At 51.2% G+C, this 57,671-nt stretch carries 48 protein-coding genes (2 of these 48 cut by a window edge); 13 read left to right on the plus strand and 35 right to left on the minus strand.

Features of this window, described 5'->3' with window-relative positions; all coding sequences use genetic code 11:
• Window positions 1–1,081 carry the 5' end (the start) of an endonuclease MutS2 gene (locus G5B42_RS02455; RefSeq protein WP_181338861.1) on the minus strand. The gene continues 1,274 nt to the left of window position 1, outside the view, so 1,081 of the gene's 2,355 nt are visible here — the first part of the coding sequence; the start codon lies at window positions 1,079–1,081; the stop codon falls past the left edge of the window.
• A 132-nt stretch (window positions 1,082–1,213) separates the two neighbouring features.
• Window positions 1,214–3,586, minus strand: a complete 2,373-nt coding sequence (gene lon / locus G5B42_RS02460; RefSeq protein ID WP_181338862.1) for an endopeptidase La — start codon at window positions 3,584–3,586, stop codon at window positions 1,214–1,216.
• A gap of 281 nt (window positions 3,587–3,867) precedes the next feature.
• Here lon and G5B42_RS02465 point away from each other — a divergent pair, with 281 nt between their 5' ends.
• A complete protein-coding gene (locus G5B42_RS02465) occupies window positions 3,868–6,585 on the plus strand; it encodes a UPF0182 family membrane protein (RefSeq protein WP_181338863.1) in 2,718 nt (905 codons plus the stop codon).
• A gap of 48 nt (window positions 6,586–6,633) precedes the next feature.
• On the opposite strand, the gene G5B42_RS02470 is transcribed toward G5B42_RS02465, so the two are convergent.
• Both G5B42_RS02470 and G5B42_RS02475 read right to left on the minus strand, forming a co-directional pair.
• Window positions 6,634–7,143 (minus strand): TIGR00725 family protein, encoded by a 510-nt coding sequence (locus G5B42_RS02470; protein ID WP_181338864.1) that lies wholly within the window; start codon window positions 7,141–7,143, stop codon window positions 6,634–6,636.
• Between the two features lie 82 nt (window positions 7,144–7,225).
• Window positions 7,226–8,212, minus strand: coding sequence for an FG-GAP repeat domain-containing protein (locus G5B42_RS02475; protein WP_181338865.1), 987 nt, complete (start codon window positions 8,210–8,212; stop codon window positions 7,226–7,228).
• A 165-nt stretch (window positions 8,213–8,377) separates the two neighbouring features.
• Here G5B42_RS02475 and G5B42_RS02480 point away from each other — a divergent pair, with 165 nt between their 5' ends.
• Genes G5B42_RS02480 through G5B42_RS02495 form a run of 4 tightly spaced genes read left to right on the plus strand, consistent with a single transcriptional unit; the run spans window position 8,378 to window position 13,437 of the window.
• Entirely contained in the window at window positions 8,378–9,391 is a 1,014-nt protein-coding gene (locus G5B42_RS02480; protein WP_181338866.1) for a DUF4912 domain-containing protein, read from the plus strand.
• A gap of 47 nt (window positions 9,392–9,438) precedes the next feature.
• The gene (locus G5B42_RS02485) at window positions 9,439–11,064 is read left to right on the plus strand and encodes a glycoside hydrolase family 57 protein (protein ID WP_181338867.1); all 1,626 of its coding nucleotides are present in this window, start codon (window positions 9,439–9,441) and stop codon (window positions 11,062–11,064) included.
• A 12-nt stretch (window positions 11,065–11,076) separates the two neighbouring features.
• A complete protein-coding gene (locus G5B42_RS02490) occupies window positions 11,077–11,217 on the plus strand; it encodes a hypothetical protein (protein ID WP_181338868.1) in 141 nt (46 codons plus the stop codon).
• A 48-nt stretch (window positions 11,218–11,265) separates the two neighbouring features.
• Window positions 11,266–13,437 carry a transglycosylase domain-containing protein gene (locus G5B42_RS02495; RefSeq protein WP_181338869.1) on the plus strand — a complete coding sequence of 724 codons (2,172 nt, stop codon included), beginning with the start codon at window positions 11,266–11,268 and terminating at the stop codon, window positions 13,435–13,437.
• A 37-nt stretch (window positions 13,438–13,474) separates the two neighbouring features.
• On the opposite strand, the gene pulA is transcribed toward G5B42_RS02495, so the two are convergent.
• Complete coding sequence (gene pulA, locus G5B42_RS02500; protein WP_181338870.1) at window positions 13,475–15,439, minus strand: type I pullulanase; 1,965 nt, start codon at window positions 15,437–15,439, stop codon at window positions 13,475–13,477.
• Between the two features lie 225 nt (window positions 15,440–15,664).
• Between pulA and G5B42_RS02505 the strand changes: the two genes are divergently transcribed.
• On the plus strand, window positions 15,665–16,384 hold the full coding sequence (locus G5B42_RS02505; protein ID WP_231133171.1) for a muramidase family protein: 720 nt from the start codon (window positions 15,665–15,667) through the stop codon (window positions 16,382–16,384).
• Between the two features lie 63 nt (window positions 16,385–16,447).
• On the opposite strand, the gene G5B42_RS02510 is transcribed toward G5B42_RS02505, so the two are convergent.
• Complete coding sequence (locus tag G5B42_RS02510; RefSeq protein WP_181338871.1) at window positions 16,448–17,071, minus strand: HAD family hydrolase; 624 nt, start codon at window positions 17,069–17,071, stop codon at window positions 16,448–16,450.
• A gap of 236 nt (window positions 17,072–17,307) precedes the next feature.
• On the opposite strand from G5B42_RS02510, the gene G5B42_RS11770 reads away from it, so the two are divergent.
• On the plus strand, window positions 17,308–18,297 hold the full coding sequence (locus G5B42_RS11770) for a LysM peptidoglycan-binding domain-containing protein (RefSeq protein ID WP_231133172.1): 990 nt from the start codon (window positions 17,308–17,310) through the stop codon (window positions 18,295–18,297).
• A 54-nt stretch (window positions 18,298–18,351) separates the two neighbouring features.
• Here G5B42_RS11770 and G5B42_RS02525 read toward each other — a convergent pair whose 3' ends face one another.
• The 3 genes from G5B42_RS02525 to G5B42_RS02535 form a co-directional block, all read right to left on the minus strand.
• Window positions 18,352–19,362: a LacI family DNA-binding transcriptional regulator gene (locus G5B42_RS02525; protein WP_181338872.1), complete on the minus strand. Its 1,011-nt coding sequence runs from the start codon at window positions 19,360–19,362 to the stop codon at window positions 18,352–18,354.
• A gap of 29 nt (window positions 19,363–19,391) precedes the next feature.
• A complete protein-coding gene (locus G5B42_RS02530) occupies window positions 19,392–20,474 on the minus strand; it encodes a glycoside hydrolase family 15 protein (protein ID WP_181338873.1) in 1,083 nt (360 codons plus the stop codon).
• A gap of 108 nt (window positions 20,475–20,582) precedes the next feature.
• Complete coding sequence (locus G5B42_RS02535) at window positions 20,583–22,094, minus strand: extracellular solute-binding protein (protein ID WP_331274021.1); 1,512 nt, start codon at window positions 22,092–22,094, stop codon at window positions 20,583–20,585.
• Window positions 22,095–22,269: 175 nt separating this feature from the next.
• On the opposite strand from G5B42_RS02535, the gene G5B42_RS02540 reads away from it, so the two are divergent.
• Window positions 22,270–22,986 carry an SDR family NAD(P)-dependent oxidoreductase gene (locus tag G5B42_RS02540; RefSeq protein ID WP_331274025.1) on the plus strand — a complete coding sequence of 239 codons (717 nt, stop codon included), beginning with the start codon at window positions 22,270–22,272 and terminating at the stop codon, window positions 22,984–22,986.
• A 154-nt stretch (window positions 22,987–23,140) separates the two neighbouring features.
• Complete coding sequence (locus tag G5B42_RS12070; protein ID WP_269206137.1) at window positions 23,141–23,821, plus strand: TetR/AcrR family transcriptional regulator; 681 nt, start codon at window positions 23,141–23,143, stop codon at window positions 23,819–23,821.
• Window positions 23,822–23,856: 35 nt separating this feature from the next.
• On the opposite strand, the gene G5B42_RS02550 is transcribed toward G5B42_RS12070, so the two are convergent.
• Both G5B42_RS02550 and G5B42_RS02555 read right to left on the minus strand, forming a co-directional pair.
• Complete coding sequence (locus tag G5B42_RS02550) at window positions 23,857–26,220, minus strand: GH36-type glycosyl hydrolase domain-containing protein (RefSeq protein ID WP_181338877.1); 2,364 nt, start codon at window positions 26,218–26,220, stop codon at window positions 23,857–23,859.
• A gap of 250 nt (window positions 26,221–26,470) precedes the next feature.
• Window positions 26,471–26,815, minus strand: coding sequence for a YmaF family protein (locus tag G5B42_RS02555; protein ID WP_181338878.1), 345 nt, complete (start codon window positions 26,813–26,815; stop codon window positions 26,471–26,473).
• A gap of 207 nt (window positions 26,816–27,022) precedes the next feature.
• On the opposite strand from G5B42_RS02555, the gene G5B42_RS02560 reads away from it, so the two are divergent.
• The gene (locus G5B42_RS02560; protein WP_181338879.1) at window positions 27,023–27,325 is read left to right on the plus strand and encodes a hypothetical protein; all 303 of its coding nucleotides are present in this window, start codon (window positions 27,023–27,025) and stop codon (window positions 27,323–27,325) included.
• A gap of 84 nt (window positions 27,326–27,409) precedes the next feature.
• Here the strand turns inward: G5B42_RS02560 and G5B42_RS02565 are convergent, their stop codons facing one another.
• The 3 genes from G5B42_RS02565 to G5B42_RS02575 form a co-directional block, all read right to left on the minus strand.
• Window positions 27,410–29,578, minus strand: a complete 2,169-nt coding sequence (locus G5B42_RS02565; RefSeq protein WP_181338880.1) for an oxidoreductase — start codon at window positions 29,576–29,578, stop codon at window positions 27,410–27,412.
• A 69-nt stretch (window positions 29,579–29,647) separates the two neighbouring features.
• Window positions 29,648–30,094: an aconitase X swivel domain-containing protein gene (locus G5B42_RS02570; RefSeq protein ID WP_181338881.1), complete on the minus strand. Its 447-nt coding sequence runs from the start codon at window positions 30,092–30,094 to the stop codon at window positions 29,648–29,650.
• Between the two features lie 69 nt (window positions 30,095–30,163).
• Window positions 30,164–31,447 carry an aconitase X gene (locus tag G5B42_RS02575; RefSeq protein ID WP_181338882.1) on the minus strand — a complete coding sequence of 428 codons (1,284 nt, stop codon included), beginning with the start codon at window positions 31,445–31,447 and terminating at the stop codon, window positions 30,164–30,166.
• A 388-nt stretch (window positions 31,448–31,835) separates the two neighbouring features.
• On the opposite strand from G5B42_RS02575, the gene G5B42_RS02580 reads away from it, so the two are divergent.
• From G5B42_RS02580 to G5B42_RS02590, 3 genes are all read left to right on the plus strand, one after another.
• Window positions 31,836–32,630 carry a hypothetical protein gene (locus G5B42_RS02580; RefSeq protein ID WP_181338883.1) on the plus strand — a complete coding sequence of 265 codons (795 nt, stop codon included), beginning with the start codon at window positions 31,836–31,838 and terminating at the stop codon, window positions 32,628–32,630.
• The gene (locus tag G5B42_RS02585; RefSeq protein WP_231133173.1) at window positions 32,623–33,336 is read left to right on the plus strand and encodes a methyl-accepting chemotaxis protein; all 714 of its coding nucleotides are present in this window, start codon (window positions 32,623–32,625) and stop codon (window positions 33,334–33,336) included. The genes G5B42_RS02580 and G5B42_RS02585 overlap by 8 nt, the downstream gene beginning before the upstream one ends.
• A 276-nt stretch (window positions 33,337–33,612) precedes the next feature.
• A complete protein-coding gene (locus G5B42_RS02590) occupies window positions 33,613–34,188 on the plus strand; it encodes a DUF2937 family protein (RefSeq protein ID WP_181338885.1) in 576 nt (191 codons plus the stop codon).
• Between the two features lie 23 nt (window positions 34,189–34,211).
• Here G5B42_RS02590 and G5B42_RS02595 read toward each other — a convergent pair whose 3' ends face one another.
• From G5B42_RS02595 to G5B42_RS02695, 21 genes are all read right to left on the minus strand, one after another.
• Entirely contained in the window at window positions 34,212–35,111 is a 900-nt protein-coding gene (locus G5B42_RS02595) for a PorV/PorQ family protein (RefSeq protein ID WP_181338886.1), read from the minus strand.
• A gap of 197 nt (window positions 35,112–35,308) precedes the next feature.
• A complete protein-coding gene (locus tag G5B42_RS02600) occupies window positions 35,309–35,887 on the minus strand; it encodes an outer membrane beta-barrel protein (RefSeq protein ID WP_181338887.1) in 579 nt (192 codons plus the stop codon).
• A 443-nt stretch (window positions 35,888–36,330) separates the two neighbouring features.
• Window positions 36,331–37,353 carry a LacI family DNA-binding transcriptional regulator gene (locus G5B42_RS02605; protein WP_181338888.1) on the minus strand — a complete coding sequence of 341 codons (1,023 nt, stop codon included), beginning with the start codon at window positions 37,351–37,353 and terminating at the stop codon, window positions 36,331–36,333.
• An 89-nt stretch (window positions 37,354–37,442) separates the two neighbouring features.
• Window positions 37,443–39,866 (minus strand): GH36-type glycosyl hydrolase domain-containing protein, encoded by a 2,424-nt coding sequence (locus G5B42_RS02610; protein WP_181338889.1) that lies wholly within the window; start codon window positions 39,864–39,866, stop codon window positions 37,443–37,445.
• Between the two features lie 134 nt (window positions 39,867–40,000).
• The gene (locus G5B42_RS02615) at window positions 40,001–41,269 is read right to left on the minus strand and encodes an extracellular solute-binding protein (RefSeq protein WP_331274022.1); all 1,269 of its coding nucleotides are present in this window, start codon (window positions 41,267–41,269) and stop codon (window positions 40,001–40,003) included.
• A gap of 102 nt (window positions 41,270–41,371) precedes the next feature.
• On the minus strand, window positions 41,372–42,301 hold the full coding sequence (locus tag G5B42_RS02620) for a carbohydrate ABC transporter permease (RefSeq protein ID WP_231133174.1): 930 nt from the start codon (window positions 42,299–42,301) through the stop codon (window positions 41,372–41,374).
• Window positions 42,291–43,193: a carbohydrate ABC transporter permease gene (locus G5B42_RS02625; RefSeq protein ID WP_231133175.1), complete on the minus strand. Its 903-nt coding sequence runs from the start codon at window positions 43,191–43,193 to the stop codon at window positions 42,291–42,293. The genes G5B42_RS02620 and G5B42_RS02625 overlap by 11 nt, the downstream gene beginning before the upstream one ends.
• Window positions 43,194–43,436: 243 nt before the next feature.
• Window positions 43,437–44,840, minus strand: a complete 1,404-nt coding sequence (locus G5B42_RS02630) for a 2-isopropylmalate synthase (RefSeq protein ID WP_181338890.1) — start codon at window positions 44,838–44,840, stop codon at window positions 43,437–43,439.
• Between the two features lie 187 nt (window positions 44,841–45,027).
• The gene (locus G5B42_RS02635; protein WP_181338891.1) at window positions 45,028–45,537 is read right to left on the minus strand and encodes a hypothetical protein; all 510 of its coding nucleotides are present in this window, start codon (window positions 45,535–45,537) and stop codon (window positions 45,028–45,030) included.
• Window positions 45,538–45,548: 11 nt separating this feature from the next.
• The gene (gene floA, locus G5B42_RS02640; RefSeq protein ID WP_181338892.1) at window positions 45,549–46,538 is read right to left on the minus strand and encodes a flotillin-like protein FloA; all 990 of its coding nucleotides are present in this window, start codon (window positions 46,536–46,538) and stop codon (window positions 45,549–45,551) included.
• Between the two features lie 66 nt (window positions 46,539–46,604).
• Window positions 46,605–47,960 carry an NfeD family protein gene (locus tag G5B42_RS02645; RefSeq protein ID WP_181338893.1) on the minus strand — a complete coding sequence of 452 codons (1,356 nt, stop codon included), beginning with the start codon at window positions 47,958–47,960 and terminating at the stop codon, window positions 46,605–46,607.
• Window positions 47,961–48,186: 226 nt separating this feature from the next.
• Window positions 48,187–48,369 carry a 30S ribosomal protein S21 gene (gene rpsU, locus G5B42_RS02650; protein ID WP_181338894.1) on the minus strand — a complete coding sequence of 61 codons (183 nt, stop codon included), beginning with the start codon at window positions 48,367–48,369 and terminating at the stop codon, window positions 48,187–48,189.
• A 105-nt stretch (window positions 48,370–48,474) separates the two neighbouring features.
• Window positions 48,475–48,813: a histidine triad nucleotide-binding protein gene (locus G5B42_RS02655; RefSeq protein WP_181338895.1), complete on the minus strand. Its 339-nt coding sequence runs from the start codon at window positions 48,811–48,813 to the stop codon at window positions 48,475–48,477.
• An 86-nt stretch (window positions 48,814–48,899) separates the two neighbouring features.
• On the minus strand, window positions 48,900–50,255 hold the full coding sequence (gene mtaB, locus G5B42_RS02660) for a tRNA (N(6)-L-threonylcarbamoyladenosine(37)-C(2))-methylthiotransferase MtaB (RefSeq protein WP_181338896.1): 1,356 nt from the start codon (window positions 50,253–50,255) through the stop codon (window positions 48,900–48,902).
• A 33-nt stretch (window positions 50,256–50,288) separates the two neighbouring features.
• Window positions 50,289–51,290, minus strand: a complete 1,002-nt coding sequence (locus G5B42_RS02665; RefSeq protein WP_181338897.1) for a 3'-5' exoribonuclease YhaM family protein — start codon at window positions 51,288–51,290, stop codon at window positions 50,289–50,291.
• Window positions 51,291–51,328: 38 nt separating this feature from the next.
• Window positions 51,329–52,051 (minus strand): LptA/OstA family protein, encoded by a 723-nt coding sequence (locus tag G5B42_RS02670; protein ID WP_181338898.1) that lies wholly within the window; start codon window positions 52,049–52,051, stop codon window positions 51,329–51,331.
• A complete protein-coding gene (gene lptC / locus G5B42_RS02675) occupies window positions 52,048–52,683 on the minus strand; it encodes an LPS export ABC transporter periplasmic protein LptC (RefSeq protein WP_181338899.1) in 636 nt (211 codons plus the stop codon). Before lptC ends, G5B42_RS02670 begins: the two co-directional genes overlap by 4 nt.
• A complete protein-coding gene (locus G5B42_RS02680) occupies window positions 52,670–54,877 on the minus strand; it encodes an LPS-assembly protein LptD (RefSeq protein ID WP_181338900.1) in 2,208 nt (735 codons plus the stop codon). Before G5B42_RS02680 ends, lptC begins: the two co-directional genes overlap by 14 nt.
• A 25-nt stretch (window positions 54,878–54,902) precedes the next feature.
• Window positions 54,903–55,973 (minus strand): LptF/LptG family permease, encoded by a 1,071-nt coding sequence (locus tag G5B42_RS02685; protein ID WP_231133194.1) that lies wholly within the window; start codon window positions 55,971–55,973, stop codon window positions 54,903–54,905.
• Window positions 55,974–56,065: 92 nt separating this feature from the next.
• Window positions 56,066–57,094, minus strand: coding sequence for a UDP-3-O-(3-hydroxymyristoyl)glucosamine N-acyltransferase (gene lpxD, locus G5B42_RS02690; RefSeq protein ID WP_181338902.1), 1,029 nt, complete (start codon window positions 57,092–57,094; stop codon window positions 56,066–56,068).
• A gap of 15 nt (window positions 57,095–57,109) precedes the next feature.
• On the minus strand, window positions 57,110–57,671 hold the 3' portion of the coding sequence (locus G5B42_RS02695; RefSeq protein WP_181338903.1) for a hypothetical protein. Its footprint extends 260 nt past the window's final position; the window shows 562 of its 822 coding nt (coding positions 261–822); its start codon lies beyond the right edge, outside the window; its stop codon occupies window positions 57,110–57,112.

Raw genomic sequence — 57,671 nt, forward strand, 5'->3', positions numbered from 1 at the left:
CGGGCAGATGCAGCCCGGACTGGGCCATCAGGGTTAATAGTCCGGCCGTCTTCAGGGTGACCGTCTTCCCGCCGGTGTTCGGTCCGGTGATGACCAACGTGTGAAAACTGCGGCCCAGTTCCAGATCGATGGGGACCACATTCCCTTCCAACAGGGGATGGCGGGCCCCCAGGAGCCGGATATACCCTTCATTGTTAATCACCGGTTCAGTTCCAGCCAAAGCTTGGCTGTACCGTGCTTTCGCAAAAGCCAAGTCCAGACGGGCCAAAATCTCCAGATTAGCCTGGGCCGGAGCCGCCACGTCCCCCACCAGCGCACTAAGGGCCGCCAGGATCCGGGTGACTTCCTGCTCTTCCTCCGCCTCCACCTGGCGTAATTGGTTGTTAATCTCCACCACCGCCATGGGCTCAATAAACAAAGTGGCCCCACTGGCCGACTGGTCATGCACAATCCCCGGGATCGCCTGGCGGTACTCCTGCTTAACCGGGATGACGTAACGACCGTTCCGTACGGTGATCAAGGCCTCTTGCAGGTACTTTCGGGTTTCGGTCCCTTGGACCAGTGTCTCCAGTTTATCGCGGATGCGGTTCTGATAAGTTCGGATCTGCGCCCGGAGCCGGGAAAGTAACGGGCTGGCCTGATCCTTCACCCGCCCCTCTTCCGGTTCGATCGCCTGTTCAATCTCCCGTTCCAAATCGGGAAAAGCCGTCAAACCCGCGGCCAAAGCCGCCAGAGTAGGAGCCAGCTCCGCGTTCTCCCCGCGGAAAAAAGCCTTGAACAAACGGGCGGCCCGGCAAGTATCGCCCACCGCCGCCAGCTCTTCCGGCGACAAAACACCCCCCAGACCGGCTTTCTTAAAAGCAGCCCGCAGGTCATGAATCCCCCCGAGGGGAACCTTTTCTCCGCTTTGGAACAAACGGCAAGCTTCCGTCGTCTCCGCTTGCCATCTTTTAATCTCATCCGGCTGACACGACGGCCGAAGCTTCAGGGCCAATTCTTTCCCCAAAGAACTGCTGGCATAGGTCGACAACCGGGCCAGAATTTTTTCAAACTCCAAAACCCGGTAAGTCCGCTCGTTCAACGGATCGCCTCCTTGATCCCTGTTGTCTTCCAAACAACTATACACAACTATATAGACCGCTAATTAAAAGCGAAAATCACATCTGGATGCTGGTGGATTCATGAAATTGCCGCCGCGATGGATAAGGAAACCTTACCCCACATCTTCTGCCACCGCCGAAGTGGCGAGCGCTTCCTTCAACACCGCATCCATCTCTTCCACCAGGACGAAACGGAGTTTCCGGGCCACCGGTGCCGGAATCTCCTCCATATCTTTCTGGTTTTCCTTCGGAATTATGACCGTGTTGATCCCCGCCCGGTGGGCTGCCAGAACCTTTTCCTTCAACCCGCCAATCGGCAAGACCCGGCCCCGCAAGGTGATCTCCCCGGTCATCGCCACGTCACTGCGGACCGGAACACCGGAAAGGGCCGAAACCACTGCCGTTGCCATCGTAATCCCGGCGGAAGGTCCGTCTTTTGGAATCGCCCCTTCGGGCACGTGGATATGCAGATCAATGTTTTCGTGGAAATTCTCGTCAATGCCGAAAGCTCTGGCCCGGGACCGGATATAACTGACGGCGGCCTGGGCCGATTCGCGCATCACTTCCCCCAGTTTCCCGGTTAGAAGGAGATTCCCTTTCCCCTTGATGGCCGAGACTTCGATCGTCAGAATATCCCCGCCCACTTCGGTCCAGGCCAACCCGGTCGCCACACCAACCCGGTCCCCTTCCTCCTTCAGACCATACCGGAACTTGGGAATACCCAGGAATTTATGGAGGTTTTGCTTGCCGACCCGTACTGTGGTCGCTTGGTTGCTCACCAGCTGGCGGGCAGTCTTCCGGCAGATCGTCGCCAATTCCCGCTCCAGGTTTCGAACTCCCGACTCGCGGGTGTAGGAACGGATTACTTCGGTTAAGGCTGCATCGGTCAAGAGCAACTGTTCTTTAGTAAGGCCATGCACCTTTAACTGTTTGGGTAACAGGTGTTTTTTGGCAATCTCCATCTTCTCGTCTTCCGTGTATCCCGCGATCTGAATGATCTCCATCCGGTCCAAGAGGGGCCGGGGAATGTTATACGTTGTATTCGCGGTGGTGATGAAAAAGACTTGAGAGAGATCGAAAGTAACCTCCAGATAATGATCGCCGAAGGCATTATTCTGTTCCGGGTCCAAGACCTCCAACAGAGCTGCCGACGGGTCCCCCCGGAAATCCATGGACATCTTATCGATCTCATCCAAAAGCAAGACGGGGTTTTTCGAACCGACTTGCCGCATGGACTGAATAATCTTGCCCGGCATCGCCCCAACGTAGGTACGGCGGTGGCCGCGGATCTCGGCTTCATCCCGGACGCCGCCCAGGGAGAAACGGACGAACTTGCGGCCCATCGCCCGCGCCACCGAACGGGCCAGCGAGGTCTTCCCGACGCCCGGCGGACCAACCAGACAAAGGATGGGGCCTTTTAAATTTTGGGTCAGTTTCCGGACGGCCAGAAACTCCAAGATCCGCTCTTTCACTTTATCCAGACCATAATGGTCCTCATTAAGGATCTGCTCCGCCCGCTCCAGATCGAGGTGGTCCTCGGTATAGATATTCCACGGGAGGGACAACAACCAATCAAGATAATTCCGGACGACCGCCGCTTCGGCCACCATCGGCGGCATCTTCTCCAAACGGTCGATCTCCTTCAAGGCCCGCTCCCGCACTTCCTCCGGGAGATCCTGCTCTTCAACCCGGGCCCGCAACTCGTCCGCCTCGGCCATCCGTTCGTCTTTCTCGCCCAATTCTTTTTGGATCGCTTTCATCTGTTCCCGGAGATAGTATTCTTTCTGCGTCTTTTCCATCTGCTTCCGGACCCGCAGGTGGATCCGGCGCTCCATCTCAATGATCTCCAGTTCATTAAGCAAAATCGCATAGAGTTTCTCCAGGCGTTCGCGGGGGGAGATCGCTTCCAACAAGGCCTGTTTATCCTCAACTTTCAGGTTGAGATGGGAAGCAATCACATCAGCCAACCGGCCCGGCTCCTCGATGCTGGAGACCGAGGCCAAAACCTCCGGTTGAACCCGTTTACTGTTCTTAATATACTGTTCGAACTGGAAGAAAGTCGTCCGCATCAATGCTTCCAACTCTGGACTTTTCACCACGTCCTCTTCCACTTTTTCGACCAAAACCCGGTAATGGGGGTCCCGTTGCACAAATTCTTTCACCTGGACACGACTGAGCCCTTCCACCAGTACGCGGAGGGTTCCGTCGGGCAATTTCAATAACTGCTTGACCTCTGCCAAGGTTCCCAATTTATATATATCATGAGGTTCCGGCTCGTTGGTCTTGGCCTGAAGCTGCGCCGCCAGCACTATCAAGCGGTTGTTGACCATTGCCTCTTCTAAAGCGCTGACCGACTTTTCCCGCCCGACATCCAAATGGATGATCAAATAAGGAAAGACAATCACGCCCCGGAGGGGAAGGAGTGGAAGTTCAAGCTGTTTCTCTTCGCAGTTCAATTTTCTCCAGTTCACGCCGGCCGCGGCCATGGCAATCCACCTCCAAAGATAATACATATAAACCAATTTCATGCAAACAAAGCTAAAACGGTATAAATTGCGTTATTCGTTAATAAGCCTGATATCCCTTCCGTTGCTTTTTGGTGAACCCTGCTAAGATTGGCGGCTTTAGAAGATTCCTCCACCGCATGTCTTAGACAATACCACGATAAATACCTTCTAAAATTCCGGTAAAATCCTTGCGGGGGCAGGATTAGGTTAAAGCCGGAGAGAAATGTTGGCTTGTGAATAGTTCAACTGGGGGTGAACGCATGAAGAAAAAAGTGGTCTTCCTTCTTGTCCTGCTCCTCCTGGCCGGAATGGCGCTCTTTTTTTTCTTCTCCCACCAACTGGTTACCTGGTTGTGGTACCGGAGCCTCAATGCTTTGCCACAGTTTTGGGTTCCGCTCCTGACTAAACTGGGTATCCGCTTGGGACTGGGACTTTTCTGTTTTGTCTTTCTCTTCCTGAATCTCCGGCAAACGAAGAGAGCCTTTTTAGAACTGCAGACCGAGGTAAAATTTACCCCGCAGCAACATTTCATGTTCAGTGCCGTCACCGCGTTTGTCTTAACCCTCTTTTTGCTGCCCGGGGCGGCTCCCGACTGGACCGTGGTCCAACAATACTTACACCGCACCGCCTTTGGGGTAACCGACCCCATCTTCCAACTTGATCTCGGTTTCTATCTCTTTGTCTATCCTTTTTATCAGCGTCTGATCGTCACCCTCCTGGGCCTCATTATCCTTACATTGCTCGGCGTCACCCTGTTTTACGTCGTTGCCCAAGCCTACTGGTATCAGGATCGTAAGTTCCAGTTTTGGCCCCGTGCCCGTATTCACCTGACAATCCTGGGCGTCCTCTTCTTCCTGCTCAAAGCGGCCGATTATTTCCTCAGCCGGTGCGGCCTGCTCTTCGAGGAAAAGCCCTTATTGACCGGTGTGGACTACACCACCCACCATATCCGGATTTTCGGGTACAACATCATGGTACTGATTGCGGTCCTGACCGCGCTGCTCTTGTTGTTAACGCTTTTCAAACAACGGCGGCACCGGTTGCTCATCGGCAGCCTCGGCTTGTGGTTGTGCTCCTTACTCCTTTTCCTGCTGGTCCTTCCGCCGCTCGTCGAAACGGTGCTGGTCAAACCAAACCAGTTTATTATGGAAGAACCCTATCTGGAGCACCATCTCCGGTTTACCCGGTTCGGGTTTGGCTTGGACCGCATCGAAGTAAAACCCTATACGCTGGTTCCAGAAGCCGACCCGTCAGTTCTGGATCCCAACCACCCTTCCCTGGCCAATTTACGGATCTGGGACTGGCGGCCGCTCCTGCCCGCCTATAACCAACTGCAATCATTCCGTTCCTACTATACCTTCCACGATATTGATCTGGACCGTTACCCGACACCCCGGGGACAGAAACAGGTCATGATCGCCGCCCGGGAGCTTGACCCCACAAAAATAGACCAGAACTGGCTGAACCGGCACCTGGTTTACACCCACGGTTATGGTCTGGCGATGAATGCGGTTAACCAGGCCAATAACGTAGGTCAACCGCTCTTTTTGGTTAAGGATATCCCCCCGGTCGTGGACGGATCCCTCCCCGCCCTGGAACTGGCCCATCCCCAGATCTACTTCGGCGAGGGCCAAGACTCCTACGCGATCGTCCGGACGCGCGAAAAGGAGTTTGACTATCCGGCCACCGGCGGCGAGAATGTCACCACCACTTACCAAGGACGGGACGGGATCTCCCTCCGGCGCTGGTTATCCCGGCTCCTCATGGCGGTGGAGCTTGGCGACCGCAACCTCATCCTCTCTGGATATATCCGGGAGGAGAGCAAAATCCTTTTGTACCGCAACATTAAGGAGCGGGTGGCAAAGCTGGCCCCCTTCCTGATTTTCGATGACGACCCTTATCTCGTCATCGCCGACAACCGGTTGTTCTGGATGATCGACGCCTACACGGTCTCCCGCCACCTCCCCTACGCCGCCAAGCATGCCAACGGGTATAACTATATCCGCAACGCGGTAAAGGTGGTGGTCGATGCCTACCACGGCACTGTCGATTTTTATGTGGTAGACCCGGCCGACCCCATCATCCAAACCTGGCAGAAGGTTTTTCCCCGGATGTTCAAAGCGTTCACCGCAATGCCCGCTGCTTTACAGGAACACATCCGGTATCCGGAAGCCCTGTTCACCGTGCAGCAGGAGATGCTGCTCAGCTTCCACCTGACCGACGCGAAGGCCTTCTATGAAAAAGAAGATTTTTGGAGCCTGCCGACCCAGATCTACGCACACCGGGAAGAGATCCTTGAACCCTACTATGTCACGCTGGTCTTACCCGGGGAAACGCAGGAAGAATTTCTCTTGATGCGTCCCTTTACACCCCGGGGCAAGCAAAACATGATCGCCTGGTTGGTCGCCCGCTGCGATCCCCCCAACTATGGCCAGCTCATCCTGTACCAACTGCCAAAGGGGACCAACACCTTCGGGCCGATGCAGATTGAAGCCCGGATCGGCCAACACCCGGAAATAACCGAACTGATCACGCTGTGGAGTCAAAGCCAGTCCCAATTGATCCGTGGGAACCTGCTGGTGATTCCGATCGGCGGTACCATTCTGTACGCCGAACCATTTTACATCCAATCCAACCAGGCCCAGATGCCCGAGTTTAAAAAGGTCGTCCTCGTCTGGCAGGACCAGGTGGTCATCGCCGACAACATCGAGGCAGCCCTGCGCCGGCTCAAGGAAGAAAAAGGAAACGCCCTTCTCACACCGGTCCCGACTCCTGCGGGGGAAACACCCGCCCCCGAAACGGCAACACCTTCCCCGGAAGCAAAAGCGCCCGCCCTCCCCGCCGATGAATTGTTTTGGGCGAATCTAGAGCGGAAACTCCGGGAAGCGGAGGATAAATTCCAGGAAGCGAAGGAGAAACTCCAAGAAATACAGGAACTGATCGAAGAAGCGAAAAAAAGAACGCCCGGCCTTAATTAAGGCGGGCGTTCGCTTTTGTCAGTAAAGCCAAGGATAAAATTGAGCCTTTTATTCGTCTTTTTCGTCGTTCTCCAGCTGATACAACTCTTTAATCTTGGCAATCACTTCTTCGGGTTTATGCACAAGGACCATGATCCCTGCTTTCTGGTATTCGACAAAGATATCAGTCAGCGGGAAATTGAGGAGGATCACTTTTTTCCCGTTTTTCAAGGCCAAGGCGATCTCGGAAATCGTTCCGGAACGCCCCGGTAAAGCCACCACGATATCACTGGAGAGGACATTGATGATATTACGTCCGTCCCCCATTCCGGTTACAATCGGAATATCGATATAAGGTGAGGCCAGATCCTTATGGCGGTCCGGCAGAATCCCCACCGTCAAGCCGTTGTGCTCTTTCGCCCCCCGGGCCGACGCCTCCATCACCCCTACGCCCCAGCCGCCATTTAAAAGGATCCAACCCTGCTGGGCGATGAGACCGCCAAGTTTGTAGGCCATCTCACAGACTTCCGGAGAAGCGCCTTCTCCTCCTCCCATCACGCCAACGATCAGTTTTCTCATTTTTAAACCTCCACGTAATGGACACCATTTGATGTTATTATTAACCAAGCTACTCCGGAAACCTCTTCTTTTAATATTAAATCTAGTTTAAACTAACAACATATAGATTGTTGGGATGACCAACCACTATGATCTCCTTTTGTTCATCCCCGTCCAGGTCGCCGACGGCAACCCCAATCAACCCATTGGGAAAGGAATAATGTTCGCTGATGGGAATCAACTGGCCGTCCACCAGACGAAAACGGTTCAGTCGTCCCCACCCGTCCGCCGTATAAAGCAGCGGCCCGTTGTCCCCGGCGGCAATGGTCAGACCAAACGCCATGGTCGCCAGGAGATTCTCCACCCGCAAGCCGGTAACCAACTCCTGCCTCTCCGCATCCCACTCCAAAACGGTGAATACCCCGGCCCGACTACTTAATCCCGTATCGGTCACCACTTCGGCCAAGCCATCCCCGTCTAAATCCCCGGCCGTCAGAGCCCGGATCTGGCCCAGCAAACCACTGCTGCCGATCTTGACCATCCCCGCTTCGGTCAGGCGGTAAACTTCGACCACATGCTCATCGTAACTTGGTCGCCGCTCGCCCAGACGGACCACCAGCAATTCATCCTGACCGTCCCCGTCAAGATCAGCCACTGATAATTCCACGGGAGAAAGGGCATGCTTAAATTGGGAAGAGAGGATAATCTTCTCATCCTGGCAGGTATAGAGATAGACGTAAGCCTGGGTCAGGACGATCAGCGCCGGCGCGCCGCCGGGCAAAGGCCGTCCGACACTCATCATAACCGGCCCTTCCGCCAAGAGATTGGGGCTCTCCCACTTGCTCGCCGGTTTTCCCCCTTCCCAGGATAAAAGCTGCAAAGAGAGACGGCCGGCCAAGTAATCCCGTCCAAGCACCACCAATTGACTGGCACCTGTCCCCAGCAAATCGGCGGCTTCGATTTTAAACCAAGCCTCATAGAGATAGTCTTTGGCCATGTACTGGTAAGGAGGAGGTGGCGCCGACCAAACAAGCGGTATGATGGCAAATATTAACAGGATGCTAATGGTAGCTTTGGTGAAAAACCGCATTTTCTTCCTCCCGGCAAATCGTCATCATCTAATTCTTGATTACGCTGCTTTTTCCTGCCAAATTATTTATCTTCATCAAGGATTTGCATATTCCCGAAACCATTGAGTCATATTATAAGAAGTAATTTTTTATTCTACGGAAGATTCTACGGAAGGGGGATGGGGATGACCCGCGAAGAACTGGCCAAAAAGACCAGGGAAGAGCTGCTCTCTTTAGCCAGAAAACTAAAGATTAAAAACCGCTCCCGAATGAAAAAAGATGAACTCATTGAAAGTTTAAATCTGGTTTTTAAGCAGAACCAAACCACCGCTGAAGCCCACGCCAAAGCGGCCGCCGAGAAAAAAACTCCGGAACCCGTCTATACGACCGGCCTGTCACCGCAGACCTATCCGCCGCCACCGGGTGAGGAACCCAGGTTTCCCCTTCCGTCTTCTTATAATGAAACTTCAATAACGCTGCTGATTCGTGACCCCTTCTGGCTGTATACCTACTGGGATTTTAGCCGGGAGGTCAAGGAAAACCTGGAAAAAATGTTCGGAGATTGGCAACGAACCCCACTCAGCCTTAGGGTGTGGGAAGAGCAAGAATCCGGCGGCATGGAACCGGGATTTTTTAATGTTCCCGTTAACCCGGTCACCGGCCATTGGTACCTTAATGTGCAGCCCAACCGCCGGTACACCGTTGAGCTGGGCTACATTGCCCCGTCGGGGGAATTTGTGGCCCTGGCCCGCTCCAACACGGTGGTCACACCCCGGGCCACCGTGTCGGAAGTAATCGATGAAGAATGGATGCTTGTCGAGGAGGATTTCCGCCGTCTCTACCAGCTGGCCGGCGATCCGCAGGCCGGTTCGGTCGAATTGGCCGAATCCCTGCTCAAGAGGTTGGAACGGGAGATGGGGTCGGGCGCGGTTAGCAGCATAAGCAGTCCGTTCGGCCCGCCTCCGGAAGAACGCCAATTCTGGCTGGTCTTGAATACGGAACTCATCCTTTACGGTGCGACCGAACCGTCCGCCAGTTTAACGGTGGACGGGCAGCCGGTCCCTTTGCGCCCCGACGGTACCTTTACGCTCCGGATGGCCTTGCCGGACGGGCGGAAAAGGATTCCGGTGACCGCCCGCTCCCAGGATGGAAAGGACGCGATCACCATCATTCCCGAGGTCACCAAAGAAACCTATTAAAAGCTCCTCCGCCAATCGGGATGAGTGCTTGAGGGAGGTTGTTTTCGTTGGAAAAAGGCTATCTCTGCCTGGTGCTCCACGCCCATTTGCCCTTTGTTCGCCACCCCGAACATGAACATTTTTTGGAAGAAAAATGGCTCTTTGAAGCGATTACCGAAACTTATATCCCTTTATTGAAGGTTTTTGAAAAACTGGCGGAAGACGGGGTCCGTTACCGGGTAACGATGAGCTTAACCCCGCCCCTCCTTTCCATGCTCAATGACCAGTTGCTGCAGGACCGTTACCTCAAACACCTGGACAAACTGATCGAACTGGCCGCGAAGGAGATCGAACGCACCCGTTGGCTTCCGGAGTTTAACCGCATGGCCCATTACTATTACGATATGTTCACTTTTTCTCGCTGGTACTTTGCGGAAAAATGCCAGAAAAACCTGGTCGCTCCCTTCCGGCGTTTGCAGGATGAAGGGTATCTCGAACTGATTACCTGCGGGGCCACCCATGGCTATCTCCCCTTAATGCTGCACCGGGAAGCCGTCCGGGCCCAGATCCACTACGCCGTCGAATACCATACCCGTTGCTTTGGGCGTCCCCCGCGGGGGATCTGGTTGCCCGAATGCGGTTATAATCCGGGGGATGACGAGATTCTCCGCGATTACGGCATCCGTTACTTTTTCACCGATGCCCACGGCATCCTCCATGCTTCGCCCCGGCCCAAGTACGGAAATTTCGCCCCCGTGTACTGTCCTTCGGGCGTCGCCGCTTTCGGCCGGGATCTGGAATCTTCCAAACAAGTATGGAGTGCCAACGAGGGGTACCCCGGCGACTTCGACTACCGGGAATTTTACCGTGATATCGGTTACGACCTGGAATACGAATACATCAGACCTTATATCGACCCCAGCGGTCTGCGGATCAACACCGGGATCAAGTATTACCGGATTACCGGGCGTACCCATGACAAACAACCTTATAACCCGGACTGGGCCCGGGAAAAGGCGGCGATCCACGCGGGCAACTTCATGTTCAACCGCGAAAAACAGGTCGAATACCTGGCGTCGATTTTGGACCGGAAACCGATTATTGTCTCCCCTTACGACGCGGAACTCTTCGGGCACTGGTGGTTCGAAGGACCCCAATGGTTGGATTTCTTGATCCGGAAGATCTATTACGACCAGCAAACAATCAAGTTGGTCACCCCCTCCGATTATTTGGGGCTGTACCCGCGGAATCAGGTCAGTACCCCTTCCCTCTCCAGTTGGGGCTATAAGGGATACAACGAGGTCTGGTTGGAAGGGAGCAACGACTGGATTTACCGGCATCTCCACCAGGGAGCCAAACGCATGGTGGAGCTGGCCAACACCTTCCCGGAGGCCACCGGTCTTTTACGGCGGGCCCTGAACCAGGCCGCCCGCGAACTCCTCCTCGCCCAGAGCAGCGATTGGGCGTTCATCATGAAAACCGGCACCGTGGTGCCATATGCGGTACGGCGGACCCAGGACCACATCGGGCGTTTGATTGGTCTTTACGAGCAGATCATGGGGAACCGGATTAACGAAAAATGGCTCCAGGAACTCGAAGCCAAAGATAACATCTTTCCCGATCTGGATTACCGGATCTACTCCTCCGCCGAGAACGTCAAAAGAAAATTTGAAGATCTAGCCCTTGCCCTCTAAGAAGGAGAATCCATGATTAAAGGCTTCCTGAAAAAACTGGCCATCCTCAACCTTGCCCTGTGGGGGCGGAAAGTCTTAAACTACCACCGTTTGTCCCGGAAGAATTTACAGGATGCTCCTGAAGCCAAGCACAAAAAAACGCCCCCTCGCTAGGGCGTTTTCTTTTCAGCGATCATTTCCGAGATGCGGGTGGGAATATAAATGGATGAGATGAGAAAAGAAAAAGTTGGGAAAAAAGGTTTGGCCGCCTTAAAACGGCACTGGCGCGTTCTGCTCCAAAAGGTCTTTCTGGCGGTAACCGTCACCCTCCTGGTCATCCTTTGCCTGCCGTTGGCCCCGCCCGAGCAACCGGTAACCAGCCGGGTCCTCAGCGCCGAAGGCGAGGTCATCGCCCTGCTCTACCGGGAAAACCGGGAACTGGCCACGCTGGCGGAGATTCCATCCTTTTTGCAACAGGCCTTTTTAGCCGTGGAAGACCACCGTTTCTATCAACACAACGGGTTTAGTCCGGTCAGTTTCGGCCGCGCCCTCTATCATAATCTGTTTGTGCGGGAAGGATTACAAGGGTTCAGTACCATCACGCAACAAGTGGCGAAAAATTGCTATTTGTCGGCGGAACGGACCATCATCCGCAAGTTAAAGGAGCTTTTTTTGGCTTTACGGCTGGAACTGCATTACACAAAAGATGAGATCCTGGAGATGTATCTCAACCAGATCTACTTCGGCCACGGGGCCTTTGGGGTCAAAACCGCCGCCCTCACCTATTTTGGCCGTCCGCTCTCCGCGTTGAACCGGGCGGAACTTGCCTTGCTGGCCGGGCTGCCGAAAGGCCCCGGTCTCTACTCGCCCTATCTCAACCGGGAGGCGGCCACCCGTCGTCTGCAGACGGTCCTGGCACGGATGGCCGCGGTCGGGGCCATTTCCCCTGAAGAACAGGAGGAGATTTTACAGGAACCGCTGCGCCTGCCCGGTCTCAAGAAAACACCTCGGCAGGCTTTGTACTTCCTCGACTACGCTCTGGAAGAAACCAGCCGGATCCTCAACATTTCAAAAGAACAGATCCAAAATCTCGGCCTGACCATCGAAACCACCCTTTCTCTCCCCATGCAAAAAGCGGCGGAAGAAGCCTTACAAAACCGCCTGGCCCCACTCCAAAAGGAGCTTCAACCCCAGGGGGCATTGATTGCCGCCGACCCCGCCAGCGGGGCGATCAAAGCTTTGGTGGGCGGCACCGATTACTTTAAAACACCGTTCAACCGTAGCACCAGCGCCTTCCGCCAACCGGGTTCCACCTTTAAACCCTTTGTCTACCTGGCCGCCCTGGAAGCAGGTTATACCTTGGCTTCATCCATACCTTGCCGGACTGTCTCCTTTCCCACGACCGAGACCGAGGTCTATCAACCCCGGGATTATGGCAGCCAGCCCTATCATAACCGGGACTTGAGTTTGCGCGAAGCCTTGGCCACCTCCTGCAATATTGTAGCGGTCACCTTGCACCAACGGTTGGGAATGAAACCCACCATCAATATGGCCCGCCGGTTGGGAATCACCAGCGCCTTGCCGGAGAACCTCTCCCTCGCTTTAGGCACGTCGGAAGTGACTCCTTTTGAACTTCTCCAGGCCTATCTCCCGCTTGCCAACGGCGGGAAAGCCGTCCCCCTCCATGCCGTGCAACGGATTTACAACGCGGAGGGCAAAATGATCTGGGAACGGAAAGCCCGTCCCCGCCAGGTCATCGATGAACGGCTGGCTTTCCTGATCACCTCCGTCCTCCAGGATGTGGTCGGCCCCGGCGGGACGGCCGCCGGTGTCCGGGCGACCCTGCAACGGCCCGCCGCGGGCAAAACCGGAACCTCCCAAGGGAACCGGGATGCCTGGTTTGTCGGGTTCACCCCCGATTTGGCCGCCGTGGTTTATCTTGGCGATGACCAGAACAAGCCGCTCCCCGCCGGCGGCGGTTCCCTGGCCGCCCCTTTGTGGGCGGCTTTCATGAAGAAGGCCTTAGCGGACACGCCCGTCCGGAATTTCTCCATCCCCGAAGGGATTGTCTCCCGCCGGATCTGCCGGGAAACCGGCCTCCTGGCCTCACCGGATTGCCCAAGTTATAACGAATTTTTTCTTTACGGCTCCGAACCAACGGTGTACTGCGCCCGCCACCGCAAAATCCGGCTGCAGGTCTGTCAAAGAACCGGGCTCCTGCCCAATCCCCACTGCCAGAAGGTGGAGGAGAAAAGCTTTGTCTGGGGCGCCCACCCCACCGCCACCTGTGAAGCCTGCCAGCCCCCGGCCAACCTCTGGGAGTTAATCTTCGGCCAGCCTTTTCCCTTGTTCAGGGGGGGAGCACAAGACAAGGGAGGAGCACAAGAAGAGTGACGGTGGCACCACTACGCCGGCTCCTCTGCGCCCCAAATTAAGCAAACTTTCCTTGGCCGCCCAGGTTTTGCGCAAAACTGGCCCGGTCCACCAGGACCAAGGCGCTGAGCGGGGGTACCTCCACTGCGTTGGAATGGTGTGCGGCCAAAGCCTCGGTCCCAGCCCGCTGCTGGTCAACGACGACCACCCAATCGTCACCGGGGAGGGCCACCGTAGCCGGGGTGCTTTTCGCGTTGAAAAGGACCACAATTGTCCGCCAGGGATCGCCGTTGGCATGCTCCGCAAGGATATAACCGATGAGCTGTTCCGGCAGATCGAGAAACCGGAGGTGGGTTTGGATCTGTTCGGTGGTCCGCAGGCGGAAAGCCGGATGGGCTTTGCGCAGCGCAATTAAACCCCGGTAGTAGGTGTAAACTTCTTCATAACGGGCTTTGCGTGCCCAATCCAACTGATTAACCTCGTCCGGCGCCAAATAACTGTTGGCGTTCCCGCCCTTGGTCCGGAGAAATTCCTGTCCGGCGTGGAGAAAAGGAATCCCTTGACTGGTCAGCACAATCGCGCCGGCCAATTTATGCCTTTTGATGCGCAGGGTTTCCGGTTCATCCGGATTGGTTATGGCCAGCTTGTCCCAGAGGGTCAGGTTGTCATGGGCTTCACAATAGACCACTGATTGCTCCGGCGAACTGGCCCAGGGTCCGTGGTCATAATTGACCCGCTCATAACAAAGCTGGGGATGGGCGGTGGCCGCCACAATACCAAACTTAACACTCTCCTCCAGACCGGGACGGCCATTGACAAAACCCGGTTCCGATCCGTAAAAAACATGCCCCTTAATCCCGTCCCGGGCCGAATCGTTGAAAAAGGCAATCCCCGGCACATGGGACGCATTTCCTTTCAGCGCGGCCCGCTCGCCCGGGAGCGGTGAAGGCCCGCCGGTCCAACCCTCTCCGTAAACGATGATCCCGGGGGCTACACGGTCAAGGGCCTGCCGGATCTGCCGCATGGTTTCCAGATCGATGAGTCCCATCAAGTCAAAACGGAAACCGTCCAACCGGTATTCGCTGGCCCAGTAGACCACCGAATCAAGGATTAGTTTCCGCACCATTGGCCGTTCGGTGGCCAATTCGTTACCGCACCCCGAACCGTTGGCAAAACTACGATCCGGATTCATCCGGTAATAATACCCGGGGACCAACCGGTTGAGATTGGAATCCCAGGCTTTGTAGGTATGGTTGTAAACTACGTCCATAATGACGCCAATCTTCCGCCGGTGCAGGTTTTGAATGGCCGCCTTCAACTCCCGGATGCGCATGGTGCCGTCGAAAGGATCGGTCGCGTAGGATCCTTCCGGAACGTTAAAGTTTTTCGGATCGTATCCCCAGTTGAACTGGGGATGTTCTTGTTCGGCCTCATCAACGGAGGCGAAATCAAAGACCGGCAGTAAATGCAGGTGGGTGATGCCCAAATCAGCCAAGTGGTCGAGGCCGGTCTTTACGCCCATGGGCCCCCTGGTCCCGGCTTCCGTAAAAGCCAAAAATTTACCCTTATGCTGGATTCCCGCTTGCGGATGGGTTGAAAAATCACGGACATGCAATTCATAGATGATCGCATCCACCATCGCCTCCAGAACGGGCCGCGCGGTCCCGGCCCAACCCTCCGGGTTGGTGCGGGCGAGGTCCACCACCATCCCCCGGTCGCCGTTAACCCCGGCCGCGCGGGCATAGGGATCCATCACTTCATAAGTACGGTCTTCATGGGTAACCGCATAGGTGTAATACAGCCCGTGACAGTCGCCTTCCACCTGCCCGCGCCAGACTCCGCTCTCTTCCCGGACCATGGGGTAAACAGTTTTAACCCCGCCCCGTCCTTGACGGTAAGTACACAGACTTACTTCGCGGGCGGTAGGTGCCCAAACCGTAAAGACGGTCCGCGCGGGGGTGTACACGGCACCCAGATCGTCACCGGGATAATAGTAATGCTCATCAATCCAGTCGGCGTTCATCGTTGCTCCCCCCCTTTCTTCTCCGCCAAAACTAGACAACAACCGCTTTTCACAGTATATCCAGTTCTTTAAGGTCTAAATCCCATCTCCCCCGCCGCACGAAAGCCTTTTCTATGATTTTCACACTTATTTCGGTTTTATGCCCAATAAGTAGTTACTTTGACCTCTTACCTTTTACCCGCATCCCGCATAGTTTGTAGTAGATTACGAATGGAGGAATCAAAGATGGGCATGAATGAACAAAATATGGTCATCAGTCAGATCTCCTGTCCCGGCGGCACCGTTTATACCATTATTCCCGGCGACACCCTTTTCGCCCTGGCCCAGAGGTTTAACACCACTGTCCAGGCCATCCTCAACGCCAACCCCGGCCTTGATCCCAACTCTCTACAAGTCGGACGGATGATCTGCATTCCGGTGGCGCCCGGCCCCGGTCCTTGCCCCGGTGGTTTTACCTACACCATCAGAGCTGGTGATACCTTCTTTAGTATCGCCCGGCGCTTCGGTACCACCGTGACCGCCCTTCAAGCGGCGAACCCGGGGGTCGATCCCAATCGTCTCCAGATTGGACAACAGATCTGCGTTCCCGCGCGTGCTCCCGCGCCCGGCCCCTGTCCTGGCGGTTTTCTCTACACAATCCGGGCCGGCGATACCTTCTTTGCCCTCGCGTCCCGTTTTGGTGTGACAGTACAGGCTTTAACCTCCGCCAACCCTGGCGTTAACCCGAATAATTTGCAAGTGGGGCAACAGATTTGCATTCCCGCACCGGCACCAACCCCAAGTCCAGGAACCTGTTCCGGCTTTATCTACATTATCCGCTCCGGGGATACCCTCTTTAGTCTCGCCCAACGTTTTGGCACCACGGTCGCTGCCATTACGGCTGCGAACCCCGGGATCAACCCCAACCAATTACAGGTCGGACAGCAAGTTTGCATCCCCGGCTGATGTACGAAAAGGCCAAACCAAAAATGTCCAAAAAAAGACCGGGCCCAGCCCGGTCTTTTGCGATCAGTCCGCACATAAAGCGAAATATGATTGGAGATCCTCGAAAGCGGCCGGCCCCTGAAAATGGAAAACTTTAAACCCGAGTTTTTGGGCGGCTGCAAGATTGGCTTCCCGGTCATCAATGAATAAACATTCCTCCGGCTTGCGTCCCAGCTCCTCAAGGCTGATCCGGTAGATCCGTGGGTCCGGCTTGATAACCCGCCAATGACAAGAATAAACTTGACTGGTAAAGAGGTCCTGCCTTAACCAGTCAAAATGGGCTCGCATATAGTCCAGAACTTCCCAAACCATATTGGAGATGATCCCCAATTGATAGCCGTCGATTTTCAAATCGGCTACCCACTCAAGAACAGCCGGATTTAACTGCGTCCAACTCTTGACATCATGGGTGATCAATTTGGACGCTAGTTCCGGAGAATAATCCACTCCACAGGCCGCTAAAACCTTCTGCCAATATTCCTCACCGGTACTGCCCAGATCATAATAGGGCCGGTAATGGTAATACCAGCGGTAAAACTGACTTTCCTCCACCCGAAGCAGCCCCAACATCGCTTCGACCTCCGAGCGCACCTGGTCCGTGGAGATCACACCACCGTAATCGAAAATAACCGCTTTAATTTGCGCCAAAGAAAATCCTCCTCCGCAAGACAAGTTGTCTCCTATGGACAAACTGGTTTATAAACATCTTCTTAAATGAAGAATTAGACAAAATAATCCTTTGCCCTCCCCCAAAAAACTTGGGCACAAATACCTTTATTCCTATGGAATAAAGTTTTATGCCGAAATCTTGGTGCCTCCCTTCGGCCCGACGAATACCTTAATATCAGGATTGAACAGTACTTATCCCGTGAGGAGGTGCCAAAATGTCCGAAAAGGAACAAAACGTTGTCGAAACCACCCCGGCTCCTGAACCAATGCAACAACCTGCCTGCCCGCCAGGGGGTATTCTATATACGGTGCGTGCCGGAGACACCCTTTTTAGCATCGCCAACCGCTTCGGCATTCCTTTAGATTGTTTACGCCGTTTCAATCCGCAAGTGGTCGGCGACCAGATCTTCCCCGGTCAGGTCTTGTGTATCCCGCCGGCATCCGCTTGTACAACGCCACCCCCGTCGTCATGTCCGCAAGGAGGATTCTTCTACACGGTTCAGCCCGGAGACACTCTCTTTAACATCGCCAACCGCTTCGGCATTCCTTTAGATTGCTTACGCCGCTTCAATCCGCAAGTGGTCGGCGACCAAATCTTCCCTGGCCAAGTCCTGTGCATCCCGCCGGCCAGCGCTTGTGTCCCGCAACCGCAATGTCCGCCGGGAGGATTCTTGTACACGGTTCAGCCTGGAGACAGCCTCTTTAGCATCGCCAACCGCTTCAACATTCCTTTAGATTGCTTACGCCGCTTCAATCCACAAGTAGTCGGCGATCAAATCTTCCCTGGTCAGGTCTTGTGCATCCCACCGGCGTCCGCTTGCGCGCCAACACCGGTTCAATGTCCACCAGGTGGGATCTTGTACACGGTGCGGGCTGGCGACACCATGTTCAACATCGCCAACCGTTTCGGGATTCCTTTGGATTGCCTCATTCGCTTCAACCCACAGATCCCGAACCCGAATCTGATCTTCCCGGGCCAGGTCCTTTGTGTGCCCCCGGCATCCGCCTGTGTCGGAGTACCCCAACCCCAATGCCCACCCGGGGGATTCCTGTATACGGTTCGGGCCGGCGATACCATGTTTAATATCGCCAACCGGTTCGGTATTCCCTTAAATTGCCTCATTCGCTTCAATCCACAGATCCCGAATCCAAACCAGATCAATCCCGGCCAAGTCATCTGTGTTCCACCAAGAACAGCATGTTAGGTAAACGCCAGACAGGAGAAGGAAGGAGGCGTCAGATGACGCCTCCTTCCTTCTTTATTTTTGAAATAACTCTTTTACCGTTTCCCGCTCTTGAATGGTATGGGGCAGGATCCGGCTTTCCATTTTCTTACCCTGCTCGATATTGTCAATCAACATCATCATTCCCAGTTCACCCATGTGGTAAAAGGGCTGGCTTAGCGTGGTCAAGGGAGGGATTGTCATCTCCGCGATCTGGGTGTTGTCATACCCGATGATTGATAAATCATCAGGTACTTTAATTCCCCGTTTATAAGCACAGACCAACGCCCCGGCGGCCATTTCATCACTGGCGGCAAAAACGGCCGTCATTCCGGAAGCTGTCTCCAACAGTTGCGCCATCGCCTTGATCCCACTGCGAAAAGTGAAATCGCCATAAGCGATAAACTCCTCCCCCAAGGTGACTCCGTACTCCGCTAAAGCCCTCTTGTATCCTTGAATCCGGGGAAAACCGGCAATCCTATCTTCTTTGGTCCCACTGAGCATCCCGATGCGCCGGTGTCCTTTCTTTAAGAGATAGAGCGTGGCATCATAGGCGGCCGCTTCGTCGTCCACCTTCACGTAAGGCAAGGTTCCCCCCGCATAACAGGTCGAAACCAAAACCACAGGCTTTTTGAACTGAACTAATTTTCTATACTGAACCGGGGTAAGGTTTGCACTGACGACAATGATGCCATCCACCTGTTTTTCTTTGAGCACATCCAAGTATTCCAGAGTCCGGATGCCGTCATTGTCGGTATTACAAACAATGACGCTTTTTTCATTGTTATGCGCCTGTCGCTCGATCCCCTTTAACATCTCGGAAGTAACCATACTCGAAAGGCTAGGCATCAGAATCCCAATGGTATGGGATCGTTTACAGACCAGCCCTCGTGCGAGGGCATTAGGCTGGTAACCAAGCTCCTTAATGACCTTCAGCACCCGGCGCCGGGTTTCCTCCGTATACCCCGGCAGGTTATTGAGCACGCGGGAAACGGTCGCCACCGATACCCCCGCTTCCCGAGCCACATCCTTGATTGTCGGATTCATTAAGGATCCTTCCCCTCACTATCTTACTGTCACCGGTTTGTCAAAGCGGTTGTTAACTCATCCACCAAAATCAGATACATCGCATGGGACCATAAAAGCGGCTGGGCAATAGGCCCCCACTTCTCAACCCAGTTTTGGTAAGTGCTTTCCTGATTAAGGTTGATGGGTACTTGCTCCGGCAGTTCGCCCCGGTCGTTGGCCTGGGCCTCGATCCATTCTTTAATCCGGATCGCTTCCTGGACCCGCCTTTCAAGTAAATAATACCAGCCCAACCACGCCGTTAACAGGATCCAGGCGCCACCCCCGTAGTAGGTATCCTGTAGATAGCGGTGGACACCCTGCTGCTTTTTGAAAAGATCCCGTTCGATCCGCCCGACTGTCGCTTTCAAGACCGGATCGTCCAGGGGAAACAGGCGAAACGGGACCGCCATCCAGAGTAAACTGGCATCGACTCCGGTAAACCCGTTCGCTTTGACTATATGACCATTATGGACAAAGTGGTCTTTGATATAACTCTTGATCGCTTTTACCGTCGCCCCGATGTCCGCTCGTTCCAAATATTGATTTATCCGCTCCAGCCCGCCGGCAATACACGCCAAAGTAGACGGGTGGACCAAATCCACATATTCCTCCCAACAATCATAGTTCGGCTCTGTCCAGAAACTAAGTAAATAATCAACGGTTAACGCTATTCCTTTTTGATACCGATCGAGTAATTCCTTCCGGCCGGTAATTTTTATATGTTCCGCAAGGCCCCAAAGCCAAGTTCCATAACCATCCAGTTGAAAATTGGCCCAGTTATCATTGGTATCACTTCCATCCAAACGGTAGCGGGTGGGTAAAAACTCCTGCGGGGTAATGGGCAACCCTTGTTGCTTCCTCCCTATTAAATCCCGGACTTTCTCTTCCCGGGCCGCAATGACCTGTGCCACCCACCGGTAGAAGCGGTCAGCCGAATCGACTTCACCCACCCGGTCCATCGCATAAGCGATAAAGCTTCCATCCCGCAGCCAGCTGTACTGATAATTTTCGAAGTTTGGCGAGGCAATATAAGCGCCTGAAGCATCCTGATTCTCTTTAATTATTTCAATACTCCGTTCTCTTAAGTCCATCGGTTCTACCTCTCTTCTCTTAATGCTAAGGGGTTTTGGGTTGTCATACAACCGCTTATCCCCACCCTCTCTTTTGGTGCCTAATTCAGGTGAAAACCGGATTGAGGGTTATCCCTTGATCGCCCCCCGCATCACGCCACTGATAATCCACTTTTGCGCAATAATGTACACAACAATAACCGGGGACAAAACCATCAAATAGGAAGCAAAGGCCAGATTATAATTGGTATCAAACTGGCTTTGGAAGACAAACTGGACCAAAGGTAAGGTCATTTGGTCGGGCCGGCTCAGCATGACCAGCGGAAGGAGGAAATCGTTCCAAACCCACAAGACCGTTAAGACACCAACGGTCGCGTTGATCGGGGCCATCAACGGGAAAACGACTTTCCAGAACAGCTTCCAGACACTGCAGCCATCCACAATCGCCGCTTCATTATCCATAACTCTCAGGAAGGCTGGAACATCTTTCTTCAAAAGGAACTCCTGAATCAGATTGGCCACTTGCATTCCCGGTGGATAATAATGGTCGGCAAAACTGGTGATTCTACCGGTTTCAAAGTATTCTCTGATACCGACGAGATCCGGCGAGGTCTGATAAACTTCTTTTACCGCCGAAAAGAGATTTTCCTGGTTGATATAATACTCGGCATTTTCTTTTTCCAAGATGAAATAGATGAATTCGAGCGCGATTTTATTGTGCCGGCCGCGGGCCGGGATCGTCAGGACAGTGTCAACCCCGGAAACCAAGCGGTTTTTCGCTGGATCATTGGTCGCCGGCAGGGAGAATACACCAATATTAATATCGGGATTGGCGGCTTTAATCGAACCAATAGCCCAGATCCCCTGGAGATACATGACGGATGCGCCATTGGCGAAGGCCGTATTCCCCTGGTCATAACCGACACCAAAATTATCGTTGTGACCGTAATTTAACAAAGCAAGCATTTTTTCGGCAACTTCCGGGTACCGTTCGGCAAAGGAAGTCTGGCCGGTTTCCATTTTGTCAAAGAAATCATCGCCATGGAGATTAGAAGCCAAAGTATTCCAGGGAACCATGCAGGTCCAGGCGTCTTTAAATGTCAAGTACAACGGGACTTGCCCTGCTTGTTTAATCTTTTCAGCGGTGGCAATAAATTCATCCCAAGTCCGGGGAACCGTCAAACCAAGTTCCGCATATTTATCCTTGTTATACAATACTGTATTGGCATTGGCCGAATAGGGGATGCCATTCGGAACTTTCTTCCCGGCTAAACGGTTTAGCATTTCAATGTAAGAGCTATGTACCATGTTAACAGCCCGTTCTTTCGAGAAATCGTATAAAACGCCGGCAGCGGCCAATTCGCCATAGGTAGCATTCCCGCCGATGGCCATAATGTCAGGAATGTCGTTTTTAACCAGGCGTGCTTTAATGACGGTTTCGGCATTGGGAACAAAGTTCTGTTCGATGTCCACCCCGGGATGGGTCTTTTCGAAGCGGGCAATTAATTCGTCAAATGTTTTAATTGCCTCCTGTTTATTTTGGAAAAGCTCCAGTTTAACCTTGGCGGCACTGATATTCAAGGTTGAAAAGACGAAAACCATCACCAACAGGACAAGAAAACCGTATCTTACTTTTTTCACCATAATTCCTCCTTTTTTAATCTTTTGGTGACTGACTTTGGCGCTATCTCTCGCCCCAACCACCGCCTTTCTTCTTGTCTCGAACGTAAACGTTTACGTTCTCAAAAAGGGACCAACCCTTTATAATTATGAAAACCAGCAGTTAAGTTACCCTTCTTGATGTAATTAACAGAATATAAAAGCAGAAGACCTTGCTTCCCAAAAACAGATCCGGGAGTTGGCAGCAGCAATCACCAAGCAAATTAGGGATGAGAGGAACGGGGTTTTAGATGTCTTGATTAATAACGCCGGTACTTTTAGCAGCTGGTTTATGACAACCGACGAGGGGTTCGAGCTCCAGTTGGCCGTGAATCACTTGGCTCCGTTCCTGCTTACCCACCAACTAATGCCCTTATTGATGGCCGCACCGGCCGGGCGGGTTATTTCCGTCAGTTCCGGTTCCCATTACGGCACGATAATGTACTGGAAAGACCTGCAACTTCGGAAACATTATAATAGTTTATGGGCTTATAAACAGTCAAAATTAGCAAATGTCTTATTCATTGCTGAACTTGACCGGCGCTTCGCCACTACTAACTTCAATCTTCGCGCTTTCGCCGCCGATCCGGGACTTGTTAATACGGAGATTGGCTTAAAAAACACTACCGGTCTGGCCCGCTGGGTGTGGCAAAAGCGACGGCGTAAAGGGCGTCGTCCCGAAGACGCTGCGGCAACCAGCATCTTTTTAGCGAGTGACCCGGCAGTCCAAAAGTCGGATGCCATCTATTGGAAAGACTGCAAGCCTACTCCGCCTAGTCGGTATGTTAGAAAAGCCGACGCCCGACAGCGCTTATGGATTTTATCAGAAAAAATGTGCGGGATTAAATACGCCGATTATGGTTTAGGTTCTTAATTCAATTTACCGAAATTCCATCTTGGTTGAAAACAACTCTTTGTCCATGACAGGTCGGGTTAAAGTTGTTCCCTCTTGACTGAATAATTCTCCTGGGATAAAGTAGGAATGAATAAATCTGCTTAAAGCAGATGTTTTAATGAGGGTGACAGGTATGGTTCAAGATCGTACTGCCGTCAAAACCAAAATTATTCTGGCCACAATCGAATGCATAGAAAAAGACGGCTATAATGCCGTCACCACCCGGAATGTCGCACAGGCCGCCGGGGTTAACAATGCCGCTATTAACTACTACTTCGGGTCCAAGGATAATCTCTTGGAAGAGACTTTTACTTTTACCCTTAGCCACTTTTTTATCGATCTCAATGAAATCTTGAAAGATCACAATTTGAATACTTACTCCCTACTCAAAGTCTTCTTGTCCTTTTTATTGGAAGGACTTATTAATTACCCCAATTTGGTGAGGGCTTATTTTTCGGTTCCTGATGTTTTCCATAAGTTCGGTCAATCTTTTCTCCGGCAATTGGAACAGTTCCTGGAGACTATAGCCGAACGAATCCGAAAGGAAAACTCAGCTTTGACGGAAAGGGAAATTCGCCTCTCCCTGATGCAGATTATCTCCGTTATTATCTCCTTATGTTTACCACTGGATCTTTTCCATGGCTTTTCGGGGCTTGATCTGAAAGATCCCGCCACGCGAACGGCCTATATTGATCACCTGCTTACCCGCTATCTGAATTGGGTAAACCCCCTTGAAATCAAGGAAGACGAGCAAAAAGTAGCCCAATTGTTGGATAAAATCAAGAATACCCTGGATTTTGACCGGCCGGATTAAACGGCCGGTCTTTTCTGTTAACTGTTCCTTTTTGCTCATCCCAGTACCACTTCAACCAGATTCTCGTTTTGCATTTGGGCAAGGGGAATCACCTTCCCAGGTATGATTTTTCCGTTCAGTTTCATTTCCGCCACGCCCCGGCCCGTCCGGTGGGGGTTGCGCACTTTAATCGTTAACTTTTTCCCCCGGAAGCGGCGGGTGACTTCAAAGCCGGGCCAATCCTGGGGAATCACCGGGTCAATTACCAAGCCGTCGTAGGCCGGCCGGATCCCCAGAATGTATTGGCTGACCGCCACAAAACTCCACGCCGCCGTCCCGGTCAGCCAGGAGTTGCGGGCCCGGCCAAAATACTGCGGGTGTTCTTTGCCGGTGATAAACTGGGCGTAAACATAGGGTTCCATCGTGTAAACGTCGGCCCGGTCGTTTTTGGCCGCCGGCAAGAAGGACCGGTAGTAGGCAAAAGCCCGGTCACCCCGGCCCAGCAGGGCTTCGGCGATCACCGCCCAGGTGTTGGTGTGACAAAAGATGGCGGCATTCTCTTTGAGGCCGGGCGGGAAGTCGGTGACCGCCCCCACTTCCAGGATATGCTCCCGGTAAGCCGGGTAGTTTTTGATAATCCCGTGTTCCGTCGCCAAAAGCTCCTGTACACTATCCATCGCCTGTTTAAGCCGGTCTTCCGCCGCCACCCGCGCGATGACCGCCCAGGTTTGACTGTTGAGGAAGATCTTGGTTTGCTCACTCTCCTGACCGCCCAGCTTCTTGCCGCTGTCCAGGTAACCGCGGAGGAACCACTTGCCGTCCCAGGCATACCGGTCGATACTCTCCTGGATGGCCTGCCGGTATTGGCGAAAATGGGCGGCATCCGCCTCCTGCCCTAAATAGGAAGCCAAAGTAATGAATTCATCCAGGGCCAGACAGTACAAGAAAGTACTCCAGATGCTTTCCCCTTTCCCCTTCAGGTTCAGGCAGTCGTTCCAATCAGCCGCCAGACCCAGTAACAGGCCGTGGGGCCCCCGTTTGCTCCAGGAAAACTCCAAAGCTTGCTTCAGATGGTCGTAAACGCTGGCCGTCCCTTCGTCGGCATAAGGCACCATCAGGTTCAAGAAGTCGAAATCTCCTGTCTCCTTCAGGTAAGCCGGAACGGAAATGAGCAGCCAAAGATGGTCGTCGGAGAAGATGCGGCTTTCCTCCGGCACATTATGCGCCCCCTGTGTCCAGGTTAAGGGTTGGACACTATGCATCGCCGCCCCGAACGAGAGTTGCCCTTTTAATAAGTCAACCAACTTATCCCGCACTAAATCGGGGATGGCATGGACCACGCCTAAAGTATCCTGGTTGGTATCCCGGTAACCCAAGCCGTCACGGCCACCGGCTTCGTTGAACGAAGCGGACCGGGACCAGTTAAAGGTGGTATGACACTGGTACTGATTCCAGATGTTCACCATCGTATCCAGCTCCGCCGACGGGGTCGCACAGGTGAAGTGGGCAAGGCGCTCCGCCCAGTAGTCCTGCAGTTTTTGGAATTCGGCGGCAACTTGTTCCCGCCGGGCATAACGACGGCGGCATTCCACCCCGTAAGTGGCCGCATCACCAATCCCCAGAATAAACAGGGCGTATTTTGTTTCGCCCGGTTTGAGGGTGAAGCGGTTCTGCAACGCAGCACAAGGATTACCCCCCTGCGCGAGGGAATTGGCACAAACCCCTCTTTCCACCGCTTCAGGGTTTCCTTCGTGCCGGTAAAGGCCGATAAAAGCTTCGCGGTCGGTATCAAAGCTGACCACCGGTAAAACCGAAGCCATAAATCCTTGCGGTCGTTGGTTCGGCCACAGGCGGATTGAATAATCAATGATCCCTTCCTCCAAATAACCCATGCGGCAAGTGTAAAGGATATACTGGAAGTTGGTCAGGTCCTGGTCCATATGCCAGAAACACCACTCCGCATAGGTAAAGAGGGAAAGATCCCGCTCTTCACTGCCGGTATTGGTCACCTCCACTTCCCAGAGTTCAATCGGCCGGTCCACCGGGACGAAGACCCGAAATTCAGACTTGATCCCCTTGTACTCACTCTCAAAAACGGTGTAACCCAAACCATGGCGGCAGATATTCTTGTAGACCGACAAGGGTTTCCCCACCGGTTGCCAGGAAGCCGACCAGTAGTCGCCATCGGTATTGTCCCGGAGATAAACATACCGGCCCGGACGGTCCATGGGAATACTGTTGAAACGAAACCGGAGCAAGCGACCGGTCTTTGCCGACTTGTAAAAAGCATAACCGGCGGCGTTGTTCGAAATAATTCCACAATAATCGGCTGTTCCCAGGTAATTTACCCATGACATCGGTGTCACCGGATTCAAAATAATATACTCCCTTTTCTCATTGTCAAAATAACCGTAGCGCATTGGCGTCCCCCCTTATGCTCTGGATTTTCCGGGTATCACATCCATCGTCCCGGTCTGACGACGGATGTTGTGATTTTGTAAATATTCTATTCACCGGATACCGGATATTACCTGCCGCCAACTGCCGAGAAATTATACTGTTTTCGTTTTTTCTATCCATCGTCCAAACCCCATGCAAACATAAAAAAAGCATCCGCAGAGCTCTGTGCTCTAGATGCTTTAAAACCTTGCTTTTTTAAAATTCGAAGGCTTACCTCCCTGACGGATTTTCAATGAGGGTCGCCACCCGAAACTCGTGGCGATGACCGTCATCCAGAGTGGTAATTGCTTGTAAAAAGTGAACGTGCCGGTCGCCAATGGGAATGGCCCCTGATGTGCGACCACAAAACTCATGGTAGTGATCGGCAAAGAAATCGGTACGGAACTTCACTTCATGAACATGATCGCCCATCCCGATCGGAATTATTTCCCCCGACACGGTCGCGAACCGGTGGTCGTGTTCCTCCCGTCCAGCAAGGCGGGTACTCCCTAAAACTTCGTGGACATGGGTTTGGTTCTCCGGTCGTCCCTTGGAATCATCTCTATAATAAAACATCTTGTTCTCCCCTTTTTACCTTACAACATTCCAGAAATAGCTTACGTTTTTTCTTGGCAAATGTGCATATCCATTCGGTTGTTTATTGCTAATGTCCCACCCAAAAGAGTAATTTCTATGCTTTTTCACTTAGTTGTTTAGCCCCGTTCCAATTGCTTATTTTTTATTACATTTGAAGTAGCAACTGCAGATCAAGGTCATCATAGGATGTTTTACAGAGACGGAAAGGGGGGAACAACCATAACCAGGCCGCGCCTTGAAGAGATCTGTGATGTGTTAAAAAGACTAAAAGGGGAAAGGGTTCTTCTCCTCTTGGAGTCGGGCGATCGGGAATGGGTCAGAGTCGTTGCCGTCATCGATAGGATCCTCGTCGCCACGCTTGACAGGAAGTTTATTTTTGTCGATTGTAATTGTATCTGTGCCGTGATCGCCGATTGTTTGGATGTCATTGCCGATCAATTTGGTTTGTCGTATGAAGAAGAAAATGCTGTGGTAGAAGGGGAAGAGTAAAAAAAAGGAGGCCATCCTTACGGCCTCCTTTTTTCAGGTAAGAATAAGCACTGTTTCGGTAAAGAAACATCGCATTAAAATTGGCTAAATTGACCGGGCTACTTCGTTAGCGGAAGTAATCGCTTCCCAAGCCCGTCCCGGCTCCCGGGCATCTCCGATACAGTATATTTCCGGAGCAGCTTGTTCCCTTAATAGCTCATAATAAAGACGGTCATCGGCCCGGCCACCGGTGGCGTAGATCACATAATCCGTATCGATTGTAATCTCTTCCACGTCATCCGGATTTAATGGCCGGTCAAAGGGATTATGGATGTTTTCGGGAATCAAGGTATGCCAAGGCGTATAAGGATCTTTCCGCTTACGGTTGGCCATGATCACGACTTTTCCTGGCATCATCCGGACGACCTTGGAAGAAGTAAAGGCTTGAACCGGTTTGGCCAAGACATCTTCCGGCCGTCCCGAGGGCGAACCTTTCCCCATCATCATCCATAATAACATACTGCGGTTGGCATGAACCACACCGGTCATTAGGTTTGGTAACATTTCAACAACGGTAACCTCCATCCCCTGTTCGTAGGCGAGGGAGTAAGCGATTTCACACCCGACAACACCGCCACCGATTACCGTAACTTTCTTGACGTCCGCAGGCAATTTCATTCCTTGCCAGAGAAACTCCCGGGCTTCGCTGGATGGAATCTGGTCTTGTCCTTCGATCTCAGGAAGAATAGGCTTTAAACCATTGGCACAGATGATCACATCGTACTTCCCTTTTAATTGTTCCGGCCCTACGGTTGTCTGGTACTTGATCTCCAAGCCCTTCTGGCTCAGCAGATCCATTTGGTATTGAAGATTCCGGAGATAGCGGGCGACGTCATGTTTGATCTTCATCCTCCCACCAGCCGCCAGTTGCCCGCCAACCCGATCGGTCTTTTCAAAGAGCGTCACCTGGTGTCCCCGGGCCCAGGCCGTTTTGGCAGCCTCACAGCCCCCGGGGCCAGCACCAATAATCGCCACCTTTTTGCTTTTGTCCGCTTTGGTCAACCGCTTGGTATCCTCAAAGCCGGTATAAGGATTGACGGTGCAACAAGGATGACCGCCCATAATGAAGGATTGGATGCAGCCTTCCTGGTCACCGATGCAATGAACAATCTCCTGCACCCGGTTTTCCCGGACCTTCTGGGGCCAGTAGGGATCGGCCAGGAGCGGACGGCCTAGCATGAAGAAATCAGCCCAACCTTTGGTCAGAACCTCCTCCGCCTTATCCGGGTCACCCAATTTACCGACGGCAATAACTTTGGCCTCAATCTTATGCTTCCGGAAGAAATCTTTCAACCGACCAGCCATCTCTTCCACATATGGAATATCATCAAAATATCCGGGAGGATGGGGCCAGAACCAGTTATCATAACAACCCTTGTCCACGTCAAAGGCATCAACACCGGCTTCCGCCAAGGCTTTACAGAATTCTAACCCCTCTTCGATGGTTCTTTCTACTCCCCGGAACCGCCGTTTAAAGATCTCATCGCCGTAGGATTCACGGAGGCCCTGGGTCAGATCCACCCGGTAGATAATGGGGAAATCTTCCCCGCAGGTTTTTTTGATCTCCCGAACCACATCAATGGCAAACTGAAATTTATTGCGGTAACGTCCGAATTTCCTCCGGTTCCAAGGTGCTGAAGTCAACTGGTCCATTAAATAACCTTCGTGACCATGGAGTTGGACCCCGTCAAACCCGGACACTTTGGCATTAATGGCACATTGTCCGAAACTCTTCACCATCTTCCGGATTTTCCGGTCACTGAGGGGGAAATGGGGAAGTTGCGGCACGTAGAAATTGCGGTTCAGCGAGGCCGATTTTAGAATCTTCCCCTTGAGAAAAGGCTCCGGCGAGCCGACCCGCCCCAGTCCAGCGGTTAACTGGATAAAGATCTTGGCATCATAAGAATGAACACCAGCTACTAAGTCACGCCAACCAGACAGCCGTGTCCGGGAGGAACCGTCAATCCGGGGGAAATAAGTAGTATCATTATCCTCCGAAACCGTCGGGTCGATCCCGTAGGAGACCGGAACCAAACCGGTGATCAAAAGTCCGGTTCCGCCCTTTGCCCGTTCCACAAAATAGTCAATCATCTTCGCCAGCGGACGCCCAATCGGATCGGCCATATTGATATTGCCCATCGGGGCCATGATAATACGGTTTTTCACTTTACACTTGCCGATTGTCCCCGGCTCAAAAATCTTTTGATAACTCATCTGTCTACCCCTTTCCCGTATGTTTTTTATCCGAAGCTGTGCACAGCCACGATGATTATTCAACTGCTCCTAACTGCAGACCAGAACCGTCCCATCCTCTTTGATCTCAATGGTTTGGCCGTCTTGAACCGCATTTAAAAAATCGGTGCCCAGTTGATCAATGGTAATTACCCGCTTTTTCAGCCAAACCTCACTTAAGATAAGACCAGCCGCCGCCAGCGAATCAATATGTTCCGCAAAGAGCATCGCTTTTGGTCCCAGCCCCATCTGGATCACGGTTTCCAAAACCATTCCCCCGGTTGTTGACCCAATTGTCTGCGGGAGACAGATAATTTTATTCGTAAGGTCCTTTTTGTAAAGATCCGGGTTATTCTGATCGGCACAAATCACCCGTTTGGCCTTTTTCAAAGCACTCTTTTGATAGCTGGCCAGTATGTTCAGTCCCTGACGGGAGACCACAGCTTCGCCTGTTGTGTTACCCGGCAAAACAACCCGTCCTTTAAACACTTTCTTCATCCTTGTATCCCCCTTTATCTGAACAGTCCTTCCCGCAAAAAAGCGGTTCCCGACTTCTTCCATTCAGGTTCAGCCGTGAACAATCCGGTTCAAGATTTCATCATCCAGCAAAAACTTGGCCGTCGTATATGTCCGCAGTTTATTCGAGTTGGTAATCACCGGTTTTTTCGCACATAAGGGATTATTCATATACATCAAAGCACAGATGGAGGTAAGACGTGTGCCGGTAGCCCGTAATTGATCATATCTCGTCCGATCCTTGGCGAACGCGGCAACAACATCCGGTGCCGCACAAAGGATCGTCGGGATCGCCACCTTTTTCCGACCGGCCTTGGCCAAAGCTCCCATGATCGCATCGGACCAGCTTTCCAACTGCTGAAGGGAGAGGTGCGGACAGCCGATAAAGCAGAGTTTTGGTTTCGCCCCAGGCTGCTTCCACATTAACGGGTAGGAACGAATCACCCGTTCAATCTCTTGATCATCAATAACGTAAGTCTGGTAATCTTCAGTGAGAAGATTCCTCCCTTGTTCGACGGCTTCAGGCGTCAAATTCTCCACATGGTAGAGGCCAACCGCGCCATTGGAAGCACTCGCCGCCCCCATATCCTTCAAATAATCACGTGTCGCCGTAGTAAGCTCACGCCCTAAAAACTGGTCAAGCCCTGTGATGTACGGAACATCCTCCACCACTTTCATCCCGATGGCGCTACCCAACACTTGCGCATTGGGCAAACGGGAAGTCTTCACTTCCACTAGCCATTTGGCTTTCCGCCCCTCATCTGTTAAAAGTCCAAATTCGGGGGCTTTCCCAATCAGCCCGCAAAAAAGTTCAATGATGCCCGAGTTTCGATTACTCCGCGCTCCCAAGACGGAATTGGCATAAACCACCGCCGAAGATTCGGCCCAAGCAAGGATATCTCCCTTCGCCGGAACATTGCCAACCTGCGGAAGGTAACAGGTACAACTGAAGGCGTTATCATCCTTTAACCCTACTTGCTGTAACTGTTGTTCATACTCTTTTTGCTTTCCATACATTATGCTAAATACTACTTTCTCTAAGGGGTTACATCTAACATTGTTATAATCAAGAGGCCGGGGGTCCACCGTAAATGGCTTCTCGGTTCGCAAACCCGAGGCAATTAATTCATCCATCATCTCAAAAACGGGTTTGAGAAGCGGGATCCCGAAAGAAGTCACCAGGTGCACTGGACCATCCAAAGGCACCAGCCGTTTTGCCCCAAAAACCTCTCCATACAAGACAACCGAAGCCATCACTTTTTGTAGTGTTTCTCCTTGTTTTCCCTCTAAGATCGCTTTTTCTTCCGGCGTTAATTCCATCTTAAACGGAATCACTTCCTAAATCACTCCTTTGACCACCGTTTTCAATATTTAAACTTCAATATTATTTTAAATTTTCCTTTTCGAACATTACAATCTGATTAAAGAAGGGCATAATTAAATAACTTTTATAACATTCATTTGCTTTGGGCCGCCCTATTTTCTCGCTATTCAGTTCAATGCAGGATGGGCACCAAAAACTACAGCATCGCTTGGTCTCAATCCTGAAAGAACTTTGTCGCCTCCTTTAACAGCGTGTTTTGCAGATAATTCTGAAGTGTTTAACATATTATTTACCTAATTCTTCCTTAACTTTTCCTACCGTATAGTCGATGTAAAAATATAGATGTATAATTTTGAAGAAAATTAATATTCCAAGGTTTGCTCAATTCGGAGGTGTCAGATGGAACCAGTTAATTTGTTAAGAGAACACGAAAAATGGGCCAATAGGGTCTGCAGCACACTCTTGTCAATTTTCGCTATTTGTGCCATCCCCGTTTTTTTTGTGCTCCAGAATGTCCCTTGGCGATGGCGGATTATCCTCGCGGTTGTTGGCTTGATCACAGGTTGCTTCTTTGTCTACTTCGGAAAAAACGAACAAACCAGTCAATACACAAAATATGTCACTGCTATTTTTCTAAATGCTTTTGGTTTTCTGATGACTATAACCATGGGGGAAGGTAACCGGTCAGTTCCTTTTTATTTCTTTTCAATCTTGGCCTTTTGTTTAATCTATCTTCAGCCCGGCGTAATCTTAATAGCATTTATTGGCACTCTTCTCAGCCATGGGATTATGATGTCCTTCTTCCCAGAACAAATTTTTGCTCTCCATCAGCCCGCCATGTATATCTACGCCGGTTTTATTTATCTTCTCTACGCCCTGGCGATCCATACCATTGCGCAAAAAGCCCGTCAATTACTGAATGATTTCAAACGGCGGGAAGAGGAAGAACGGAAAATAAAAGAAGAACTCCTGAAGATTCAAAACCAAATTGCTAATACAGCCGCCCGCCTCCATAGTACCAGCCAAGAACTGGCCAATGGAGCAAGCAACCTGATGGCCGCCTTCCACGAAACCGCCTCTGCTATCGAACAGATGACCCAGATGGTCGATGTTGAAACCCTGGAGGTAACCAAGGTCGCAAATACAGTAACCGAGATTAATGCGATTGCGGACCACATAAAAAAAAATGTCTGACCGGTTGACCAGCGATTTCCAGCAAACTGAAGAAGTATTCCAGCATGGGTCCTCTCTTATGTATTCCACTATCGAGCGGATGAAAAAGGTCGGTTCCCAGATTAATGAAGTAGCCAAAGCAACTTGGCGTTTGAAGGATAGTTCGTTAAAGATCAATGATATCGTCGGCTTTATGAATGGAATCGCCGAAAAAACCAACCTTTTGTCCCTCAATGCCAATATTGAAGCAGCCCGCGCCGGCCATGCCGGAAGGGGCTTTGCCGTTGTGGCTACCGAAATCAGTAAATTATCGGTCCAGTCGGCACAGGGTACGGAGGAAATTAAGAATATCATCGACGCCACGCTGCTCGATTTAGAAAATGTTTTAGAAGCGATCGATCGGAGTCTGACCATTGTCGAACAAAACGCCGCAGAATCCAATACGGTCACGACCGAAATCACCAACATGATGACGAATATCCGTCAAAATTCCGCGCAAATTAAAGAAATTTATAACGCCATGGAAAAATTGACCCAGATCAGTAATACCATTATGGCCGGGACCAATAATTTAGCCGCCATCGCCGAGGAAACGTCGGCCGGTACGGAAGAAATCTCAGCCACCACCCAAAACCAAACCAAAAACTTGGATAAAATTGTGGAGCAAAGCAAAACATTGGAACAAATGGCTTCTTCCCTGGACACCCTCGTCAATCCAGAAAAATAACGGTCTGCAATGTGTCCCCCAACCGGTTACCAAAGCGCATGGCTACTGAATTGCCATTCTTCCAAGTAAGATTGGCTAGTTGGGCTTGGTGTCGACGGAAGCGAAGATAAAACCAGTTAAGTCAGAAAAGGAAAAACGACGCCTACGCGTCGTTTTGTTTTACGATAAAGGAATTTAACCATTTTCGGAGAAAACTTAATTTAGACAACTCTGCCTAGCATGGGCATAAAACAAGATGGTAATGTGGACCAGTACCCACCAAAGGAAGTGTTATTTATGCATAAGCTATGGAAACTTCCGTTCCGCTTTCTCAATGGCTTAATTGACCGGGCCATCGCCGTACTGGGTGTTGTTGGGTTTGCCCAATTTCCCCAGTTTTTTGCGCAGTATCTGCAGAGATTAGGCGGCCATCTGGCCGAAGCCCAGTTCCTGCTTCTCAGCTACGAATTAACCGCCGAATACTTCAATATGACCCTGGAGGAGTACATCGCCACCCATCTCCAATCGGGCAACGAAATCTTTGCCTCTTCCGGCCAACTCATTGTCGAATTAATGAACAGAATCAAGGCCTTGGAAAACTCCTTTCTTGCCCTCAATAACGCCCCGGCATATTCCCGCTGGTGGGTTTTTCTAAAGGAATACGACCTTGAAATTGTCAAAGAAACTTTGTCCATTTTTACGCCGGGGATCCCTACCACGACTGAAGGGCTAATCTACGGGGCCTGCGGATTGCTCGTCGCGTGGGTAGCATATATTATGTTTAAAGCGTTGCTTAAAATTTTGGTAAGGATCATCACCAAACCCTTCTCGCGGCGACGAAGATTAATGTTTCCCACCCAGAAGCAGGCGTAGAAGGATTAGGTCCCTATTTTTGCTTAAAACTTATAGGTAAATCCTAACATATGGGTATCCCCTAGATCATCCCCCAGGTATACATAATCCAAAGCGCAATTCCCTCCACCTGCCCCCAAACCGAAAGTCTTGTTTCCTCTCTCCAACCCTGCCCTGATGGATAACTGGTCAAACTTCTGCTCCAAGCCAATCCTAAATCGGTTGTCCATCGGCACTTCCTCCAGCATGTCATAGATGGAAGCACTCACGAGCAGTGAATCCGTAATACGGTAAGAGAAGCCGGGGCGGACGTTGCGGATGTAATACCATTTTTCTCCATAAAGTATAAATTCCGGACGGTTAATATCCTGGATCAATAACCCGAAAGCTAATCTATCGTCGGCCTGATAAAAGACGCTTAAGTCAAAGCTGAAAAACTCGGCTGAATCTGTCATCAAATTAAAACCCTCAACATCATCAAACCCGAGACTAAAGTACATATACCTTATATTTCCCCCGATCGACAGTTGTTGGGTAATTTTTTGGGCCAGCGAAAAGATTAACCACTGTATTTTATTGTCTACATAAGTTAAAATCTCATAATCATAGTAATCTATGTAATTCAGGTAGTAATCGGTAATATTGATATAGCCTACCGCATAAGCCATGCCCGACTCTTCGTTATAAGAACCAACAGCTAGAAAATCATCGTAATTGATAGTATCCCGGTTGTTTAAAGTCCTTGTCCAGGTGAATTCAGGTTCTTTAAGTTGAACTAGTCCCGCTGGGTTCCAATAAACGGCATTAATGTCATCGGCGACCCCAATAAAAGCGCCTCCCATCGCCAGCGGTCGGGCCCCGACACAAGCCATTGTGGCCTCGGTAAAAAAAATTATAAAACCTAACAATAAGAGCGATCGTAAAAATGTCTTCACTTTTCTCATAATCCCACTCCCCTCCTTATTCCATAAAAGAATTCATGCTGCAAATTTTGATAGGCACCGATATCAAGCGTTATGTAATTATATTATTTCCAACATCGAAGTATGTAGGACAAAGTTAAGCCCAGGCTTATATGTTCCTGGGCTTACTTTAATGTTCGGCTACTTCTTAACTTTTCTTAACTTATTATGAAGCTTTGTTAGAATTTATACCCAATAGACACCCCGATTTTTGAGTAATTCCAGATTAACTCATAATTAACCCCAATATCTTCATCTAGTACAATTTTTCCATTATTCATGGAATATAGGATTTCTAATTGCAAGGTATCTGCGAATATAATACCGCCACCAAATCCGTAGAACAAACCGCCTTTAGTCTTTAGTTCCTCTGGAAGATCTTCAGCTTGGAATAAATTATACCCAACTTTGCCTGTGAAATAGAAAGAAGGACTAACATTATATCTACCTAGTACATAAAGCGGAACAAAATTAAATCCTTTTTCCGCACCTTCATTTTTCCGCTTTAATTGGTATTCTACTCCAACCCCGACCACTAGACTTTCATTCATATCAAAAAAGTATTCCCCACCTATGGAAATTCCCGTCTCTGTATCGTTTTTCTCCTCTAATATAACGATGCCCAGCACTTTCCCCTGGATTTCCACTTGCCCCCCAACATCCGCGCCTACTTTAATTACTCCCCCGGCCAATGCCGAACCTGCCGATAATACCAATAAAAGCACGATAATAGTCAGAGACCTCAGTACTTTCCGCACAATACTACCTCCTTTTAAATATTAACAATAAATATTCTATTTACACAACGGTTTTCCTGCCGCCATTGTCATAAAATTTATTTTTTATTTCCTTTAATACTTTTTGGATCTGGGCCTATATTTAGGTTTATATCATTTAGCCAATCAACAACTGGCGAATATATAAGCGTGCTTCACAAGGCCTTATCCTGGAACAAGAACAATGCTTTCCCCTTATCTTTGTTGTAAAAAAATCGAAGCCCGGGTTCAACCCTGGGCTTCGTTGGATTAGTTCTTAAAGTCGTCTGGATTTGTTAAAACTTATAACCAAAGGGGACCCCTGTTTTTTTGTATTCCCAACTTGAGTTCTAATCTGTTTTTATTTTCCTCAAGGATTTTTGTTTAAAAAATAAGCCCGGACTTATTCACACCAGGCTTATTTATATTTATTCATTATTTGCCTCCTATCTGTTGACCACCGAGTGCATGCTCCGCGCCACAAATTCCGTGTTAAGGATGATTCCCGGGACTTCCCCGCGACCTTCATTGACGATGCTCACGATCATTCGCCCGGCTTGCCGCCCCTGTTCGTAGGAGGGGTTCGTAATGGAAGAAAGATGGGGGAAGAGCTTTTGGGTCAATGGCAAATTATCTCCCGCCACGACCTGGATGTCATCAAGGTTAAGGCCCAAATCAAAAATCGCCCGGATCAACCCGTAAGTCATGGGGTCGCTTGCACAGATAACCGCCGTGATATCCGGATGTTCTTTATACAAACTCATAAATTGTTCATAACCATCTTCAAAGGTAAAATTACCTTCCCGGACCAAGCTCGGGATATAAGCAATCCCCGCTTCTTTAAGGGCTTGAACGTATCCTTCCAATAGATCATTCCGGTTATACATGAAAAAGCTGGCCGACTTGTTCAAAAGCCCGATCCGCCGGTGGCCAAGGGAGATTAAATGCTGGGTTGCAAAGTAGCTTCCCGGGGTCTGATCAACCTCGACAAAATTACTTTTTTGCTGGTCAAAGCAGATGCCCAACGTAACATAGCGCAAATTTTTGGCTTGAAATTCCTTGATAATCTGGTCAATCCCGTATGAAGGATAAAGGATCACCCCGTCCACATTGCGGTTTTTCGTGAGACGCAGCGCTTCTTGGAGGGCGTCTTCTTTATGCCTCGGCACCGAAACAATCAGTTCAAAGCCGGCCGCCGACACATAGTCGTGCGTTCCCCGCAACTGCTCCATCATGTTCGGATCCTGAAAGACAAATTCCGAACCATAAGGGACGACAAAACCGATCATGTTGGAACGGTTTCTTTTTAGACTAGCGGCAATCACATTCGGATGGTAATCCAGTTTTTCGATGGCTTCTAAAACGCGTTGGCGTGTCTCTTCGGCCACCAGGTGGCTTTCATTAAGAACCCGGGAGACAGTTTTCGCCGATACCCGGGCCAACTTCGCCACATCGTATATGGTCGTCATCGGTCTTCTTCCCTTATAAACAAAATCTGGTTCTGAAGGCTATTTTCTTATAATATACACAAAATTTACGGACAGTGTCAACAAACAATTCAGGTCCGGCATTCAACGGTTACGCGTTTTTGCCCGGGAAGAGCCCGGACCACCCGGCCGCTCACTTCTCCGCCCGTAACCGCCAGCCGGAAATCGCCGGACATCCGGTTGTCGATGGTTATTTCGTAAACGACACCCCGAAAGACTCTTTTGACCCGAACTGTTTTCAACTCCGGCGGGAGACACGGGTCAATAATCAGCCCGTCAAAATCCGGGCGGATGCCGAGGATATGTTGGGTAACCGCCACGTACGCCCAGGCTGCGGTCCCGGTCAACCAGGAGTTTTTCGCCTCGCCGTGTCGTTTTGAATCGTCGCCGGCAATCATCTGGGCGTAAACATAGGGTTCCAACCGGTGAACATCACTGATTTCCTCACGGTATGCCGGGGTGATTTTTTTATAATAATTGAAGGCTTTCTCCGCCCGCTTCAACTTTGTCTCGGCAATCATTACCCATGGGTTATTATGACAAAAGATCCCGGCGTTTTCTTTCACCCCCGGCGGGTAGGAGGTGATCTCCCCCAGTTCTTTCCGGTAAGTTGTATAGGCCGGATAAAGCAGTTTAATTCCATGTGCTGTGGCCAGGTATTTTTCGACCGCATCCAGGCTGCGGACGGCCGAACCGTCGTCCAAGCCTAACCCCGCCATGACGCAAAAGCCCTGGGGCTCAATGAAAATTTGCCCCTCGGCGTTTTCCTTACTGCCCACCTTTGCTCCCTGGTCATCATAGGCCCGTAAAAACCACTCCCCGTCATAGCCGTGTTCCATCACCGCTTTCCGCATCCGGTCAATCGCAACAGTTAACTCCCGCGCTTCCGCCGTTAAGTTTAACTTTTCACACAACCGGACATACTCGGGCGCAATGTAAAGAAAGATGGCCGCAATCAGCACCGACTCCGCCGTTTTCCCGTCTTTATTGACACAAGTCTGGAAAGACTCATCCGGATTTTCGGAAAAACAATTTAAATTAAGGCAATCATTCCAATCCGCGCGCCCGATGAGGGGCAGACCATGCGGTCCCAGATTGTTCAGGGTAAAGCGTAAGGAAGTTCGGAGGTGATCATGAAGCGTCGCGCAGGCCGAAGGTTGATCCGCATAGGGAACCTGTTCCGTCAAAATTCCATAATCTCCGGTTTCCTTGATGTAAGCTAAAACCGAATATAACAACCAGAGGGGATCATCGTTAAAGCCGCCGCCGATCTCTTCATTCCCCTTTTTGGTTAGCGGTTGATACTGGTGGTAGGCCCCGCCGTTACTGAACTGCGTAGCTGCCAGGTCCAAAATACGCTGTCGTGCCCGGTCCGGTACCATGTGCACAAAACCCAAAATGTCCTGATTCGAGTCGCGAAAACCAATTCCGCGGCCAATCCCGGACTCAAAATAAGAGGCACTCCGCGATAGGTTGAAGGTGGTCATGCATTGGTACGGGTTCCAAACGTTTACCATCCGGTTTAGTCTCGGATCATCACTTTCCACCTGATAGCCGCTTAATGTTTGCCCCCAATAATCTTTTAATTCCGCAAACGCCCTTGCCACCGCCGGGCCGGCTGCGAATTTCGCCATTATTTTTTTGGCCGGTTCTTTATTGATGACCCCCGTTTGCACAAACTTCGTTGCCGGGTCGTTTTCGACATAGCCCAGGACAAAGATTAATTCCCTCTCTTCCCCGGGCAAAAGCCGGAGGTCGAGACAGTGGGAGGCAATCGGCGCCCACCCGCAGGCCAGCGAGTTTTTGGGCTCACCGTCCATTACCACCTGGGGATTGTGCAAACCATGGTAAAGGCCGAGAAACTCTTCCCGGTCCGTATCAAAGCCGGTCAACGGATGATTAACCCCATAAAAGGCATAGTGGTTACGGCGTTCCCGGTATTCGGTCTTATGGTAGATCACGCTGCCCTCCACTTCGACCTCGCCCGTGCTGTAATTCCGCTGAAAATTGGTCATGTCATCATAGGCGTTCCAAAGACAAAACTCGACAAAGGAGAAGAGACGGATCTGTTTCGCCGCTGCGGTCGTATTACGAAGGAGCAGCCGGTGTACTTCACAGTTTTCATCCAAAGGAACGAAATAAAGGACCTCCGCAGTTAACCCGTTTTTTGCCCCGGTGATCTTGGTATAACCCAGACCATGGCGGCACTCATAATGATCCAACTTGGTCTGCACCGGTTGCCAAGTGGGTGTCCAAATGGTTGCTTCGTCTTTGAGGTAGAAATAACGCCCTCCCGTATCAAGAGGGATGTTATTATAACGGTATCTGGTAATCCGTCTTAATCTCGCATCTTTATAAAAACAATAGCCGCCACCGGTGTTGGAGATTAAGCCGAAGAAGTCCTTCGTCCCAAGATAATTAATCCAGGGATAGGGCGTCTGCGGTGTAGTAATTACGTATTCTTTTTTTTGGTCATCAAAATAGCCGAATCGCAATCTCTTGCCCCTCCGTTTCTACTGCTTCTTTTATGAAAACAACGTCCCACTTGGAAAAGGGCTGCACCGTTACCCCTAATTTTTAAGGAAAAAGGGAAGAGCGTTTCCCGCTCTTCCCCGGCACGCTCTTCTCCTTACCTTTCCCGTTTCAAGACATCGTTGACACGGTCGGCGGCCGCATTGAGATGTTTCTTCACCGTGTTTTCATCATAAGTGCCGTTCACGTATTCAGCCAGGATGTTTTTGAACTCCTGTTGCACGATGTTCTCGATATCTCCCCAAGTTGCCAAAGGTGGATAAGCGGTCGCATATTCCAAAGTTGTCTTAAAGGTTTTCCAGACGCCGGACTCGTAGTAAGGATCATTGTAGGCATCGATTGTTGCCGGCAGCATATGGGTCAGATTCTTCGTGTATTCCACCATGTTCTCGGTTTGGAGCAGGAATTTGGCCCACTCTTTCGCCGCCGCTTTATTCCGGCTCGCTTTCAGAATGGCCAAGTTACTACCACCGGAGAAGGACGCTTTACCCTTGGAACCGGCCGGCGGTTCAACCACGCCAAAGTTCAAACCCGGGTTTTGCTGCTCAATTCCAGCAATATTCCAGGGTCCCATGTAGCACATGGCCACGTTCCCATTGATAAAGGCCGCGTCGGCTTGGGGTTGATCGTATTCGGCGCAAGCCGGCGAAGCGTATCCTCTTCTGACTAAATCCACATACCATTTCATCGATTTCACGCCAATCTCGTTATTGAAGATCGCCGCTTTGTTATCCTTGGTCAGCAGACTACCACCGTTCGCCCAGAGGATAATCGACCAGTTGTGCAAGAGGTCCCACGCATTGGTACCGGCCAGCGAAATGGCGCTGCCCTCGCCAAAGGTGGCCACAATCTTCTCCGCTACTTGGTAGAGTTCGTCATGGGTCCGCGGCGGCTGCACACCGGCCTTTTTAAACATATCTACATTATAAAATAAGGCGCGGGTTTCTGCAAACCAGGGAATACCATAGCATTTGCCTTTATAGGTGGTCGATTCGTAGTTGGCTTTCATGAAGGCATCTTTACCGCCAAATTCACGGATGTCAATCTCCTCAAGTCCGCCGGTCGCAGCTAACTGCGGATTCCAAGTGGTTCCCACTTGAAAGACGTCTACACCCTCACCCGTAACGATCGCGGTCGAAATCCGCTGCCAAGCCACATCCCAACCGACAATCTCCAGGTTGACTCTAACCCCGGTTTTGGCCTGGAATTCTCTGGCCTTCGCCTCAATCCAGGGGATGTGCGTCTCGTCCGGAGCGTTGGGCATCGCCCAGAAGGTAATGGTTGCGGTCTGCCCAGCTATTGTCATCGATGTCACAAAAACGATACAAAACACCAACCACAAAACAAGACTAACCTTTTTCTTCACCGTAATACCCTCCTCATCTTTTTTTTCAATACTTTTATTCTGGTGGTCAACCAAGAAAAACCCTCATCCCTCCTTTTCCGGCATAGATTCTACCGCTTCCGGTCAGCCCTTGGTCGCGCCACTGACCAGTCCTTCCACAATCTGGCGTTGCATTAATGTAAAGAGAATTAATACTGGTAAGGACACCAAAATACAGGCGGCCATCATCCCTGCCCACCGGGCTTGTTGTTGTGTAATATACTCTAAGATTCCCACCGCCACCGTTTTGGTTTCCCGCCCCGTTAAAATAGAGGCGAAAAGGACTTCATTCCAAGCCATGATAAAGGAATAGATGCCGACGGCCACGATGCCCGGTGTCGATAAAGGTATGATCACCCGGAAAAGAGCCCCCGTCTTGGAACAACCATCAATTTGCGCCTGTTCATCGATCTCCCGGGGTACCGTGTCCAAAAAGTTTCTGAGCATCAAAATACTAAAAGGCAGGGCAAACGTGGTATAAGTTAAAATCATGCCCGGATAGGTGTTACGCAGTTGTAGGCCTAAATACCGGTTGACGAGGGTGAAAAGGATAAAATACGGAATCAGGAAAGAGATCCCCGGAAACATCTGAGTGGCCGCCACCCCTAAAGTAAAAACTTGTTTCCCTCTAAATCTATAGCGGGATAAAGCATAAGCGGCACTGACACTGATCAAAATCGAGAAGAACATACTGCCAAAACTGATAATCAGACTGTTACGAAAATAGTCAAGCATGCGAACGGTTTTGTTCACATTGGCGTAGTTTTCCAAGGTGAAGGTGCGCGGGATCCACCGGGGTTCCAGGCCTGGGCGCATTACATCGGCCGCTTGGATCTCCAAAGTGGTTTTAAACGAACCGGAAACCATCCAAAAATATGGGCCTAATACAAACAGCAGAACAAGAACGACCCCCGCATACAGCAAGATTCTTAAAACTGTTTCCTTTCTCAGTGGCCGCTTCCCGGCTTGGATCTCCATCCGCAGCGGCACCCCTTTTTTCTCCTCAACTTTCATGACCAGCCCCCCTTTTGATCCGCAAAGCAAATACGGTCAAAATCAAAATAATCCCCATTAAAACGACGGACATCGCCGAACCCATACCGTAATTCAAATTGCTAAAGGCTTCCTGAAGAATAAAGGTGGAGGGAACATGGGCTTTACCCGGATCGCTGCCCAGCATTATATAGAATTGGTTAAAGGCGTGAAAATTCCAGATCACATTCAGGACCAGCAATGTTTTCGTGACAGGGAGTAACAAGGGGAAGGTAACATGTTTAAACTGTTGCCATGGCGTGGCCCCGTCAATTTTGGCAACTTCGTAAAGTTCAAGGGGAATCCCCTGCAAACCGGCGAGGAGAATGAGGCAGGCAAAAGGCCACCCTTTCCAGATGCTGGCGACGATAACCGCAAATAAAGCTCGGTCGCCGACCAACCAGATCAAAGGCTCTTTAACCAGGCCCAGTTTTAAGAGATACTTATTGACCAAGCCAATCCGGGCTTGGAAAATAAAGCGCCAAACGTTGTAAGCCACCGAATCCGGTGTGATATAGGGCAAAAGAATTAAACCACGGACATACGTCCGGCCAACAAACTTGCGGTTTAACAACAGGGCAACCGCTAAGCCAATCAGATATCCGGCGGGGATCGTCACCAACCCATAGATAATCACCGTATAAATCGAGCGCAAATATTTGGCCCCCACGGCAAACTGGCCGCTGAATATTTTGCTAAAATTCTCAAACCCGACAAAAGGGGCCTTGGTCCACTGCGCTAAAGTGTAAACATTAAGATCTAAAAGACTAATGTACGCGCCCCAGATGATCGGTATGGCATGGACGAACAACATACAGATGAGGGCCGGTAACACTAGTAAATAGACGCCTCTTTTCGCTTTAAAATGTGGCATATTTCCTCCTCCCTTAAAAGGCAAAAACTGTATGACATCGTTGTCATCTCTATTATAGCATAGTTCATCTCGCCAACTAAATCCCTTGTCGGTTAATCCAGCCAAATCTTCCCTTTTTCTCTTCACTTTCCACTTCTTTACTACCTATTACTAACTTTTTTACTTTTTTGTAATCTAATCTGACAAAAAAAAGGAGCCGCCCGCGCCAAGCGGCGGCTCCGTCGGTAAAACACTTAATTCTGTTTATTCTGCCTTAAGATTGGAATCAGCCGATAATTCTTTCCACAAATCGGGTGTTTCGGTTTTGATCACTACCTCCAGTTCCTCATCGCCGATCACCGTGTTACGCCCTTCCGCATATTCCCGGTCAACCCATTCTTTAATCTTTTGGATGCGGGGGTCCTTTTTATCAATGCGTTTTTCCCCTTTGAGGTTAAAATGCTGATTAATCCAGAAGGCAATGCCCGCCGCACCGGAAGACTGGTTGATCGCCACGACCACGGGGCGATTCAAGAGTTTTTCCGTATTAAAGATGTTGTAGATCTCTTCATCTTTCAAAAGACCGTCGGCATGAATCCCCGCCCGGGTAAAATTGAAGTAGCGTCCGACGAACGGCGTCATCGGCGGGATTTTATAATTCAATTCCTTGGTGTAGTACTCGGCAATCTCGGTAATCACCGTCGGGTCCATCCCATCCAGGGTGCCACGGAGGGCAGCATACTCAAAAACCATCGCCTCCAGCGGACAATTCCCGGTTCTTTCGCCAATTCCCAATAAGGTGCAGTTCACCCCGGAACAACCGTAAAGCCAAGCGGTGCCGGCGTTGGCCACCGCACGGTAAAAATCGTTATGACCATGCCACTCCAATTGTTCGCTGGGAATCCCCGCATGGTGCCATAAGCCGTAAATGATCCCTGGAACACTGCGGGGTAAGGCGACGCCGGGATAATTAACCCCAAAACCCATCGTGTCACAAGCCCGGATCTTAATCGGGATCCCGCTTTCTTCGGAGAGTTTGTTCAGTTCAATGGCGAAGGGAACCACAAAACCGTAAAAGTCAGCCCGGGTGATGTCTTCCAGGTGGACCCGGGGAATGATCCCGATCTCCAGCGCGGCTTTGACAATAGAGAGGTACTTTTCCATGGCTTGCTTCCGCGTTAACTTTAGTTTGTTAAAGATGTGATAGTCGGAAGCACTGGCCAGGATCCCCGTTTCTTTGATCCCCATCTGTTTAACCAGCTGAAAATCTTCCTTCACAGCCCGGATCCAACCGGTGATCTGGGGATACTCGTAGCCCAGCTCCATACAACGTTCAACTGCTTCTTTGTCTTTCTTGCTGTAGAGGAAGAATTCGCACTGGCGAATAATGCCCTTCGGACCGCCCAGTTTGTGCAACAACTTATACAGGTGCACAATCTGCTCCACCGTATAAGGTTCGCGCGCCTGCTGCCCATCGCGGAAGGTTGTATCAGTAATCCAGATCTCCTTCGGAGGGCGCATCGGCACATGGCGGTGGTTAAACGGGATCTTCGGCACTTCATCATAATTATACAAATGCCGGTAGAGATTAGGCTCTTTCACATCCTGCAACATATATTGGTAGGCCCGTTGTTCCAACGTATTACTTCGCTCGTTAAATTCCAGCATCTCGTCACCTCCGAGGTTATTTCTATCGATTATATCATCTTTTTTACCATAAATCCCTAGACCGCGCCAAGTATTAAGTATACATTCAATTTTTACCTTATCTTCTTTTTCCCCAATTATTACAAAAAAAGTTGGTTACTTTTCCGTAACCAACTTTCCCGCAATTTGCCCGTGGACCTATATCACCTCAGAGACGCCGCCGCCAAGGAACAGTCCGCCAATCCGGCCTGGGCAGGGCATGCGCCAAAACAAGCGCATCGTAAAGTAAACGGTCGTCGATCCCCCGCCCGTCGAGAGCTTCCGTTTCCTCTTCTTCATCAGCATCGGTATAGGAGGCAACTCCCAAGTCTTTCCCGTCCAACTCCTCCTGTTGGTCGAAAAGCCAATCCTCCCTCTCATCCGCTACCATCCTCACCTGTTCTGGTGCCGAATCCGCCAGTTGGTCTGGTTCACTCATCTCTGTGGGAAGCGGACCCATCTCCGGCTCTGTTTTGGGTAAGGTTTTGGGCGGTTCATTTTCTTCAGCCCACTCCTCCATCAGGATGGGAGGAAAGGAAAAGGGTTTTCCCGGCGGGAGTGGCCGGTTCCCTTCTTTGCCGGGCTTTACAGGTCGGGAAGGGTTTTGTTCCTTCATTAACTTTTCCAGAATATTCCCCAGCAAAGAAAAGGCCAAAAATAGAAACCAAATCCACCCCATCTAATCCACTCCTATTTTTTTAGCTCATCGGCGGAGTCGCTCGGCCGCGTCCCTTTGCCGATGGCATCCCGCATCGCCGTATCGGCCTGGATATTCTGGAGCTGGTAGTAGTCCATGACCCCAATCTTTCCGGAGCGCAGCGCTTCCGCCAATGCCCGTGGTACCTCGGCCTCGGCTTCAACCACCCGGGCCCGCATCTCTTGAACCATGGCTTTCATCTCCTGCTCCCGCGCCAGAGCCGCAAACCGGCGCTCCGACGCTTTGGCTTGCGCGATGTTCTTATCGGCCTCCGCTTGGTCGATCTGGAGTTTGGCCCCAATATTCCGGCCCACATCCACGTCGGCAATGTCAATGGAGAGGATCTCGAAGGCGGTTCCGGCATCCAGTCCTTTTTCCAATACCGTCTGGGAGATCCGATCCGGGTTCTCAAGAACATCTTTATGACTTTCCGCCGAACCTACTGTCGTGACAATCCCTTCCCCGACCCGCGCTATAATCGTAGCTTCACCGGCACCTCCAACGAGGCGATCAATGTTGGCGCGGACGGTAACCCGGGCTTTTGCCTTAAGTTCAATGCCGTCTTTCGCCACCGCCGAGATCTCCGGAGTCTCGATCACCCGCGGGTTAACACTCATCTGCACCGCTTCCAACACGTTTCGTCCGGCCAGATCAATGGCCGCCGCCCGTTCGAAGGTCAAATTGATCTCCGCCCGTTGGGCCGCGATCAAAGCATCGATCACCCGGTCCACATTCCCACCGGCTAAATAATGGGCCTCCAGTTTATCCACCGTGATCTCCAGTCCGGCTTTCTCCGCCTTAATCATCGGCAAGACAATCCGGGCGGGCGGAACCCTTCTTAAACGCATGGCAAAAAGGGTCCAGATCCGAATGTTAACCCCGGCCGCCAGGGCGGAAATCCATAAGCCCACCGGGATAAAATTGAAGAAAAGAAGGACAAAAACGATCACCAACGCCAACCCGAAGATCGAGAACAACTCCATTCAACAACACCCCATTCCATATTTATTCAATTACGTTGCCTTTTGTAAGAAGCTCCATTGGTAATTTTACCCTTCGCTACGGACCAATATTCTCCTGCCCTCAACCGCAACCACCTTCACCTTTTGGCCCGCCGGTATAAAAGCACCCTCCGAAACCACATCCAACCGCGCACCGTCGGCCATCTCAATCACACCCGACGGACGTAACTGGTGAACGACAACCCCCACTTCGCCCAAGTATTGCTGATAAGTGGGAACCGCCGAATAGCCCTTTTCTTTTTCCGCCGCCGTCTTCAGGACAATCCGACTCATGAATGAACTGTTCTTCAGATACTGGAAAACCAGGGATACCAGGAAAAGGGACCAAGTAAGGGCGATCGCCAAGGCGGCCACACCTTGCCCGCTGGAAGCATAGGACAGAATAATGCTTCCCGCCATCGAGATTAGACCGAATACCCCGGCAAAACCAAAGCCCGGGAGGAAAAAGGCTTCTATTACCAAAAGGAGCAGACCGAGGAAGAAGAGGAAAAGTACTTCCATCCCGGCCAAACCCGAAAACATACGTGCGCCAAAAAATAAGAACAGCGAGATTACCCCGATAATCCCAGCGACCCCAAACCCAGCGGTAAAAACTTCGACAATCAAGGCGGTAAAACCGATGGTTAACAAGAGCGGACTGATCACCGGGTCGGTTAGAAACCGCACCAAACTTTCGACGGGGGTCTGTTTGACATAAACCGTCTTCAAGTTGTCGAACCCCAGGGCAATAATGGCTTCATTCAAATTCTCCGCTATCAAATCGGCATAATTATGCGCCAGTGCTTCCCGGGCGGTAAGCGCCAGCAGTTCCCCTTTGGCCACCACCCCTTCGACTTCGACCTCCGGATCGACCATCGCCTCGGCAATCAACGGATCAAGCTCGATCCCCTTGCGGCGGGCCCGCGCCTCCGCCACTGCACGGAACATTTTCCGGAAGGCTGCGGTCGTTTTTTCCGGCGCCGGCGTGCCGTCGGCGACGATGGGCTGGGAAGCACCGATCACCCCGTCGGAGGAGATCACGATCCGGTTGCCGCATAGGGCGATGTAAGCCCCGGCTGAGATTGCCCGTCCTTCAACATAAACGTCCACGGGAATCTTCGACTTGCTGATCGCGTCGCCAATTTCCGTCATCGAATCGGCAAAGCCGCCAAAGGTTTTTAACACTAAAATGATACCTTCCGCCTGTCGCTGCTGGGCTTCATTCAAAGCCCGGGCGATAAAATCGGCGGTCCCTCCCGAAATGTTCCCTTCCAACGGAATGATATAAAGCAAATTCGTCTCCCCGTCGTCGACGTTACGGTAAGAAAAGACCGTAACCACCAAGGCAATAAGCAAGAGAATAAAGGTAAACGGACTGATTTTGATGAATTTCTTCCGCTTCATCCCACACCCCCCTTTTCCTTTCTCCAATTAATATTCTGCGAAAGACAGCCTGCCGAATGGGCAAGCTTTTTGGCCCAATCCCAAACTATATATAATTAAGTCGTAACGAGAACAAATATGCATTTTGTTTTAACGAGGGAAGGAACAAAATAGTTTCACTTCATAAGTTAATAATTACGAAAATATTAAAAGGTCCACCCGATCGCGGGTGAACCTTGAGAGACCATTAGGAAAACCTCCTGTTTTTCTTCCGGGCGGCTTCCGATTTCTTTTTCCGTCTTACGCTAGGCTTATCGTAATGTTCCCGTTTTCTGATTTCCGCCAGGATCCCCGAGCGCTGACACTGTCGCTTAAACCGGCGCAGGGCACTGTCTAGGGATTCGTTCTTCCCGATCTTAACTTCGGCCACGATCTACTTCCCTCCCCTCGCTGCCCACATAAATCCACAGGCACATAAAATGCAAAAAGAAACATATTAAGATGATATTATACTACATCTCGGCCAATACGTCAATCAACCGGGAGGCCACGCGAGCTCTCGACCGCTCAGCAAATGAAGATGAAGATGGGGAACAGATTCGCCGGCATGCGCACCACGGTTAATCACCACGCGAAAACCATCCTTTGCTTCCGCCATCAACTGCTGAATCGCGGAAAAAAGTTCTGCGGTCAACTGTGGCGATGTGGGAAGCTGCGGGTCCATCACACTGCTGATGTGTTTTTTGGGAATCAGCAGAATATGTCGAGGGGCCACCGGGTTAATATCCTTAAACGCTAAAACTTCTTCCGTTTCCAAAAGAATCTGCGCGGGAATTTCTTTCCGGACAATTCGGCAAAAAACACAGTCGCTCACCTTTCAACCTCCTTCCCCAAGTTCAAGTTCGACAAGCAGAAGAAATATCCTTTTTTCAATTGATCATTTCATCCACCAAACCCGCCTCACGCCTCCACCACTACCCCGGTCAACGGTTCCCGGTCGGCCTGAATAATCCTGGCGTGAACCATGGTGTTTGGTTCTCGCATCTCTTTAACCTGTACCCGTACATACTCCCGGGCCAACCCTTCGCCATAACCGTCCCGGTTGGTCTCTTCAATCAGTACCTCCACCACCTGGTCGAGGAGGCGCTTCCAGTAAGCGTGGGCCAAAGTGCGGGCAATTGCCTCCGCTCTTTTCACCCGTTCTTCCTTTACCCATCGCGGTAGATGCCCCTTCATCTGTGCCGCTCGCGTCCCCGGCCGTAGGGAATAGGGAAAAATGTGAACCTTGGAAAAGCCGATAGCCTGGATAAAATTTAACGTTTCGTTAAAATCAGCTTCCGTTTCCCCGGGAAAACCGACCATCAAATCGGTGGTCAACGCCAAACCGGGGCGGCCGTTACGCAGCAGGGTAACCAGGCCGGCATAATCATCGGGGGAGTAATTCCTGTTCATCAGGGAAAGCACCTTCCCGCTGCCGCTTTGTAAAGGAATATGCAAATGGTTACAGAGCAGCGTCGAGGATAAAATTACCTCCATCAGCTGGGGGGTAAAATCCGTCGGGTCAACGGAACCCAACCGCAAACGCCACTTCGGTTCCGTTCCGCCCCACTCCTGTTCGATCCGGGCTAATAACGAAGCCAGATTCGTCCCGAGGTCAATCCCGTAATGGCCCAAGTGAATCCCCACCAAGACAATCTCCTTGTAGCCCAAGGCCAAGAGCCGTTCGATCTCCTTCATTACCTGCGGCAAGGGAAGACTGCGGACTGGTCCGCGGGCGAAGGGAATCTTGCAGTAACTGCAGTAGGATTGGCAGCCATCCTCCACCTTCAGAAAAGCCCGGGTTTGGCCGGAAAATTCCGGGGCGAAAACCTCAAAGCCGTCCACTTCCGCCCAGGGAAGCACCCGATTTTTCCTGCGAACCGTCAATTCTTCCTCCAGAATCTGAAAAAGGCGGCCCCGCCCGGCCACCCCAACCACCAAATCCACCTCCGGGAGCGCGGTTAAGACCTCTGCACCGGTCTGCGCAAAACAACCGGTCACCACCAGGAAGGCATCGGGGTGCTTCCGTTTCACTCTTCTGATCAGTTGCCTTGCTTTCCGTTCGGCCTCCTTCGTTACGGTACAGGTATTTAGCACATAAATTGCCGCCGGCTCGTCAAAAGACACCACTTCGTAGCCGTGCGCCCGGCTTTCCGTGATTAAACCCTCGGTGTCAAACTGATTGACCTTGCACCCCAGTGTATAGAAGGCAATTTTTCTCGCCGGTCGTTGCCCTACGTCTTTTGCTTTTTCTTCTTTTGCCCCGTTCTCGACCATAACCTGAATTCTCCTCCGCTTGTTCGTCCGAATTTAGTTTGTCTGGTCCCCGCTCTCCTCCGCCTCCAAATCCAGTAAATATACAGACCGTTTGAGCACCCGGTTATATGCGGTCCAGTTACCGCCGCCCGGATGCTGGCGGAGGGCTTCCCGGAACTTGGCCGCCTCCGCGTCCATATGATCGGCATGATGGAGTAAACAGGCTTCCAAGAGGGCCGGTTGGACCGGGGAACCCCACTCTAATTCCCCGTGGTGACTTAGGATCAGGTGAATGAGGGGCATTTGCAAAGCCGGCGGAAAAGCCCCTTCCCCTTTGTCCGCCCGGATGGCCGCAATCGCCGCTTCCACCATCTGCACACCCAAAACCAAATGGCCGATCAACTTCCCTTGGTCTGTTCCCTCAAATGTCAGTTCTCCGGTGTAGGACTCCAATTTGCCGATATCATGGAGTAAAGCGCCCGTCAGTAATAAATCCCTGTTCACCTCGGGATAAAGATCAGCTGCGGTTTGGCAGAGGGTGACCACGCCAACGGTATGTTCCAACAGCCCTCCCCGGTAAGCATGGTGGATCCGCATCGCACCGGGCGCGGAGGAAAAACGCCGCCGAAATTCCTCGGAACCGAAGAAATACTCCAGGAGCATACGGTAGGCGCTCTGCTGTAAGCCGCTTCTGGTTTCATCCAGAACGGTCCATAACTTCTCCAGGTGCGAGCCGGAGAGTCCCGGCAGAAAAACCACCGGGTCATACTCGTCTTCCGGACAGATCTGGAAGAACGGTTCACGTCCGTTGGCTTCCAGTTGGAGGGTGCCGTTAAAATTCTTGGCGACCGCCTCCAGGCGGATCACTTTACCCTTTTGTAGTTGGTTAAAGACCGGTTCGGTGATCTCCCATACCTTCAGGGCAATCTCCCCGCTCCGGTCCCCAATCTTTAATGCCGCAAACGGGCTCCCGTTGCGCGCGACCCGCCATTGGCTGTCTAAGACAAGATAGGTTCCGGAAATACTTCCCTCTTTTACTATTTCCTTAACCTCCATCGCCTAACCCCCAATTTTTCACTTTTCCGCCCCGAAGTTCATTGGCCATCCGCCCCTTGATTTTCCCGCGGCGTCTCTTCTCTCTCCTCAATTTCAATCCACATCTCCAACGGTTTTGTTCCCCGTCGTGCTTCAAACGTTTTTTGCTTTAGATCAAAACAGATCTCTTCCCCAAAAAGCTCATCTTTTTCCATCTTTAAATAAAAACCACCACTAATCGTCAGTTTTTCTTGATCATCGCGGTAACTGATGGTTTCACCGCTACCGGTAAAGTCAGTGTGTTCAATCCGGGGCGCTTCCCTGGCGATAAAGGCCTTCTCTTTCGTCTCCAAATACAGACTGCCACAAACCAGGCGAATCCCTTCTTTCACCACTTCCCCTTTTTCGTCGCGGCTTTCTTCCCGCACCAAAACAACATCTCCGGTAAAGGTCCCGCTCTCCGCCGCTGTATTATAACAGAACTGATCCCCGGTCACCTTTAAATCTTCATGAATCAATAAAACCTCGTTCCGGAAGATGATCTCCCGCGAACCATCGCTCAATTCCCGAACCTCCGCCGCTTTAAAACGCAAGTGGGTTTTGCCTTGAAAATACTCAAGATCGGTGCCTTCCATAAACAAATGCTTTCCATCGGTATCACCATAAAACCGGTCAATTCCTTTAAAGAATCCTTTCTCCGCCGCCATAACCACCCGGTTGGCACCGGTCACCACCATCAACACCAGAAAGCCGGTGATCATATATAACCTGCGGCTGCTCATAATTCCAGTTCAACCTCCACATCGCCTTTAAGTTCAAACCGGTCTTCCTTGGCATAATAGGTGAAAACTTGCCCCCGCGACCGGTGCTTCCCCTGCACGACCTCCAAATCACCGGAGAAAAGATATTCCTCGGTTTCAAAGTTCCCTTCCATCCGGTTGGCCTGCAATTCCAATCCTTCCTTCGCAAAGGAGAGCGGATGGGTGGACGCGATCTCCTTGCGTTCCAAATCCACTTTTAACCCAACGGTATGCAACCGTCCCCCGTTAATCTCTCCCTGCACTCCAGTGAGGGTTAAGACGTTTTGTTTCAGATCCAGCCGCCCGGTATCGGCCTTGATGGCAAGAATGCGGTCATCTTCCTGGTACAAACGGATGTTCTCAATCCCGCGGAAGTTAACCGTTTTTCCGTCGGTTGTCCGAAAAATCTCCGCGGCCTCCAGGGTCCAAATCCGTTTTGCCCCTTCCCACCCCTCATATCGACTGTTAAATAAGGCCACCCCACGCTCGTTCAGCGGTTTCTGGCGGGGATCAAGGGGTATCTCCGGACGCCAACTCATATAAAGGAGAACCCCGACCCCAAGCCCGCAAAGGATCGTAAGGAACAGCCGCCATCTTTGTTTACCAGAACTCATTGCCCGCTCCCCACTGCTCGGCTCCTGTCCACATAAAACCTTGTTCTCCGGAGCCATACCCAAAACCTGCCTCTTTGAAGATTTTATAATGGAGCTGTACGATATACTCTTGCCTGATAAAATCATACCCAAAGAACAATTCCCGGCAGTGCCAGTCATAGGTCAGTCCCAACCGGGCCCGTTCGAGACCGTCCCCGAAAAAACTGTACCGCAGGCTAAGATCACTTTGGAGCGCCGCAGTATGCTGGTTTTTGAGCTCCGCTTCCACTTCCAATGTCTCCCACCGCTGTTCCAGAAAATCGTAATCCGCTTCTAAATAAAAACTACTCCCTTGTTCCGAGGTATGTGCCCCCCGCGCCGTAAGATACAGATAAGTATACTCCTCGGTGTTGGGGTTATAAGTAGCATTCAGACGAATGCTGCTATTGGGCATAGGGGTTACCGTGAGCGTACCTTGCACCGGATACCATGGATGGTAGGCCCGGCTGAAGTTGTAACCACCCGAAAGGCTCGCACTGACCAGCTGCGTATTGTACCGCCAGGAACTGGAGAGATGACCCCCGGACGTAAAGAGATGGGAGGAAGTTACCAAACGCGGGAACTCGTCGGTAGGTGCATCACCCTGGGCTTCAACCCAACTAAAAGTGTTGGTCCAAGTAAGACTGGGTCCAAACCGCTGCGTACCAGTTAAGCCAAGTGAAATAGCACCGCGTCGAAATGTTTCTCCCGCCACCTGGTACCACTGATAATGGTTGGTATTTAACAGATCAAGGGTGAATCCCCCCTGCTGCCACAGGCTCCGCCCCAACGAGCGGCGCGTCAGCTGAAGATCAGTCCGGGTCCCGACCTTTTCGGCCTCTCCCTTGATCTCAACCAACCGGAGAAAATCAACATTTCCCTGGTAATAACCGGGCCAACCCAGATTAATGGCGGGCGTTTGGAAAGAAAGAGCCGGTAAATCGTGATAAAATTGTCTTTGGTAACGGTCGCTATAATTGTAATCCTGTTTTACCCGGGCGGTAAACTGAAACCCACTGAGGGAGAAAAGATCCCACGTTTGCGCAAACTCCAAGTTGTTTTGGTATTTCTTCGTAATCACCTCTGCGGTCGTCAGATCCTCCCGGTAATAGAGGTTATTCCGGTAGGTCAGTCGGGTGCGGGGGCCGGGCCGCCAATTAATACTGATACGGAACGGGTATAGATAAAACTGGGGATTCATACCGGACTGCCCGGTCTCCCCCTGAAAACTGGCCGACCATTGGTTGGACCGGTAATTGAAGTTCCCGCGCAGCCCGTACTCGGGGTAGCCAAGATCATAATATTTCCCGCCCAGGTCGTAGTTGAGGTTCCCTTTCTTCTCTTGCCATGCCGCTTGCACCTGGTAATCATCATGCTCAAAGTACATGTTGTCCAAATGATAAAAGCTGACCGAGAACTCACGGTTCGCCCCCACCGGAAACCAGTGTTTAATCCCTTGCCCGATCCCCTTCCATTGAATCAAATCAAAAAGTAACTTTCCCTGGTGATCACCGGATAAACTATAACGGTAGACCATTTTTAGGAAGAAACCATCCGCCGCGTTGTAGCCAAAGACCGATTCATCGAAATCATCCGCCCCCTCCTGCAGGGAGACCACCAGTTTGGGAATGGCGGGTAATTTCAACTTCCCTTCCCAGTAGGAAGCGGAATAAAATTCGATCCGGTCTTCCGGATAATATACCATCCGTTTTGCGGTAAGATGGTAATGGGGTTCTTCCGCGTCACAACCGGAAAAGGAGGAATTGGTGCAGAACAGATCTTCCCCCCTGATCTCACCCTTCTCCCCTTTGATCACGATCGGTTCGCCGGTCTCCTCCGCCTCACCCAAGAGGAGAAAATCCTCAAGCGTACCTTGTTCATCAGGCAAGAAGAAGGACAAGTTTCTCCCCTGAACCGTCCGTTCTTCCGTTTCCACCTCAACCCAGCCGGGAACGGTCAACCGTTCATTCTCCAAGTCAATATAGAACTCTTCACCCCGTACCTTATAATCCCGGTATGTAAATACCACATTCCCCCGGGCCACCAGTTGCTTGTTTTCGTAGTCCGCATACAGTTCATCGGCGACCAAAACACCCTGGTCGGCCAGGATAGCAGGGGCAAACACCATCCCACCGGTGAAGAGCAAGAGCACCAGAATCCAGGTTTTATGTTGCAAAACTTTACCCGACCATCCCTTCACCCTATTTAATCACGCGAAACAACAAACCGATCCCCAAGGCAAGGAAGAAAACATTGGGCAACCACGCCGCCCAAAACGGGGAGACCAAACCGGAGACCCCTAACTCCCGGAAGAGAACCGTGGTGAAAAAATAGACCATAATCAGCAACATACTCACGGCAAGCCCGATCGCGCGCCCACTCTTTGGAAACATGGTGGCAAAAGGCAAACCGAGAAAAGCCAGGATTAAGCCGGCAAAGGGTAACGCCACTTTAAGGTGATAGTTCACCGCAAAGGAGCTTATGTCGAGGCCGCTTTTGGCATAGAGCTCCATGTACTGTTTCAGCTCGGCACGGCTCATCTCATCCACCCCTTTACCTTGCCCCAGGAAAATACTGAGGTCTTCGCCCACATCTTCCACCAGTTCCTCAAAGGAGGTTACGGTGGTAATATTCCCCTCCGCGTCCAGTTCGTAATAGTTACCCTTTTTCAAGTGCCAAAACTGTTCTTCAATCCACCCCGAAGCTGCTGTGATCAGGCGCGGGAAACGACCGTTGTTTTGGTAAATCATAACCCCCTCAACGGTTCGGTTCCCTTCGTTTACGCGGCGTAAATAAAAAAACCGGTCATCAGGACCCTTAAAAACCACATTCTCCTGGATAAAGGGGATAAAGTCCTTATGGATCAGTTTCCTTATTTCCTGTTCGTAACGGAAATTTGCCGCCGGAACCACCAGGTCGTTAAAATAAAACGCTCCTATACAAAGGAACAATGTAACCAATAAAAGCGGTGCCGTTAGCGCCGGAAAACTCCACCCGGCGGTCCTGATCACATCCAACTCCCGCTCCCGCGTCAACCGTCCCAAACCCAAAAACACCCCGAACAGAACCGCCGCCGGGAAGACATCCATAAGTAAATAGGGGATCTGGTAATAAACAAGTAAGCAGATGATCGCGAGAGAAGCCCTTTTATCCACCAGAAAATCTGAGATCTCAAAGATAAAATTGCCGATCAGGAGAACCAAAAAACCAGCACTGCAAAAAAGATAATTGGTAAGGTACTCACGGAGTAAATAACGGTGGATAATTCTCATCACCTCAGAACCCCTTTAAGCAGAAAACCCGTTAAGGTTTCTACGTTAAACGCACAAAACCGCCCGGGTTTCAAAAACACGACACTTGTTTCTTAGTTGAGTTTGCCTTCCAACTCGGCAACTCTTTTTTCCAGTTGCCGGATGGTCTTGAGCAGTTCCGGCAGTTTACCGGCTGCCGCCTGAATCCGCATATCCTCGCCGTGGGGACGGGCTGGTTGGCCGGAAACGATTGAGTTCGGCGGAAGACTGCTGATCACCATCCCCCGGACAAAAACTACCGTATCATCGCCGATGGTAATATGGCCGTTAATCCCCGATTGCCCGGCCAGAGTCACCCGGTCGCCGATCTTCGTGCTCCCGGCAACTCCGGTCATCGCGACCATAATACAATCCTTGCCAACTTTAACATTATGACCGATCTGAACCAGGTTGTCGATCTTGGTCCCCGCGCCAATCAAGGTCTGACCGGTTGTCGCCCGGTCAATCGTGACATTCGACCCGATCTCCACATCATCTTCGATGACCACGCAGCCCACTTGCGGCACTTTTAAGTGTCTTCCGTCACTGGTCTTTTCAAACCCAAACCCGTCGCCGCCGATAACGGCCCCCGGGTGAATAAGTACACGGTTGCCAATCTTCGTCCCGTGGCATAAGACCACATTGGGCCGGATCTCCGAATCATCACCAATCTCCACATCGTCCTGGATCACGACGCCCGGATGGATCACGACTCCCTTGCCCAGCTTTACACGGTCACCGATAAAGACCAACGGGCCGATGTGACAGCCGGGACCATGCTGAAACCCTTCGCCGATCACGGCCGAAGGGTGAATTCCCTCCGCGTATTTCTTTTTCGGATAGAAATACCACAAAATTTGGGCAAAAGCCATTCGGGGATTATCTATCTCAATGCCTTGAAAATTAAACTCTCTTAAATTCGAAGGGAAAATAAAGGCCGACGCTTTACTCTCCCGGGCGGCAGGGAGCGCCTTCGCTGAAGCAATCAACGAGATCTCGCCCGGTTGGGCTGTATCCAATCCGGAAACCCCGGTCAACTCAAGCTTTCCATCGCCGACCACTTTTCCTTTCACCAGCGACGCCAGTTCTTCTAAAGTCGCCATTACACATCTCCTCCTTTATTCCAAATTCTCCGCTAAAAACCGCTCGACCCCATCGTTTTCCCGAACCCAGGCCCAAAATTCCGCTTCCAGTTCTTTTTTTTCCCGTTGGTACTCCTGCTCGCTCTCCGCCTCCAATCTTCGGCGGTATCTTTCCAGCTCGCGCGCAGACGCTTCTTGTTGCGCCACCGCATAGTCCGCCAATGCCGCCGCCAAAGACGCCTCTTTTTGCTGAACTTCCGCCCTTAGCTCCGCTTGGAGCGCGGCAACCTCCGCAGCTAAGCTGGACTTTGCTTCCGGAGATAAATCGGGCATTGCCATTTTAAAATGCAAAGTCGCCAACTTCGATGAATATTCTTTCTCTTTTTGCCGACGAAAATCAGCTAGTTCAGCAGCTTGTTCCTGCCGTTTTTCCTCCAGGGCCTGTTTAATCAGGTACTCATCTTGGTTTCTTTTCTGGTGAACCAAACGGTCGATCTTCATCGTGAGCAGCCGACGCCGGAGCTGAAGCTCCTCCGCAAGCAGCGCTTCCCTTTGGGCTAGCTCTAAACGTAAAACCGCTTGCCCCCTCTCTTCCCCA

The organism is Capillibacterium thermochitinicola (assembly GCF_013664685.1).
Classification (GTDB): domain Bacteria; phylum Bacillota; class UBA4882; order UBA10575; family UBA10575; genus Capillibacterium; species Capillibacterium thermochitinicola.

Coding starts and splice junctions, on each gene's coding strand:
- lon (WP_181338862.1), bottom strand. CDS start 3,586: ATGGCCGCGGCCGGCGTGAACTGGAGAAAATTGAACTGCGAAGAGAAA.
- G5B42_RS02465 (WP_181338863.1), top strand. CDS start 3,868: ATGAAGAAAAAAGTGGTCTTCCTTCTTGTCCTGCTCCTCCTGGCCGGA.
- G5B42_RS02470 (WP_181338864.1), bottom strand. CDS start 7,143: ATGAGAAAACTGATCGTTGGCGTGATGGGAGGAGGAGAAGGCGCTTCT.
- G5B42_RS02475 (WP_181338865.1), bottom strand. CDS start 8,212: ATGCGGTTTTTCACCAAAGCTACCATTAGCATCCTGTTAATATTTGCC.
- G5B42_RS02480 (WP_181338866.1), top strand. CDS start 8,378: ATGACCCGCGAAGAACTGGCCAAAAAGACCAGGGAAGAGCTGCTCTCT.
- G5B42_RS02490 (WP_181338868.1), top strand. CDS start 11,077: ATGATTAAAGGCTTCCTGAAAAAACTGGCCATCCTCAACCTTGCCCTG.
- G5B42_RS02495 (WP_181338869.1), top strand. CDS start 11,266: ATGGATGAGATGAGAAAAGAAAAAGTTGGGAAAAAAGGTTTGGCCGCC.
- pulA (WP_181338870.1), bottom strand. CDS start 15,439: ATGAACGCCGACTGGATTGATGAGCATTACTATTATCCCGGTGACGAT.
- G5B42_RS02505 (WP_231133171.1), top strand. CDS start 15,665: ATGGGCATGAATGAACAAAATATGGTCATCAGTCAGATCTCCTGTCCC.
- G5B42_RS11770 (WP_231133172.1), top strand. CDS start 17,308: ATGTCCGAAAAGGAACAAAACGTTGTCGAAACCACCCCGGCTCCTGAA.
- G5B42_RS02525 (WP_181338872.1), bottom strand. CDS start 19,362: ATGAATCCGACAATCAAGGATGTGGCTCGGGAAGCGGGGGTATCGGTG.
- G5B42_RS02530 (WP_181338873.1), bottom strand. CDS start 20,474: ATGGACTTAAGAGAACGGAGTATTGAAATAATTAAAGAGAATCAGGAT.
- G5B42_RS12070 (WP_269206137.1), top strand. CDS start 23,141: ATGGTTCAAGATCGTACTGCCGTCAAAACCAAAATTATTCTGGCCACA.
- G5B42_RS02550 (WP_181338877.1), bottom strand. CDS start 26,220: ATGCGCTACGGTTATTTTGACAATGAGAAAAGGGAGTATATTATTTTG.
- G5B42_RS02555 (WP_181338878.1), bottom strand. CDS start 26,815: ATGTTTTATTATAGAGATGATTCCAAGGGACGACCGGAGAACCAAACC.
- G5B42_RS02560 (WP_181338879.1), top strand. CDS start 27,023: ATGTTTTACAGAGACGGAAAGGGGGGAACAACCATAACCAGGCCGCGC.
- G5B42_RS02565 (WP_181338880.1), bottom strand. CDS start 29,578: ATGAGTTATCAAAAGATTTTTGAGCCGGGGACAATCGGCAAGTGTAAA.
- G5B42_RS02570 (WP_181338881.1), bottom strand. CDS start 30,094: ATGAAGAAAGTGTTTAAAGGACGGGTTGTTTTGCCGGGTAACACAACA.
- G5B42_RS02580 (WP_181338883.1), top strand. CDS start 31,836: ATGGAACCAGTTAATTTGTTAAGAGAACACGAAAAATGGGCCAATAGG.
- G5B42_RS02585 (WP_231133173.1), top strand. CDS start 32,623: ATGTCTGACCGGTTGACCAGCGATTTCCAGCAAACTGAAGAAGTATTC.
- G5B42_RS02590 (WP_181338885.1), top strand. CDS start 33,613: ATGCATAAGCTATGGAAACTTCCGTTCCGCTTTCTCAATGGCTTAATT.
- G5B42_RS02595 (WP_181338886.1), bottom strand. CDS start 35,111: ATGAGAAAAGTGAAGACATTTTTACGATCGCTCTTATTGTTAGGTTTT.
- G5B42_RS02605 (WP_181338888.1), bottom strand. CDS start 37,353: ATGACGACCATATACGATGTGGCGAAGTTGGCCCGGGTATCGGCGAAA.
- G5B42_RS02620 (WP_231133174.1), bottom strand. CDS start 42,301: ATGAAAGTTGAGGAGAAAAAAGGGGTGCCGCTGCGGATGGAGATCCAA.
- G5B42_RS02625 (WP_231133175.1), bottom strand. CDS start 43,193: ATGCCACATTTTAAAGCGAAAAGAGGCGTCTATTTACTAGTGTTACCG.
- G5B42_RS02630 (WP_181338890.1), bottom strand. CDS start 44,840: ATGCTGGAATTTAACGAGCGAAGTAATACGTTGGAACAACGGGCCTAC.
- G5B42_RS02635 (WP_181338891.1), bottom strand. CDS start 45,537: ATGGGGTGGATTTGGTTTCTATTTTTGGCCTTTTCTTTGCTGGGGAAT.
- floA (WP_181338892.1), bottom strand. CDS start 46,538: ATGGAGTTGTTCTCGATCTTCGGGTTGGCGTTGGTGATCGTTTTTGTC.
- G5B42_RS02645 (WP_181338893.1), bottom strand. CDS start 47,960: ATGAAGCGGAAGAAATTCATCAAAATCAGTCCGTTTACCTTTATTCTC.
- mtaB (WP_181338896.1), bottom strand. CDS start 50,255: ATGGTCGAGAACGGGGCAAAAGAAGAAAAAGCAAAAGACGTAGGGCAA.
- G5B42_RS02665 (WP_181338897.1), bottom strand. CDS start 51,290: ATGGAGGTTAAGGAAATAGTAAAAGAGGGAAGTATTTCCGGAACCTAT.
- G5B42_RS02670 (WP_181338898.1), bottom strand. CDS start 52,051: ATGAGCAGCCGCAGGTTATATATGATCACCGGCTTTCTGGTGTTGATG.
- lptC (WP_181338899.1), bottom strand. CDS start 52,683: ATGAGTTCTGGTAAACAAAGATGGCGGCTGTTCCTTACGATCCTTTGC.
- G5B42_RS02685 (WP_231133194.1), bottom strand. CDS start 55,973: ATGAGAATTATCCACCGTTATTTACTCCGTGAGTACCTTACCAATTAT.
- lpxD (WP_181338902.1), bottom strand. CDS start 57,094: ATGGCGACTTTAGAAGAACTGGCGTCGCTGGTGAAAGGAAAAGTGGTC.